General features: G+C 67.1%; 47 protein-coding genes (1 of these 47 running past the window's edge). 29 read left to right on the forward strand and 18 right to left on the reverse strand.

Going from position 1 to position 57,671, the window contains the following annotated elements:
- Positions 1–2,000 (reverse strand): TonB-dependent receptor plug domain-containing protein (locus PK98_RS15230; RefSeq protein ID WP_161792459.1); only part of this gene is annotated, 2,000 nt, incomplete at its 3' end.
- A 144-nt stretch (positions 2,001–2,144) separates the two neighbouring features.
- Positions 2,145–3,119, reverse strand: coding sequence for a LysR family transcriptional regulator (locus PK98_RS15235; protein ID WP_081996319.1), 975 nt, complete (start codon positions 3,117–3,119; stop codon positions 2,145–2,147).
- A 237-nt stretch (positions 3,120–3,356) separates the two neighbouring features.
- On the opposite strand from PK98_RS15235, the gene PK98_RS15240 reads away from it, so the two are divergent.
- Positions 3,357–4,985, forward strand: a complete 1,629-nt coding sequence (locus PK98_RS15240; RefSeq protein ID WP_235425557.1) for a carboxylesterase/lipase family protein — start codon at positions 3,357–3,359, stop codon at positions 4,983–4,985.
- Here PK98_RS15240 and PK98_RS16885 read toward each other — a convergent pair.
- From PK98_RS16885 to PK98_RS15255, 5 genes are all read right to left on the reverse strand, one after another.
- Positions 4,976–5,650: a hypothetical protein gene (locus tag PK98_RS16885; RefSeq protein WP_152608759.1), complete on the reverse strand. Its 675-nt coding sequence runs from the start codon at positions 5,648–5,650 to the stop codon at positions 4,976–4,978. The two genes, PK98_RS15240 and PK98_RS16885, sit on opposite strands and share 10 nt — an antisense overlap.
- 522 nt (positions 5,651–6,172) lie before the next feature.
- A complete protein-coding gene (locus tag PK98_RS15250) occupies positions 6,173–6,601 on the reverse strand; it encodes a hypothetical protein (protein WP_039097929.1) in 429 nt (142 codons plus the stop codon).
- On the reverse strand, positions 6,571–6,807 hold the full coding sequence (locus PK98_RS16890; RefSeq protein WP_152608761.1) for a hypothetical protein: 237 nt from the start codon (positions 6,805–6,807) through the stop codon (positions 6,571–6,573). Before PK98_RS16890 ends, PK98_RS15250 begins: the two co-directional genes overlap by 31 nt.
- Positions 6,804–7,331 carry a hypothetical protein gene (locus PK98_RS16895; protein ID WP_152608762.1) on the reverse strand — a complete coding sequence of 176 codons (528 nt, stop codon included), beginning with the start codon at positions 7,329–7,331 and terminating at the stop codon, positions 6,804–6,806. The genes PK98_RS16890 and PK98_RS16895 overlap by 4 nt, the downstream gene beginning before the upstream one ends.
- A 298-nt stretch (positions 7,332–7,629) precedes the next feature.
- Complete coding sequence (locus PK98_RS15255; RefSeq protein WP_152608775.1) at positions 7,630–8,196, reverse strand: hypothetical protein; 567 nt, start codon at positions 8,194–8,196, stop codon at positions 7,630–7,632.
- 167 nt (positions 8,197–8,363) lie between these two features.
- On the opposite strand from PK98_RS15255, the gene PK98_RS15260 reads away from it, so the two are divergent.
- On the forward strand, positions 8,364–9,563 hold the full coding sequence (locus PK98_RS15260; protein WP_039097931.1) for a tetratricopeptide repeat protein: 1,200 nt from the start codon (positions 8,364–8,366) through the stop codon (positions 9,561–9,563).
- A gap of 7 nt (positions 9,564–9,570) precedes the next feature.
- Here PK98_RS15260 and PK98_RS15265 read toward each other — a convergent pair whose 3' ends face one another.
- Together PK98_RS15265 and PK98_RS15270 are read right to left on the reverse strand one after the other, a co-directional pair.
- Positions 9,571–10,053, reverse strand: coding sequence for an RES family NAD+ phosphorylase (locus PK98_RS15265; RefSeq protein ID WP_039097932.1), 483 nt, complete (start codon positions 10,051–10,053; stop codon positions 9,571–9,573).
- 11 nt (positions 10,054–10,064) lie between these two features.
- Positions 10,065–10,415 carry an antitoxin Xre/MbcA/ParS toxin-binding domain-containing protein gene (locus tag PK98_RS15270; RefSeq protein ID WP_039097933.1) on the reverse strand — a complete coding sequence of 117 codons (351 nt, stop codon included), beginning with the start codon at positions 10,413–10,415 and terminating at the stop codon, positions 10,065–10,067.
- Between the two features lie 78 nt (positions 10,416–10,493).
- Between PK98_RS15270 and PK98_RS15275 the strand changes: the two genes are divergently transcribed.
- Positions 10,494–10,775, forward strand: a complete 282-nt coding sequence (locus PK98_RS15275) for a hypothetical protein (protein ID WP_039097934.1) — start codon at positions 10,494–10,496, stop codon at positions 10,773–10,775.
- Complete coding sequence (locus PK98_RS17120; RefSeq protein WP_161792460.1) at positions 10,742–10,909, forward strand: hypothetical protein; 168 nt, start codon at positions 10,742–10,744, stop codon at positions 10,907–10,909. Before PK98_RS15275 ends, PK98_RS17120 begins: the two co-directional genes overlap by 34 nt.
- 175 nt (positions 10,910–11,084) lie before the next feature.
- Here PK98_RS17120 and PK98_RS17505 read toward each other — a convergent pair whose 3' ends face one another.
- The 3 genes from PK98_RS17505 to PK98_RS15290 all read right to left on the reverse strand — a co-directional run bounded on the left by PK98_RS17505 (position 11,085) and on the right by PK98_RS15290 (position 13,558).
- The gene (locus tag PK98_RS17505) at positions 11,085–12,326 is read right to left on the reverse strand and encodes a type II toxin-antitoxin system HipA family toxin (RefSeq protein WP_039097935.1); all 1,242 of its coding nucleotides are present in this window, start codon (positions 12,324–12,326) and stop codon (positions 11,085–11,087) included.
- A complete protein-coding gene (locus PK98_RS15285; RefSeq protein WP_039097936.1) occupies positions 12,323–12,640 on the reverse strand; it encodes a helix-turn-helix domain-containing protein in 318 nt (105 codons plus the stop codon). Before PK98_RS15285 ends, PK98_RS17505 begins: the two co-directional genes overlap by 4 nt.
- Positions 12,641–12,718: 78 nt before the next feature.
- The gene (locus tag PK98_RS15290; RefSeq protein ID WP_039097937.1) at positions 12,719–13,558 is read right to left on the reverse strand and encodes a DUF3883 domain-containing protein; all 840 of its coding nucleotides are present in this window, start codon (positions 13,556–13,558) and stop codon (positions 12,719–12,721) included.
- A gap of 111 nt (positions 13,559–13,669) precedes the next feature.
- Between PK98_RS15290 and PK98_RS15295 the strand changes: the two genes are divergently transcribed.
- From PK98_RS15295 to PK98_RS15315, 5 genes are all read left to right on the forward strand, one after another.
- Positions 13,670–14,173: a metallophosphoesterase gene (locus PK98_RS15295; protein ID WP_039097938.1), complete on the forward strand. Its 504-nt coding sequence runs from the start codon at positions 13,670–13,672 to the stop codon at positions 14,171–14,173.
- Between the two features lie 28 nt (positions 14,174–14,201).
- Positions 14,202–14,447, forward strand: a complete 246-nt coding sequence (locus tag PK98_RS15300) for a type II toxin-antitoxin system Phd/YefM family antitoxin (protein ID WP_039097939.1) — start codon at positions 14,202–14,204, stop codon at positions 14,445–14,447.
- A 102-nt stretch (positions 14,448–14,549) separates the two neighbouring features.
- Complete coding sequence (locus tag PK98_RS17285) at positions 14,550–14,858, forward strand: type II toxin-antitoxin system VapC family toxin (RefSeq protein ID WP_200885073.1); 309 nt, start codon at positions 14,550–14,552, stop codon at positions 14,856–14,858.
- A gap of 66 nt (positions 14,859–14,924) precedes the next feature.
- The gene (locus PK98_RS16535) at positions 14,925–16,364 is read left to right on the forward strand and encodes a DarT ssDNA thymidine ADP-ribosyltransferase family protein (protein WP_081996320.1); all 1,440 of its coding nucleotides are present in this window, start codon (positions 14,925–14,927) and stop codon (positions 16,362–16,364) included.
- Complete coding sequence (locus PK98_RS15315; protein WP_039097974.1) at positions 16,364–17,068, forward strand: DarT1-associated NADAR antitoxin family protein; 705 nt, start codon at positions 16,364–16,366, stop codon at positions 17,066–17,068. The genes PK98_RS16535 and PK98_RS15315 overlap by 1 nt, the downstream gene beginning before the upstream one ends.
- A gap of 4 nt (positions 17,069–17,072) precedes the next feature.
- Here the strand turns inward: PK98_RS15315 and PK98_RS15320 are convergent, their stop codons facing one another.
- The gene (locus PK98_RS15320; protein WP_039097940.1) at positions 17,073–17,774 is read right to left on the reverse strand and encodes a HEPN domain-containing protein; all 702 of its coding nucleotides are present in this window, start codon (positions 17,772–17,774) and stop codon (positions 17,073–17,075) included.
- Positions 17,771–18,478, reverse strand: coding sequence for a hypothetical protein (locus tag PK98_RS15325; protein WP_039097941.1), 708 nt, complete (start codon positions 18,476–18,478; stop codon positions 17,771–17,773). The genes PK98_RS15320 and PK98_RS15325 overlap by 4 nt, the downstream gene beginning before the upstream one ends.
- A 216-nt stretch (positions 18,479–18,694) precedes the next feature.
- On the opposite strand from PK98_RS15325, the gene PK98_RS15330 reads away from it, so the two are divergent.
- Positions 18,695–19,372 carry a hypothetical protein gene (locus tag PK98_RS15330; RefSeq protein ID WP_200885074.1) on the forward strand — a complete coding sequence of 226 codons (678 nt, stop codon included), beginning with the start codon at positions 18,695–18,697 and terminating at the stop codon, positions 19,370–19,372.
- Positions 19,373–19,427: 55 nt separating this feature from the next.
- Here the strand turns inward: PK98_RS15330 and PK98_RS15335 are convergent, their stop codons facing one another.
- Positions 19,428–19,739, reverse strand: coding sequence for a TA system antitoxin ParD family protein (locus PK98_RS15335; RefSeq protein WP_052208927.1), 312 nt, complete (start codon positions 19,737–19,739; stop codon positions 19,428–19,430).
- 134 nt (positions 19,740–19,873) lie between these two features.
- Between PK98_RS15335 and PK98_RS15340 the strand changes: the two genes are divergently transcribed.
- The gene (locus PK98_RS15340) at positions 19,874–20,572 is read left to right on the forward strand and encodes a hypothetical protein (protein ID WP_039097943.1); all 699 of its coding nucleotides are present in this window, start codon (positions 19,874–19,876) and stop codon (positions 20,570–20,572) included.
- Between the two features lie 375 nt (positions 20,573–20,947).
- On the opposite strand, the gene PK98_RS15345 is transcribed toward PK98_RS15340, so the two are convergent.
- The 3 genes from PK98_RS15345 to PK98_RS15355 all read right to left on the reverse strand — a co-directional run bounded on the left by PK98_RS15345 (position 20,948) and on the right by PK98_RS15355 (position 24,772).
- The gene (locus tag PK98_RS15345; protein WP_039097944.1) at positions 20,948–22,144 is read right to left on the reverse strand and encodes a replication initiator protein A; all 1,197 of its coding nucleotides are present in this window, start codon (positions 22,142–22,144) and stop codon (positions 20,948–20,950) included.
- A 154-nt stretch (positions 22,145–22,298) separates the two neighbouring features.
- Complete coding sequence (locus PK98_RS15350; protein WP_039097945.1) at positions 22,299–23,411, reverse strand: ParB/RepB/Spo0J family partition protein; 1,113 nt, start codon at positions 23,409–23,411, stop codon at positions 22,299–22,301.
- A gap of 167 nt (positions 23,412–23,578) precedes the next feature.
- Positions 23,579–24,772, reverse strand: a complete 1,194-nt coding sequence (locus PK98_RS15355; RefSeq protein ID WP_039097976.1) for an AAA family ATPase — start codon at positions 24,770–24,772, stop codon at positions 23,579–23,581.
- 296 nt (positions 24,773–25,068) lie between these two features.
- Here PK98_RS15355 and PK98_RS16150 point away from each other — a divergent pair, with 296 nt between their 5' ends.
- From PK98_RS16150 to PK98_RS15440, 18 genes are all read left to right on the forward strand, one after another.
- Positions 25,069–25,635, forward strand: a complete 567-nt coding sequence (locus PK98_RS16150) for a TPR end-of-group domain-containing protein (protein WP_152608764.1) — start codon at positions 25,069–25,071, stop codon at positions 25,633–25,635.
- Between the two features lie 40 nt (positions 25,636–25,675).
- The gene (locus tag PK98_RS15365) at positions 25,676–27,310 is read left to right on the forward strand and encodes a hypothetical protein (RefSeq protein ID WP_039097946.1); all 1,635 of its coding nucleotides are present in this window, start codon (positions 25,676–25,678) and stop codon (positions 27,308–27,310) included.
- Between the two features lie 5 nt (positions 27,311–27,315).
- Positions 27,316–29,349, forward strand: coding sequence for a hypothetical protein (locus tag PK98_RS15370; protein ID WP_152608765.1), 2,034 nt, complete (start codon positions 27,316–27,318; stop codon positions 29,347–29,349).
- Positions 29,350–29,378: 29 nt separating this feature from the next.
- Entirely contained in the window at positions 29,379–30,053 is a 675-nt protein-coding gene (locus tag PK98_RS15375) for a hypothetical protein (protein ID WP_039097947.1), read from the forward strand.
- Between the two features lie 268 nt (positions 30,054–30,321).
- Entirely contained in the window at positions 30,322–32,448 is a 2,127-nt protein-coding gene (locus tag PK98_RS17125) for a hypothetical protein (protein WP_161792461.1), read from the forward strand.
- Complete coding sequence (locus tag PK98_RS15385; RefSeq protein WP_039097949.1) at positions 32,445–34,397, forward strand: hypothetical protein; 1,953 nt, start codon at positions 32,445–32,447, stop codon at positions 34,395–34,397. The genes PK98_RS17125 and PK98_RS15385 overlap by 4 nt, the downstream gene beginning before the upstream one ends.
- Positions 34,394–34,921 (forward strand): hypothetical protein, encoded by a 528-nt coding sequence (locus PK98_RS15390; protein ID WP_039097950.1) that lies wholly within the window; start codon positions 34,394–34,396, stop codon positions 34,919–34,921. Before PK98_RS15385 ends, PK98_RS15390 begins: the two co-directional genes overlap by 4 nt.
- The gene (locus PK98_RS17130; protein WP_039097951.1) at positions 34,921–35,388 is read left to right on the forward strand and encodes a hypothetical protein; all 468 of its coding nucleotides are present in this window, start codon (positions 34,921–34,923) and stop codon (positions 35,386–35,388) included. The genes PK98_RS15390 and PK98_RS17130 overlap by 1 nt, the downstream gene beginning before the upstream one ends.
- A gap of 47 nt (positions 35,389–35,435) precedes the next feature.
- Positions 35,436–38,513, forward strand: a complete 3,078-nt coding sequence (locus tag PK98_RS15400; RefSeq protein ID WP_039097952.1) for a helicase-related protein — start codon at positions 35,436–35,438, stop codon at positions 38,511–38,513.
- 32 nt (positions 38,514–38,545) lie between these two features.
- Positions 38,546–40,213 carry a hypothetical protein gene (locus PK98_RS15405; RefSeq protein ID WP_152608766.1) on the forward strand — a complete coding sequence of 556 codons (1,668 nt, stop codon included), beginning with the start codon at positions 38,546–38,548 and terminating at the stop codon, positions 40,211–40,213.
- A gap of 236 nt (positions 40,214–40,449) precedes the next feature.
- Complete coding sequence (locus PK98_RS15410; RefSeq protein WP_039097954.1) at positions 40,450–43,842, forward strand: TM0106 family RecB-like putative nuclease; 3,393 nt, start codon at positions 40,450–40,452, stop codon at positions 43,840–43,842.
- A complete protein-coding gene (locus tag PK98_RS17470) occupies positions 43,839–47,123 on the forward strand; it encodes an AAA family ATPase (protein ID WP_152608767.1) in 3,285 nt (1,094 codons plus the stop codon). Before PK98_RS15410 ends, PK98_RS17470 begins: the two co-directional genes overlap by 4 nt.
- Entirely contained in the window at positions 47,120–48,442 is a 1,323-nt protein-coding gene (locus tag PK98_RS15420; RefSeq protein WP_052208936.1) for an McrC family protein, read from the forward strand. The genes PK98_RS17470 and PK98_RS15420 overlap by 4 nt, the downstream gene beginning before the upstream one ends.
- Before the next feature lie 179 nt (positions 48,443–48,621).
- On the forward strand, positions 48,622–51,636 hold the full coding sequence (locus PK98_RS15425; protein WP_039097981.1) for a BPTD_3080 family restriction endonuclease: 3,015 nt from the start codon (positions 48,622–48,624) through the stop codon (positions 51,634–51,636).
- Positions 51,636–52,652: a hypothetical protein gene (locus PK98_RS16905; protein WP_152608768.1), complete on the forward strand. Its 1,017-nt coding sequence runs from the start codon at positions 51,636–51,638 to the stop codon at positions 52,650–52,652. The genes PK98_RS15425 and PK98_RS16905 overlap by 1 nt, the downstream gene beginning before the upstream one ends.
- Positions 52,652–55,471, forward strand: a complete 2,820-nt coding sequence (locus PK98_RS15435) for a site-specific DNA-methyltransferase (protein ID WP_039097956.1) — start codon at positions 52,652–52,654, stop codon at positions 55,469–55,471. The genes PK98_RS16905 and PK98_RS15435 overlap by 1 nt, the downstream gene beginning before the upstream one ends.
- A gap of 35 nt (positions 55,472–55,506) precedes the next feature.
- Positions 55,507–55,854, forward strand: coding sequence for a hypothetical protein (locus PK98_RS16910; RefSeq protein WP_152608769.1), 348 nt, complete (start codon positions 55,507–55,509; stop codon positions 55,852–55,854).
- Between the two features lies 1 nt (position 55,855).
- A protein-coding gene (locus PK98_RS15440) for a 3'-5' exonuclease (RefSeq protein ID WP_039097957.1) crosses the window boundary here: on the forward strand, positions 55,856–57,671 show its 5' portion. Its footprint extends 257 nt past the window's final position; 1,816 of the gene's 2,073 nt are visible here — the first part of the coding sequence; it begins with the start codon at positions 55,856–55,858; its stop codon lies beyond the right edge, outside the window.

Consider the following 57,671-nt stretch of genomic DNA (forward strand, 5'->3'; position numbering starts at 1 on the left):
AGCAGGATGTCGCTGATCGGCTTCCAGGTCAGACCGCCCTTCCAGGTGCCGACGGAGCCCGAGATGCTGTAGTCGGTGACCCGCGCCGCGCCGTTGAAGTCCAGCTCGCCAAGGCCGAACTCCTCGCTCAGCAGCGGGACGATCACCTCGACATAGGCTTCCTTCACGTTCTGGCTGGCGCGGGGGAAGTTGCGCGGCGCACGGGTGTTGAGCGCGCCGGCCTGGCTCAGATCATCGACATCGGTCCGCAGCGTCTCGCGGCGGTAATTGCCGCCGACGCCGATCGACACCGGGCCTGCCCACAGGGAGAACGGCTCACCGTTGATGTTTGCGGTCACCTCGGTCAGCGTGCTGATCGCCCGGGCATAGCCGCCGGCAAAGGCGTAGGCATAGGCTTCCGGCGAGACGTTGGTCCGTCCCAGGGCGTTGATGGGCTGGCACCCGTTTGTCGGGCTGGTCAGCGTCGACCGGCAGGCGACCGATCCGATCGCCAGGCCGGATGTGCCGACATTGGCGGAGGTTACGCGGACCGCATCGATCGCGCGCAGGAAGTTGGCGGTGATCGCCGAATTCTCGATCGTCTGCTCGCTCTTGTTGCGGCCATATTGCGCATTCACGTCCCAGCGCCAGCTGCCGCCGAACGCGCCGCGGAGGCCGCCGGCGATCCTTGCCGTCCGGTTGCGGATCTCCAGCCGCGGCGGGCCGACATCGTTGCCGAGATAGCCGATGCTGAGGCCGGCAGCGGGCACCAGCGCCCGCTGGGCAGGTGTCAGCGCATCCTGCAGATAGGCATTGTCGGGGCGGAAGTTCAGGAAGCCGGTCGTGCCGCCGGTGGCAGCCCGGATCTGTGCGGAGATGTTGCGGACGCGCACGTCCGAATAGAGCGGCTCCACCCACGCCTCGATATCGCTGCCAAGGTCATAGGTGAGATGTGCCAGCAGGTTGTACCGCCGGCTTGCCGGCCGCAGGACCTGGTAGGGATTGACGTTGCTGCCACCGATCATCGAGGTGCCGATCTGGCCCTGATACAGGCCCGCATCGAACGGCACGGCCGACACTCTTCCGTCGGCCCCGGCCACGAACTGCAGGTTCCGCAAGGCGACGGGATTGCTCGCGACGGACGGGGTGATGAGGCCACCGGTCGTCAGCGTGCCGAACAGCACGTCGTCTGCGACGAGGTTCGCCGCCAGGCCGGCCGCACGGTTCGTGGGCGGAGACACCAGCCCGGCGTTGCGCCGGCCCCAGTCACGTTTGGTGTTGAACAGGTCGGTCCCGGTGTTGCGGTTGTACTCCGCCCCCAGCACCAGGTGACCGCGACCATCGGCGAAGGCCGTGCCGCCCGCGAGCGAACCGAAGAAGTCCTTGGCATCCTCATGGCGGGTCTGCCCGTATTGCACGGTACCCTTCACCCCGGTCAGGCGCGTGTTGATCTGCAGGTTGACGACACCCGCCACCGCGTCGGAGCCGTAGGCGGCCGATGCGCCGCCCGTGACGACATCGACCTTGCTGAGCAATGCGCTGGGAATGATGTTGAGATCGGGTACGCCTGCAACCGACTGGCCGGGGACGGTGATGCCCGGCAGGCGGAGGCGATCCAGCAGCACTAGCGTGCGGACCGGCCCCAGGCCGCGCAGATCGACATTGTTGGCGCCGACATTGCCGATGCCGCCGGATTCCGGGGCGGCGGTACGCCGGAAGGAAGGCACCTCGTTCAGCACGTCCGCGACATTGACGGCGGCGCGCTGTTCCAGCGTGGCGGCGCCGACGACGGTCGTCGGGGTCGGGGCGGTGAAGCCGGCGCGATCGATGCGCGAGGCGGTCACCACGATGTCCTGGCCCGGATCATCGGTGGCGGGCGCAGGCGTGGTCTCGATAACCGGGCCCACGGCGCCGGCAGGTGCCTGGCCGGCATCGGCCGGGGTTTGCACCGGCGTCGCCGAAGCTGCGCCGGTCGGTGTCGGATTGGTCTGGGCCCCGGCAGTACCGGTCGAAGCAAGCATGCCGACGGATGCGAGCAGCCACGATGCGTAGCGCATTTCTATCCCCTCCAGATATCGGCCTCTATGGGCCGTTAGAGGATGCCCGTTTCCCAGATGAGAGACTGTTGAGCAAATCGATTGAAACGATACGCAGTGATGAATTTCTTAGCTGGCAGTAGGACCGCTTCCGCCATGATGATTGCGCAGGCGTTCGATGATGGCGGCAACATCGGCCTCCGGTTCCTCCGCAACGATGCGGATCGCTCCGATCAGCCAGTGCAGGCCCTGGTCGGATGTACGGGTACGATGGTACTGCGCGGTCTCCCGCATGGCGGGAAAGGCAAACGGCAGCGGCGAGTACGCCAGCGGCAGGTACCCGGCCATGACCTGCGCCAGCCTCCGGTGCATCATCGCCAGGCGCTGCGTGCCGCGCAGCAGCCACGGCACGGTCGTGAACGAGGACGCGACACATTCGATCTTGCGGACATGGCCCAGGGCCAGCAGATGCTTGTCGGCGAAGGTCACCTGACGATGACGTCCGATCGCGACCGCCACGTGACCGGAGGAGAGAAAGGCGTCGAAGTCGATGCCCTCGGCGAAGGCCGGGTTTCCGCTCCAGCCAGCGACGACGATCTCTTCCTCGAACAGATCCTCCGTGGGCGAGTCCGGCAACATGAATTCGCGCGGGCTGATGAGCAGATCCAGCTCGCCGATCCGCAAGGATTCGGAAGCCGCCTCGTCCGGCGAGATGAACTCGAGCCGGATGTTGGGCGCGAAGACCGACAGCGCTTCGGTGAGCGGCGCAAGGATGGCGGCGACGATGTAGTCCGATGCGATCACGCGGAACACCCGGCGGGTCGATGCAGGATCGAACACGCGCGACGTCAACAGCACCGCATCGGTAGCATCGAGAAACCGGCCAAGTTCGTTCTGCAGTTGCTCGGCAAAGACGGTCGGGCACATCCGGCGCCCATCGGACACGAGCAGCTGATCACCGAAATATTGGCGGAGCTGCGCCAGTGCGGCGCTCAACGCCGATTGCGTCAGCCCCAGCCGCTCGGCCGCGCGGCTGACATTGCGGGTCTCCATCAGCACATCCAGCGCGTGCAGGAGATTGAGGTTGAGCCCCTTGTAACGCATCCGATCCGCCTCTCGCCTGATTGTCGTTCCGGCCCGGTGACCGGGTCTGTCATCGCAGGCTATTCCGGGTTTCGATGGCAATCCACGATTATTATTCGTTTACGCGATCGCGGCTCACTCGATTAGCCTGCGACCAGCAGACGCGGCAGGTTAGGGCAACCGATCCCGGCAACCGCGCAGAATGCAGCGGGCGACGCAGAGTTCGCCCTGACTGCCGGCAGGAGACAGGGACCGATCATGACAGCCAAGTCACGCTTTCGCACCAGCGCATTTGCCCTGGCAAACGGGATGGCCTTGATGACTATCACGGCCCCCGCCGCCGCACAGGAAATCGCGCCTGTTGTGAGGATCGATGCCGGCCAGGTCGAGGGCAAGGCACTGCCATCGGGCGTGAATGCCTTTCTCGGCATCCCCTACGCCGCGCCGCCGGTGCGGGACCTTCGCTGGCGCGATCCCGCGGCGGTTCAGCCGTTCGCCGCCACCTTTCACGCGGATCGCTACGCGCCGCAATGCCCGCAGCCCAGCCGCAATGCGATGGCCAACCAATACTCCGGTGCCGAGGTAACGAGTGAAGACTGCCTGTACCTCAACGTGTGGGCGAAGCCGGGACTGACGAAGGCGCCGGTGATCGTCTTCATCCATGGCGGCGCCTTCTTCATCGGCGCGGGATCGATGCCGATCTACGGTGGCGAGACTGTCGCGCAGCGTGGCGCCGTGTTCGTGAACCTGAACTATCGTCTCGGCGTGCTCGGCTTCCTTGCGCATCCTGATCTGTCCCAAGAGTCGCCGCACCAGACCTCGGGCAATTACGGTTTCCTGGATCAGATCGCGGCGTTGCGCTGGGTGCACGACAACATAGCGCAGTTCGGCGGCGACCCCGACAACGTGACCATCGCCGGCCAGTCCGCAGGGTCGATGGCCGTGCTGGCGTTGCAGGCCAGCCCGTTGGCAGCGGGGCTGTTCCAGCGTGCCGTCGGGATGAGCGGCGCGGCAATGCGGTCCACCGGTCCGTTCGCACTTCGCCCGCTGCCGCAGGGCGAAGCAGAAGGCCTGAAGTTCCAGCAACTGGTTAACGCCGACAGTCTGGCCGAGATGCGCAACCTGCCGGTTGATCGGCTGACGCTGCCGCGCGTGCCGGGCGCACCCGCGATCGGCGCGATCCAGGACGGCCATGTCCTGACCGCGCCGATCGAGACCACTTTTGCCGAGGGGAAGCAGAACGACGTTCCCCTGCTGCTCGGCTTCACGCGAGACGAGGCGCTCGGCGGATTTGGTGCAATCGATGGCTTGGCCGACTATCGTGAGCGTGCCGCCGAACGCTTCGGAGAGCGCGCGGATCTGTTCCTCACGCTGTATCCTGCGCAAAGCGACCAAGAGGCGCGGATGCAAGCCAGGTTAGCGGACCGGGACTCCACCATGGTTGCACCGATGTTTCAATGGGCTCTCGCCCAAGGCGCTCGCGGCCGGGCACCCGTTTATAGCTACATGTACGCTCACCCGCACAGCTATGCACCCGATGTCACTTTCAGCGACCTCGATCCGGCGACGGCGGGAGCGTACCACACATCCGAAGTGCCGTTTTGGCTGGGTACGCTCGACAGCTTCAACCAATATCGCCACACGCGCGCTTGGACAGCTGACGATCAGGCTCTGAGCACAACGATGACGGAGGCACTGATCGCCTTTGCCAGGAACGGCAATCCTGCAGGCGCGGGGCTCGATTTCCGCAGCTTTGACAAGACGAAGCCTGAACTGCTGAAACTTGACACGGTCAGTCGGCAAGCTCCGTGGCCCGACAGTCGCAAGCTGGCGTTCTTCTACGATATGCCGCTAGCCCCTATCGTGGTAAGGAATGTTCAAGACTGATAGTGTACCGCCAAGGTCCTTAACTCAGCGGCAAACAGATGTCGCCGTGCTGCGACGGTGCTCAAAAACGATCGCCCATGTCGTGCTTTCCGCTCAAGCCGATCCGGGTGATCCTTCAATCCAGCCGGCTCATCCTTATCGTCACGAATGGGAATGCCGCACCCGTAGATCCGTTCGCACAAGCTAGCCTGCCCGCGAATGGCACCGAACGTCCGTGCTGAATTGTTCAGTCGCTTGGCCTGTTTGACCTCTTCCAACCTGCCTTGAACGAACCATAGCTGAGGTCCTTGGCCCTCATGCGGCACAAGCATGAAGCGATCGGCCGATCCCAGGCAGAACACATAGTTCGCATAGCGCGTGGTCACCGATGATCGCTGCAATACGATGTCGAACAGGAATGGGTGCCCAGCCTGTTGCTGGTCGATGTAGCTCGCCAACACGTCGCAATCTTCGAGTTCGGCGAGGGTCGGAAGCAGGTGATGATCGAGTGGCATGCGGTTATCGCCGGCGATGAAGGCGATCGGCCGTTCTGCCAAACGATAGCACCGTGGGATCCGACGGTCAGGCTTGATATGCTTCACGGCGCCGCCACCCATGATCTCGTGCAGCACGCGCATCATCACGTCGCGCGGCTCATCGCTGTCTCTCAGCATCGGACCATCCACGCAGCCCCGATCCTGTCACGGGTGTGCGCTCTCCTGGTGTAGTTCATTTCATTCCTCCTGCTATTCGTCCCGTTTTGAACATCGTAAGAACAAAACGTTAACATCCTTCAAATTCGCGATTGAATGGCGGATGCTTTGGCGACATCAATCCGTCCGATGTTTCCGATGCCGCAGTGCTGTATTCGTCTGGGCACAAACGGCGCGGACGCTTTCAGGCCAAATTGTCTGGCGGTCGGGCAGCTCTGCGCCCAGCGTATCTTGAAGCCTCAGGATTGCGGCTTGGCTGGTCCACCGCCGAACAAATCCCACATCGCATTCACCGCGCATCGGCCGATCGCGTAATCAGTCAGCGGTGCCATCTATCTTCCTTTGTCCTGCTCCTGCGGCGTGAGACGCATTTCATCCGACCACCAGGAGGCACCTTCCTCTACCTGCACCCACGTCACTGATTTTACCCCGGAGCGGCGCGGCCGGGCAGGCTAGCTGCATGCAGCAGCCCAGCCTAACCGACTGCGCCTTTGCTCAGCCAGCAGACCATCCATGGGCCGTGCGGAAGGCATTCCACTCAGCCTCGTATTTCAGCTGCATGTCGGCTGGATGGTCCCGGAAATCGGGATGAACCCGACCGAAGCCTGAAGCGCGATGCTCCAGGCTGAGCGTGAAGATATGGACATGCGGCCGGGCAGCGCTGCGCGCGTCCGACGGCATGTGCTGCACCAGGATGCTGGACAGCTTGCGGGGCTGCAGGACTGCCGACACGTACAGGTAAGCGCGGTGCATCATCTGCCAGCGCGGCATGTCCGGATCGAAGCGCAACGTCTGCAGCGCGCCCAGCAATGTGACGCCCTGTACGGTCTGACAATCGTAAGTGTGGAAGAACGCCTGCAGGCTATCCGGATCGGGCACACCGTCGGCAGGGATCAGCCGGTATCCCAAGCAGTGATCGGCCATCCGGGTTCAGCTGCCGTTTGTTCAGTCGCACTGGGCCGGCGTGGCTGAAGCTTCGCCTCAACAAGGTCCGCGCACAAATGGCGGGTGCCTGTAGAAGTGTTCCTGCTCCACAGAACCGCGAATCCAAAGTCGGACGCAGAGCCGGTCCCCGCCGGATCATCGAACACCATGTCCATGGCTCCTTGCGGATCGATCCAGTCGTTCATCGTCCGGTCCTCCCAGTGCGCGCCAAGCGGACGATCTCTGCGACTGCGCGGCACAACCCGTCGCTGCGTTCATCAGCATCGGCGTAGGGACATCGGCCGAAGCGGCTAACACCCGCTTCGTCAATTTCGAGACAGTGTGACACGGATGTTTCCGTCGGGACGAGCCACAGGCTTGCATCAGTGTGGCGGTAGAAAGCGAGGTCATGCAGGCCGACTGGAGCACCAGCAATCGATACGTCCACCAGCACCGGATCAAGCCCTTCAGGGTGCAACCCGCTGCGCACCAACAACACGCTGTAGTGCCACATCCGTGCTGCCTCGGTGACCGCCAAACGTACCAGCGGGCTATCGAACGAAGTCGCCGGCAGTATGAGATTACAAGTGGGTAGCAGGTGCCCTTGCACCGGCATGCCCTCGGTGAACGACAGGAGGTCGGCAGGGCATGCAGCTAGCGCTTGCAGAGGCAGCGCGAGCACGCGTGCGGACGGGTTGGCCAAATGGCCGGTCGAGTAGTTCTGGAGCAAAGAAAGGTACCTTCAAGCGGGAGGATCACCGCCATTCGTCGGCGGATCAGGCTGCCTGAATTTCATTTCTCAAACAGCTTCACCTATTTTGCTTGTTTATTCACTTTGCCATTTAACCGCGGTCGCTGACGTCCTTGCTGAACGGCCGAATTTGGTGCAGCCTCAGAATAATGCCGATAGCTTTTACCTCACCATGAGTGAAGAAGATGGTTGCGATCGACGACAGGACGAAAGCTCTCGGTTTCCTTTAAACCGTCCCTGATCTCGAACATCGTTCAGGCGGCCGAACTTGCCAGCCTCACCCCGCCCCCAGCGCCGCCCGCGCCTCTTCCGTGATCGTGTACACCGCCTGCCGCTGCGCCCCGCGGTTCTCGTGGTCGACGCGGTAGCCCTGGTAATGCCGCCGCACGAGGCCGGCGCGCACCAGTTCGGACACCGCACGGCTGACATTGGTGCGGCCCGACTGGCGCACGCGGCGGCGCACCTCGTCCTCGACCACCTGCTCGGCCTGCGCCGGATCGGCCGGCAGCGTGCGCGCACATGCCAGTTCGCGCCGCACCCGTCCCTCGATCGCCCGCCGGCGCGGATCGCGTGCGCCGACCGGCAGCAGCGCATCGCACAGCCAGTCGCGCACCGGCACATGCCGCCCGCCTTCGCGCACATAGGGCCCGGCGCTGCCGGTGCCTGCGCCCGCCTGCGCGATCAGGTTCAGCACCATAAAGCTGTAGCGCGGCCGCTCGCACATCCGCGCCAGCCGCTCCAGGATGGCGCGCAGGTCCACCGGACCGGGCGCAGCGGCGGGTTCGGCCGGAACAGGCGCCCTGCCCTGCCCAGTGGCTGCGGCGAAGAGATCAGGCTGCGTCATCATGCGAACAGATGAAGCACACCGGGACTCCGCCGTGAATCCCTCCCGTGCCGCCGGCGACCGCTTTTGCCGCCAGTGGCACTTTACCGGCGGCGGGCGGGGTAAAGTGCCACAGGTGGCAGGTGCGCCCGATTGCCCCGGACGCACAGCCGCGGCATCAAGCATCCATGTTCGACGACATCCCGCCCCAGCTCTGGCCACTAATCGTGCTGGCTGCGGCGGCGATCGTGCCGGTGCGCTACATCATCCGGCATGTGGTGCACACACCGCGGTGGCGCGAGATCACCCTGCTGCCGGAGGATCTGGGGTGGCGCACGCCTGCGAACCTGATTCGCAGCGTGGCGGCGCTCGTGCTGCTCGCCGCCCTCGCGATCTTCATCTTCACGCCGCAGGCGGCCCGGTTCGCGCAATCGTGGAGCTTTGCCGCCCTCGTGCTTGCCGGCCTTGGCACCTATGCCCTCCACACCGTCTGGCGCGGGCTGAAGGACGGCCATATCGAGCCGATGAGCAGGGGCATGTCGTGGGAGTTCTCTCGCGAGGAGCAGCCAAAGCGGTTCTGGGTGTCGGTCGCGTGGAACACCCTCATCGGCGTCGGGATGTTTCTTGCGCTGATCGCTGGCTCGCTGTCCGAAAGCCGCGACAGCTGCGCCGAGGTTGACAGCGAAGGCGAAGCCCGCGCCGCCCTGCCTGCCTGCAACACGCTGCTGGCCGAAGCCGAGGATCCGGACAGGCGCGCCATGCTCCTGGCGGCGCGCGGCCGGATGCATCACTGGCTGGAGGAGCCGGCACGGGCGCTCGCCGACTACTCCGCGGCGCTCGCGCTCGATCCGCAGGACGCCACCACCCTGCACAACCGCGCGCTGGTGCATGAGCAGATGGGCGATGCGGCCGCCGCTCTGGCAGATTACAACGCTTTACTGATGGTGCAGCCGGACAATCCGGCGGGGCTGCTCGCGCGGGGCGAACTCCTGCACGAGATGGGCGCGCCGGATGCGGGCATTGCCGACTTCACCAGCGCCGCCACGCTGGAACAGAATGACCTGCAGGCGCTGGCCAACCGGGGCATGGCCTATGCCTGGCAGGGCGATCGCGCGGCCGCGCTGGCGGACCGCGCCCGGATCGCCGCTCGTGCCCCCGGCCACCCTGCCCTGCTGCGCATCGATACCCTGCTGGCGCTCAAGGCCGAGGACCAGCCCGCCGCTCTCGCCCTGCTCACCAGCAGCCTGCAGGCGGAACCGGATGACGCATGGGCCCTGATGCAGCGCGCCAACATCTACTGGAAGATGGGCGAGATGGATCTGGCGCGCGACGATGACGACCGGGTGGATCGGCTGCGCATGCAATACGAGCAGCAGAACGGACGATAGCGCCCGTCTACCCCAGCCGCCCCTCATCATCCACCAGCGACACCTGCCCGTCCCACGCCCACAGCACCAGGTTGCGCGCATCGGCCGGCGCGCCGCGGGCATAGCTGGGCACGACCAGCCCTGCGAAGCCGCCAGCGATCAGCCGCTCCGCCAGTTCGTGCGTCGTCACAGCGCGGCCGGCCAGCATTGCATCCTGCCAAGCCGGGTCGGCCAGCAACTCCGGCGTGGCGCCATGCTCCGCCAGCGCCGCGGCGTCCGTCCCATCCACCAGCGGTCCCACATCGGCCCGCAGGCACACCAGCGTGGTCGGCTGCAGCAGCCCCACCCGGTTCGCTTCCCTGATGGCGGTATCGGGCGCCAGCGAGGTGTACAGCGCCGCGCGCCCAACCTGGTTGAACCGCCCGCCGAACCGCGCCGCGCCTTCGCCGGACAAAGCCGTACGCGCCCAGACCGGGTTCAGCGCACGATACAGCAGCCCCGAGTAGTGCACCGCCTCAAGCTTCAGGCGTAGACGCCGGCATCCACCGCATCGACATAGCGCAGCACGTCGTCCGCGCGGTTCTCGTGCACCAGCTGCATCGCGGTGCGGTTGTCGAAGCCGGACAGCGGCTCCGACCGGTACCAGGCATAGGCCAGCAGCGGCGATCCGAAGCGGGTCTCCACCTTGTTCAGGATCTCCACCATCTGCCGCAGCCGCCGCTGCGTGCGGTCGGAGGCGATCCGCTCCTTGCGCTGCACGGCATCCTTGCCGAGGCCCAGCGAGCGCGCCAGTTCGTCACTGGTGGTGCGCAGCACGGCGGCGATCTTGCGCGGGGCGAACTGCCCGTGATCGGTATAGGCGGCGAGTACCATGATGCATCTTCCCAGAAATACTGACGTTGATATATGCCAGAATGGACGGCAGGCAAGCGCCCGGGCAGGAGCATCGGAATGTTTGGCTATTTCCTCAACCGCTGGATCATGACCCGCCGGTTCGAGCAGGTCGAGGCACGCTATGTCTACCGCCGCCGCCCCGATCTGCCCGGCATCGCCCTGTCAGCGGAGGAGCGGCAGGCGACGTTGCGCGCATTCCGCCGGCGGTACTGGCGCCATATCCTGCTGCTCTATGGCGGGCTCATCGCACTGGCGGCGGCAGCGGCGCTGGCGCTGCAATCCTGGGCTTTGACGATCGTATCGCCATGCCCATCGGCTACACGCTGGCAGCGTTGCTGATCGTCGTGATCGTGCGGGAACAGCGCAGTTGGGCGCGCCTGCCGGAAACACTGTACGCCGGTCGCCCGCCGGTTGCCGCCACGGTGCCCACCGGCACCTGGGCGCAACGCTACGCGGCGCCGTCGCGGCGGTGATCATGGCCGGTCTAGGGGGCGCTCGTCCTGATCTATGGCGCGATCGCCGCGCTGCTGGTCCCCCGCTCCGCCGGTGCGGAGCTGGGCCACTGGCTGATCTTCACGGCCTTCGCGACCGGGTTTCTGATGGCTGTCGCAGGCGCTGTCATCAAAGCGCGGCGGGCCTGACACCGCCTTACCCGAACGCCACCGCCACCCGTGCAAGCCGCGCCTCGACCTCCCCGGCGGACTCCCTCACCCCCAGCTCCCCGCTCAACCGCGGCCATTCCGCCAGCGCCCCGCGCACCTCGTCAATCACCGACGCGATGCTCCGCTCCGCCAGTCCATGCCGCCGCCCCAGCGCCACTACCTGCGCATGGCGGATCGCCCGGCCCTCCCCTTCCACCGCCAGATAATGCTCGCCCCCCGGCCCGGCGGAGCAGGTGAGGTCATAGGCCGGCGCCAGCCGCCACCCGCCCGCCTCGTCCTGCAGGAAGGCATGCTGGCGCGTGTGATCGTCGCGATTGTGGGCCAGCACGTTGAACACCATGCGGCGGAACGCCTCGGCCACGTCGCCCGCGTGGCGCGTGATCGCCAGCGTCGCGCGCAGGAAGCCGTCATAATCGAGGCTCGGCATGTCGGACGAAGCCTCCAGCGCGCCCGCCAGCGACACCATGTGCACCCGTACGCCCCCCTCTGATCCGGCACCGGGCCGGTCGAAGCGCCGCGTGGCAAAGTGGCCCGGACCGTCTGCGGACGGCAGCAGCCGCGTCTCCGCCATGGCGATGCCGGCCAGCCGCGCCATCCGGGCATAGGCTTCCTCCACCGAGCCGCTATCGGGATTGTCCACTGGCGCGCGGAACTTCACGATCCATCCATCCCCGCCGGGCAGCACCGCGCCATCGGTGCCCAGCCCGACATGCACCTTGGGTCGCGCTCCGCCCGATGCGCCGCCCAGTCGCGCCAGCAGGTCCAGCGCATCGGTTTCCTCGCCCGCCAGCACCGCCTGTGCTTCCGCCGCCAGCGCGTCGAGGTCGATGCCGCCCGCCAGTTCCTCCGCCGGCACCGCCGGTTCGAACACCAGCGCGCCCCGGCCATCCCGGCCTACCAGCGCCAGCCGGTCCGCGGGGCTCAGCGTCGCCAGAACCACCCCCTGCCGCGCCAGCCGCCGGCGCAGCAGCAGGTGGCCCCAAGCATCGGGCAGGCTGTCGGACAGGAAGCCGTGCAACCCGCCGAACGCCTGCCCACGGGCGCCATGCAGCCCCGGCAGCGGCGGGTACAGCAGCGGATCGACCTGCCACCCCTGCGCAATGACTGTGTCGCTCCATTCCAGTTGCGCCAGCCCGCCGGCCATCGCCAGCCGCCCGATCGCCTCCGCAGGCGCGCGCTCATCGCGCACCATGCCGATCTGCAGCGGAGTACCGGGTGTCAGCCTCACGGCTTTGCCCGCGCTGACGGCGCCCGCTGGCGGACTTTTGGCGCGGCGGCCGCCTGCTGCCGCAGCAACTCATCCATCGAACTCGCCGCCACCTTGGGAAACAGGTCGCCTACCCCTTCCTCGCACCGCAAGGCCACGGCCGCACGCACCAGATCCTCGATGGAGGCTTTCCCCTGCCCCTCCAGCCGCCGCCAGGTGCGATAGGCCACCCCTGCCCGCTCTGCTGCTGCGGCCTGCGTATAGCCCAGCCCGATCCGGCGGGCCTTCACTCGCCGGCCCAGATCGGCGATGATTTCTAATGGAGTATGAAGCATTGTCCTTATATGGACGATTAACTCTCCCGTAGCAATCTTAATGACCATAGTTGGCCACCGCTGAACGCCCACCGCCGTCTAACGTAGCGCCGCCAGGAAGCTCGTCGCCGTCAGTTCCGCATGGGCCTCCAAAGGCGGGCGCAGGCTGAAAGCTTTGGGGGTGCGCGCGAAATCATACAGCCGCACCAGGTGCCAATCATCCCGCCTCGCCTCGGCTACGGCCACTTCGTTACGGCTGATGTGGAAGGGGGTGCGCTCCCAGCCATTGGTGGTCTTCACCTCCACCAACCGCTCGCGCCCGTCGGGCAGGAAGCTGGCGATGTCATAGCCATAGCCGTCCCCATCCTCCTGCGCGGTCCAGCGCACCTTGCGCGCCAGATCGTCGCGCCCCGCGGCGGCCAGCTGCTGGCGTTCATGCGCCAGCACCAACTCCTCGCCCGCCTGGCCCAGCGCCCGATTGCGCGCATCCCGCTCCGCCACGTCATACTTGCGACCGATTGCCGCGATGAAGGCGGGATCGACCGGCGGCGGTTCGTTGCGCTGCGCCGGCGGCGGGCCGATCCACAGCCGTGCGGCGCTGTCGGCCACTGCGGACTGCCCTGCCCGGCCCGCCTTGGGCGCCAACCAGCCCGGGTGCTGGTTCAGCCACCGGAGCACGCCATCAACCAGCGCATTCTGGAAGTTCGCCGCCGGCTTGTAGCCGTTGATCCATGGCTGCCCCAGCCCGAGCATGACCGCGCTGATGTTCTGGTGCTTGAACTCGATAGAGCCACGACCGCGGTCGATCTGCCCCTGCAACACCCGGTTGTGTTCCGCCTTGCTGAAGGACCGCCTTGCCAGCTCGTCGGCCAGCATGGCGAAGTAATCCGCCACGATCCCGTCGATCTCCGCGCCGCTCCAGTCGCTGCCGGCCGGCATCAGCGCCGCCTCACGGTTCTGGGGTGGAGGAACTCCATAAGCTGGCAGGATAGCGGCACAGACCTGCTTGCCAAGGCGCGAACCGGATCGCTCCGCAATCGTTCGGCTGTCATGGCCACCTTCTTCACCGCGGACACCCATTTCGGCGACCATCGCACGATCAACCTGTGGCGCCGCCCCTTCTCCGACACCCTCACCATGGACGCCCTGCTGATTGAGCGCTGGAACGCCACCGTCGCGCCCGGGGACACCGTCTGGCACCTGGGCGACGTTGCCCGCCGCGCCGCTGATGTGCCTGCCTTGTTGGCCCGCCTGAACGGCACCAAGCACCTGCTGCGCGGCAACAACGACCCCGACGCCACTTTGCAGGCCGAAGGCTGGGTCAGCACCGCCGCCTATGCCGAGATCGCGCAGGACGGCCACGCCCTTGTCCTGTGCCATTATCCGTTCCGCAGCTGGAACGGCCAGCACAAGCGTGCCCTCAACCTGCACGGCCACAGCCACGGCCGGCTGAAGCCGATACCGCGCCAGTTCGATGTCGGCGTGGACGTGCATGGCTGGGCGCCGGTCACGCTGGCGCAGCTGCTGGCAGGGCGGGTGAAACAAGTGGGCTAAAGATGATGGACCAAGTCAGGGACAGCGTATGGAAACTGTTAACATTCGCGATGCCAAGACGCACCTGTGGCGCCTACTCGCCCAGTTCGCCGACGGCGACAGCGTGGTGATCGCCCGCGCCGGCAAACCGGTCGCCTGCCTCGTGCCCGTGGAGCCGCCGGCAGTGCCTGCCCCGCGCCGCCTGGGCTTCATGGCCGGCCAGCTGCGCATGCCCGATGATTTCGACCGCATGGGGCAGGACGAGGTGGAGGCGCTGTTCGGCGGCCGGCCGTGAAGCTGCTGCTCGACACGTATCTGCTGCTATGGGCCGCGGCCCTGCCGGGTCGCCTGTCCCCATACCGCCACCGCGCTGATCGAGGACCCGGCAGACGACCTCATGTTCAGCGCCGCCAGCCTGTGGGAGGTCGCGATCAAGAGCAGCCCGGGGCGGGAAGATTCCGCCGTTGATCCCGCCCTGCTGCGTCGTGGCCTGCTTGACGATAGCTATATCGAGCTGCCCGTCACCAGCGCCCACGCGGTCACCGTGGCCACCCTGCGCCCGATCCACCGCGACCCGTTCGACCAGTTGCTGGTCGCGCAGGCGCAGACGGAAGGTGTGACCCTGCTGCGCGGACGGACTGGTGTGCCGCTATCCGGGGCCGATCCGACGGGTCTTAAGGCGGCGCGATCCGGAACAAGCGAATGATCCGCCTTCCCACGCACCGGCACATGCGTCATTCTGCAGACGGATCGCGGCAGGGAGCATGGTCGGGTGAGCTTCTGGGTCATAGTCATCGGCATCATCCTGTTCCTCGGCTGGCTGGGCCAGTTCCGCACTGGCAGTGCCTCGACCACGCATGCATCAAAGCCGCCATCGCGCCTGCAACAGACGATCGCCACAACCAAGGCGGCGGCCATGCCGCCTCCACATGTCGCCAACCAGCCGCAAGGTCTGCTCGGCGAACTCAACGAAAGCCTCTCGCGTGTCCAGGCGGTACAAGAGGCCACCAGCCGACTGCAACGCGACATGTCGCTCGAACGCGTTTTGATCGAAGCCGCGATGAGAACCGCCGAGACACGCCTAGCCGCTGATCAGGCCCGGCGCGCAATGACACCAGAAGGACGCCGGATATATGATCAGGCGTTCAAACGCCTGCAAGGCTTGGATCTCGGATCAGCGGGAGGGTCCACGCTAGTCCCAGATTACCGCAAGCCCGATTTTACATTTCCGCAAACTCACTACGGCTCCGATGTGGCGGAAGCCATTCGCGAGAAGATTGCGGCACTGCAGGACGAGCGCAATACCTTCATAGTCGAGATCAAAACTCGGATAGCGAGCAGTAATCTTGCCCCCAATGTGCTCACGGCGCTGCATGAACTCGGCAGCCGGAAGGCGTCCGCTTCGCTGAGGTCTGTCCTGGGTCTTTCGATCATGGATCTCCTGCCTGATAGCGATCGACTCACATCTTTCACTGCGCGAGGCGCCAGCACCGCACATCCCCTTCCGCCACCGACGCCTGTTGCGCCTGCTTCGTCAACTGCGCCCCCGGTGGATCGGCCGCTGACCCACACTGCCGCTATACGAGCGGAAGCCGAGGCTCGGGGCATAAACTGCCTGCTCCACTTCACCGACCTGCGGAGCCTGCCGCGTATCCTGCAGACCGGGCTGCAATCAGTCGCGGCAATGCGCGCGGCGGGCACGCCGTTCCGCTTCAACGATCACCTGCGCCTCGACGGGCAGCCCGATGGCATCAGCCTGTCGATCGGGCATCCCAATCATCGCATGTTCTACAAATGCCGCAACACCGGCCCGGTGCGCGATTGGTGCGTGCTGGTGCTCGATCCGGCCATCTTGTGGAGTCTGCCCGTTGCCTTCAACCGCCATAACGCCGCCGACAAACGGATGACCGGCCTGCCGCTGCAGCAGCGCCGGGATCCCGCCGCCCTGGCCGCCATGTTCGCACCCGCGGATGGCCTGCCGGATCGTGCTGCCGCACGGTTGCGCCCCTGCGACCCGACCGATGTGCAGGCAGAGGTACTGGTGCTTGCGCCCATCCCTGCAGCCCGTATCACCGGCATCGTGTTCCAGAACCATGCCAACGCCGCCGCGCACCGCACCCTGCTGGGCCCCCGCCGCAGCTTCGTGCACGATCGCGATCCCGGCTTCTTCTCCGGCCGCGACTACGTCCGCCGCGCCGGATGGAGCTTCTGATGGCCCGCCGCCCCGTCTTCGTGCCCCAGCCGGACGGTCCTGCCCCGGTGCGGACGGAACAGGTGGAGTTCACGTGGCATCCCGGCCTGTCGCTGTCGCAGAAACGCCAGTCCATCGCCGCCTTGCACCATGCCTCCCGTGAAGGGCTCGGCCTGCGCAGCGTGCTTGAGATCTCCAGCAAGTCGCCCGATGCGGTGGGCGTGGCGCTCAGCGCCTTCAATCTCACCTTCTGCCCTCCCGGCCGCATCCGGCCGCTCAGCGTGGAATGCGCGTTCCAGGGGAGCAAGGTATTTGCCGATGGCGGGCCGTTCACCGACCTGTTCGACGCCACATCGCGCGATGCCAAGCGGGACGAGCGGCTGCAATCCTCCGGCCGGCTGACCGGCTTTCGCTTCATGGACGGGCGCGACTGGGGGCTGGAGCCGCAATCCGCCTTCTACGATTGGCTGTATCTCAATGCCCTTGCCGGCCGGCCCGATCTGGCGGCGGAGGTGCTGAGGCACGAAGCCTTCACCGATATCGAGTTCAATCCGGAAAAGTCGATCAATTGCCAAGCCTATTCGGTCGCCCTGTTCGCCTCCTTTTCCCGCGCTAGGCGGTTGCAGCAGGCGATGCGCGATGCCGAGAGCTTCCTGGACGTCGTCAGTTCCCGCCCGGTGAACAATGCGCGGCAGGACGACACGCTGCAGGGCAGCCTGTTCTGACCCTCTAATCCTCCACTACCGGATAGTTCCGCATCGCCCAATCCTCGCCCGGATGGTCCATCATCAGGTCGACGAACACCGGCAGCAGGCAGCCCAGCAGCGCCGCTCCGTCGCGCACCTGCGCGCGATTGGCGGCGCTGTTCCAGGTGGCGCCGCCATGGACGAGCTGGTTGCGCAGCACATACAGCCGGTCGAAGAGGATCTGCAGCAGCGTTAGCGTGTCATGACCCTTCAAAGCGTAGCGCACCGCCGCCTGCCCGGCCGCGAACCGCTTCTCCCAGTCGGCGAAGCCCGCCTTGCCATTATGGTGCCGCCAGAACGGCCCGAAGACATAACGATTGTCCAGCAGCAGGCGGATCTCGTGCGGAAAGCGGGTCCAGATCAAATCGTAGATCCGGTGCGTTGCATCCATCCGCAGCAAGGCGGCGAAGAACGCCCGGAACTGATCCCGTTCGCCCGTGGCACCGCCCTCCTCCTCCAGCGCGCGGTCCAGATCGGCGGCATAGGCGGCGTTGAAGCCGATCCACAGCAGGATGAAGCGCACATCGCCATCCTCCCCGCTGGCCTCCGCACGCCGCAACCAGCTGAGCGCCCGGTGCACGCGCAAGGTCAGCGGCAGCGGGAAGCTGTCGCGCAAGGCCCGCTGCTTGTCCTTCAGCCGCTCGGGATGCGGCGGATCGTCGGAGCCATGAAGCGGTGGGGTCACAGCCCTGCCCTCCCCCGATCGTTGCGCCCCAGCCGGCGCGCCACATGCAGTTCGCGCACCATCAGCGCTTCCATCCGGCCCGCTCGCTCCTGCTCCACGATCCCGGCCGCCCGGTCGCCGATGCCGGCCAGCAGGTCCACCATACGGGCGGCAAGGTCGCGCGCCTCCGCCCGGCTGCCGGCATCGGCGATCAGCGCGTCATATTGCGCCACCAGCGCCGGCACCTGGACCGTCACCAGCGGCAGATCGTCATGATGGGTCGTCTGCGCCAGCACCAGCAGCCGCGCACAAGCGGTCCGTGCTCGCCGCAGCTCCGCCCGCCGACCCGGCGCCAGGCGCAGCGCCTGCTCCCACGCGGCGCCGACTTGGGGGAAGCCGGCGGGCTCCTCCACCTCGGGTTCAGGTTCCAGCATGCGCGCCCGGCCTTCGATGATCCCGCCCGTGGCCAGCTTGCGCGCCTCTCGCCGGCGCCAGGCCGTCCGCAACCCCAGCATTGCCGCGCCTGCGCCGGCCATAGCGCCCAGCGCCACCGCCGGCCCCTCGGCCCCCAGCGCACCGGCAAGCATCCCGCCGGCAATCGCCGCCAGCACCACCGCGCCGACCACCGCGAACGCCATCAGCACCCACACGAGCAGCGCGATCATCAGGCCCATGAACAGCAGGACCAGCACGCTCGCCACGATCACCGCCAGCACCACCGCCATTCACCCGCTCCCTTCCTTCAACATTGGACCCGCCATTGTATGGCCCTGCTACGACAGGATCGGTCAAGCCTCCTGCCTCATTGAACAATCCGTCTTGTCCCCGTCTCAGATTACCTGCATCTATATCTACTTGAGACGACGCTGATTTACTTGGATCACACAAACCATAACTGCCGACACCTCGAGCTATAGTGTTTTTATGGAATGGAGAAATACGTGTCGGATATCGACAAGCAGGAAGATGGCTCTCTAATTCTTTCAGCTGTACAAGCGGTAGCTATCTCGCCTGACTCAGCCAGGGAATTGGTAGCCAGATACAAGGGTCAGATTTCCTCTTCAAATCCGAATCCTACGACAAAGGAAGTCAATGACGCTGTCATTGACAAGATCATCAGCAGGTATGCGAAACTGGCTGCAGGATCGGGAGCCACCACAAGCCTCGCTGGTGTCATTCCCGGGGTTGGCACAGCCGTTGCTGCTTTAGGCGGCGGTTTCGCTGATATTGTGACGTGCATGAAGCTTCAGGTCGATATGACAATGTGCCTGTGCATGGCAATAAACAATGAGGTCACCGACGAAGATGCACGTCATATGACGTTTTACATCGCTGTAGCGGGTTCGCTGGAGCAAGTCGCGTCCGGGGCTGGCTCGCAAGCTGCTGCAAAAGCGGCAGCAAAGGTTGTTGGGAATGCCTTGAAAGGGGCGACTCTTCAGACCATCAAACAGTTATTTAAGCAGCTTGGCATCACCTTTACAAAAAAGGCAGCGATGCGAGTCATCCCCTTCGGAATCGGCGTAGTAATTAGCGCAGGGGCGAACTACGCTTTGACAAATTTTGTCGGGAGCGTTGCTCGAGACGTACTTATGGCAGAGCATAAGCCAGCAATCACGTAACAAACTACTGGCTGTACAATCTGAAGCCGCTGCTCGAGAGAAAATAGCAGCGGCTTCAATTGCCAACCACTTGCCCCAACCGCCGCCATCCGCCAAAGAAGCGCTCCTCCTCCGGCCCGGCTTTGCCCATCCGCTCGACGAAGCTGTCCAGCCAGACATCATGCTCCTCGTCGGACAGCACGCCGCTTTCCAGCTCGCCCGCCAGCGCGGCATTGATGCGTGCCTGGTCGTAGCGGCCTGACCGTTCGATCGCGCGGCCGATCCTGAGCCAATGCGTGATCTGCCCGGCGACGGACCGGCTCTGCAACTCGGATTCCCGCCGCACCGTGCTCATGATGTCGTCGCCCAGCTTCACCGATTGTGCCATCGCCACATCTCCCCGTGGGGTGAAAGGTGGCAATTTGTTACCCGCCGGACAGGCGCGCTGGCGCGTGCCTGGGTGATTGTGCGATCACTGCCCGGCCCGATCCTGGCACCCGTCAGACAGACTGGGACCTCACCATGCCACCACGCTTCCTGCTCGCCACTGCCCTCCTGCCGCTGCTGGCCGGCGCCTGCGCTGCGCCCGGTGTCGATAGGCCCCCAGCCCTGCCGACCGTGGCTGCGCGTTGCAGCAATGACGGGCTGATCCATGCGGAAGTGAGCGGTGCCGTCTCCCGCCATGTCGCCGCCTTGGTCACCCCCACGCTGGACGGCGCCCGCTTGCGCGAGGCGGCGCGGTTGACGCTGCCCTGCGGCTTCGCGCTGGATACGCGCTGGCTGCAGCATCTGATCGTGACCGATGGCACCGAGACGCGGCAATATGTCGAGAACAACCCGTTCGGCTTCGCCGTGCCGTTCGGCTTCAGCGAACGCGTCAGCCGGCCCTACACCTTGCGCGCCCTGCCCGAATCGTACCGCCTGACGCCCAAGACCTGCGCGCAGGATCTGGGCCGACCGCCGGAAGCCGGGCCGCTGTGCAGCGCCTTCGCCAGCAGCATGATGGTTGCCGAGGCGGAGCCGGCCGGCGGCCACCGCCTGCGGCACTATCGCATGCGGGATAGTGCCTGGCAGCCGGGGTTCGACGCGGCGGTGATCGGTGCCGAGATCGCCGCGCTATACTGGATCACCCTGCCCGATGCACCGGGCGGCACGGTGACGCTGTACCTGCGCGATGCGGCCGGGTTGTACCGGGTGTTCCTGGATGTGCCCCAGGGGTAAGCGCCCTTCCCCCATTCACCCCAGCAAAGCGACTTCGTCTCTTGGTTAGACGGGTTAAAGGGGTAGTTAGAACAGTTAGACCCCGCCGCCACCGCCTGTGCCGCGTTCCCGAAGGATCGGCCTTGCGTTCGCGAAAGGTCGATGGCTGCGTTCCCGAAAGGTCGGGTGCACGTTCCGGTTGTGACGCTGCCCGTTCCCGATAGATCGAACAGGGGGCTGCCGGCCCGATCTGGCCGCCGACTTTGAATCAGTTCCAACGGGCTGTCCGGTGAAAAGGTTCAGACCGGCCGTTTGTCCACAAGCTCCCTGCGCCGGCACGATCAGGACGCGACACTTCGGGAACGGCGCCGAGCATTTCAGCACAGGCGGATGCGGCTAGCGCACGGTCTGCCCGTGCTTGGCATGGTGCCGTTTCACCCAGCCGATGAAGGCTTTCTGCCAGTTTGCGGGCAGGCGCGCAGGGTCGGCATCAACCCAGCGTTCGAACTCGGCATGCAAGGCGTAGAGGTCCCAGCCGGGGCAAGTTTCGCGCAAGGTCGCGATGGTGCCCTCCTCCATGTGCCCGCGATGCGCCTTGTCCGCCAGGCCGCTGACCGCGCCGCGGATCAGGGCCGAGGCGTCGAGCAGCTCGGGCGCGGGCGCGTGTTTCCCCGGGGAAACATCGCCGCCCTGCCCGGCGCTGTCCGGCGCACGCTCCACCACTAGGCGCCGCTCGGCCCCGTCCTTGCCATCGACGCGGGTCATGCGCAGCAGCGGCTCGCCGCCGCGCGCCGCCGCCTCCACGCTCAAGGCATAGCCTGGCAGCGCGTTCTTTTCCGCCAGCTTCAGCATCTCGAACTTGAAGCGGCGATATTGCCCCTCCGCGCCCGACTTCTCGAACAGCACGGGCATGGAGATGGCAAAGCCACCCTCCCCGGCCCCGCCGGCATGCTTGCGCGCCACGCGGTACAGCCAGCGTTCGCGCCCGCCGGTGATGTCGAAATAGGCTCGGTCGATGCTGAGCACCCCGCCCTTCATCATCACGCCTTCCCAGAACCAGTTCGACAGCTCGATCGTCATGCCCCGGCTGCGCTCGGTCTTCTCGTCCACCAGCTGCGTCCAGCCATCCAGCCAGCTGAAGGTCGCCTCCCGCCGGTTCTCCGCGCGGATATTGGTCTTGATGGTGGTGGACACCAGCCGGTCGAGCGACTGGCCCAGCAGTTCGTAGGCGCGGCCCGTGGTCGGGCGACCGATGGCGCGCAGCAGGTCGTAGGGCATCAGGTGCAGCGTGCGCGGCACGTCGTTCACGCCGCGCCGGGCCATGTCGGCCAGCTGGCTGGCACACCAGATCAGGATGTCGGCATCCCAGATCGTCGCCATGCCATAATCAGGATTGGCGCTGACATGAACCCAAAGCTTGCCGTCGGGGCTGGTATAGTCGATCGGCTTGACCCGTTTCGACTTGGCCAGGCTGAAGAACGGCCGCTCCATCATCTCGCGCTGGTCGCGCAGCGGCATGTCCGCCAGATAGGGCAGGAACATGTCGAACTGCTCGGCCGAGCGGGCAGGGCGGGGGATGGAGGAGCTGGTCATCGCGATGTTTCCCCGGGGAAACACTGGTACAATTGAACGGCCTGCCGGGCAGGGCAGATAGGCCCCTGCCTGCGCAGGGGCGACGGGAAGGGTGACGGTCGCGCCATGTTTCCCCGGGAAAACATCGACGGGTCCGGGCAGGGCAGGGCGCCGATCACCGCTGCAGCCCGCGGCCCTGCCGCTGCAACCTGCCGAGCGCGGCGCCAACCTTGTCCAGCAATTGCTCGTCCGACAATCCATGGCCGGAATGCAGGCGCAAGGTCACGCCCTGGCGGGTCGTTCCCGCGACCGTCACAGCCGGCCGGCCATGCGCGCCGTCGATCACCACCTCGTCCAAACGCTCCGCCGTGTCGCGGCCGGCCTTCAGCAGGCGGGCGATCACGTCGGCAGCCGGGATGGCGGGCTGGCCGGCACCGCGGCGGGCGCGCTGTTCGCGGTTCAAGGCCGTGGCCGCCTTCAGAATGGCGCTACGATGCGGCCCTTCCAGCGCCTGTGTCAGCGGATAGGCGGGCTTCAGCTGGATCTCCGCCGGGCTGGCAAAGGCATCCACCACCATGGCGGGCAGGGCGGCGACGCGCAGCATCTTGGACAGCCACCCCTTGGACAGGCGCAGCCGTTCGGCCATGCGGGTCTGGTGGTTGTCGTAATGATCGGCCAGCGCGGCGGCATAGTTGCGCGCCCGTTCCAGGTCCGACACATCGGCCCGGGCCCGATTTTCGAGGTCAGCCAGGCGGAAGGCAGACTCGTCGTCGATCTGCTGCACCTGGGCCAGCAGCGCCATATCGGGATAGGAATGCTTGCGCAGCCAGCTGATCGACCAGTGACGCCGCGTGCCGGCGATCACCTCGTAATCATGGGCCGGATCATCCTCCACCCGGCGCACCACGGCGGGCACCTTCTGGCCCCCCTCGGCGATGATGGAGTCGATCAGTTCGCGGCAGCTGGCCTCCGTAAGGTGTTGGTAAGACCGGGCATTTCCCGGCCAGATGCGCACCCGTGCCGGGTCCAGCAGCAACTGCGTGACCTGCCGCACCTCGCCACTGCTGATCCGGGCGAGGGCGCTTTCGCGCGCCAGCAGGGTGGTGCCGCTACGCCGGTCGCGGCGGGTCGGGGAGGGCGCATCGTCATGCGGGCGATCGTCTTCCTGCACGGCGCCTGCGGCATCGGCGCTCTTGTATTCGGGCCCGGGTGCGGGCGGGGCGGGGGTGGTCGCCGGCTCGTCATCGGCCAGCAGGCCAGCCAGGTAATCCTTCTGCTTACGCGCCATGGTGCGGGTTCCTTCGCCGTTGCGGCGCGCCCGCTAGGGCGAACAAGGGACTGTAGGAAAGTGTTTCGTGACCGATCGATGTTTCCCCGGGGAAACATGCCGGGTCGGCACTCCAACTGTTGTTTCCCCGGGGAAACATCGCGGACGTGACGGGCAGGGCAGGGCGCTCAGCCATTGACCAGCAGCTCCTCGTCAACCCGCTCCACCCGGCCCCAGCCGGTGCGGACCAGCTGCTCGATCTGCCCGAGCGCCTCGTCCAGATTGGCGCGGCAGCGCTTGTGCGTTCTCGGAGTGCCGATGGGTTTCTCCAGCTCGTAGACCGTCATCATGCGCAGCGCGGCATGGCTGATCTCTGCGGAATCGAGAATCGGCACCGGTAGCAGCGCCGGGCCGAAGCTCTGCTCCATGATCGCGCGGACCATGTCGTGGCTGGGATCGTTGGCGTTGAACTTGGAACAGATCAGCCGCACCCAGCTGTAATCCACTGTTATTCCTGCATCCACCAGCTGTTCCAGCACCTGGTCCATCATCGACAGGAACTGCACGGTGGAACAGAAATCGGGCGTGGTCGCCGCCAGCGGCACCAGCAGCGCATTGGCCGCCTGCATCACCGCCAGGCTGATCGTGCCCAGTGCCGGCGGCGGATCCAGGATCACGATGTCATAATCCTTGGCCAAGTCCTGCAAGCCTTGCTTCAGCTTGCGGAAGCGGGCGGCCAGCACGCTCTGCCCGTCACTGCCGGCGGCGGCGAGCTCGTACTCCACGTCGAACAGCTCCAGGTTAGACGGGATCAGGTCCACATTGGGCCACGGCGTCCGCTTCACCGCATACAGCAGGTCGGCCTGCGTCGGGTCGATCGAGAGGTAGGGGTAGAGCGTCTCCTCCCGCGTGATGTTGAAATGCGGGTTGAAGCCGAACAGCGTGGTGGTGGTCGCCTGGCTGTCGCAATCGACCACCAGCACGCGATAACCCTGCACCCCGAAATAGTGCGCGAGGTGGGTGGTCACCGTAGACTTGCCCACGCCCCCCTTGAAGTTCTGTACTGCGACGATCGCCGGATTGTCCAGCGGCGCGCGGGCGGGGGAGGCGTTGAGGACGCTCCGCATGTTCTGCAGGTCGTCCACGCTGTATCCGGTGCGCCGGCCGTTCTCCGATGCGGGGGCAGGGGGCAGCCGCCCATCTTCCTCCGCCATGCGGATGCGGTTGGTGGAACACCCCAGCAATTGCGCCGCTTCGGCAATGCCAAACCTTACGTTCAGCCCCTTGCGGCTTTCAGGCAGAAAGGCGCGCTTGCGCAGCCGTTCGATCATCCGTTCGCCGGATGATGCAAGATCCCCGATCTGGTTGGCGATTGAATGCAGATCGGGCATATGAGGCGGTCCTGAAGGTTTTCCAGCCATAAGGTATAGAAGAAGGTTCAGGGGGGCAAGGGTGCGAGCCTGGGCCCGTTCGTCCGCCGGGACGCGCCATGCTGTGCTGAAACGGGGCATAATTCCATGGCTGATATTTGTGAGATACTGGTAAGTGATTGTAAAACCGTCTCCTCGCTTGTTGCCGGCGGTCAACTGCCAAACAAATCGCTGTCCCGTCCCAAGTAACGGGTTGTTGATGGGCCCGCCGTAGGGGCACAATGATCGGATCGCTTGTCGGGGGGCAGATGCGTCGTTCTTTCTTGATGATGATGGCCGCGTTGCTGGCCGTGAGTGGCTGTTCGACGAACGGGGGCGACGTGGCACCAGAGGCGGCGCTGACGCAGCTGCGCGCCAGCGTGGCCGAGCGCAATTACGGCCAGGCGCTGCAGCAGGCGCGCGAAGTGGTGCGCGAATATCCGAATGATCCGCGCCCCCGGTTCGAACAGGCGCGGGCAGAGGCGCTGATGGGCAATGACGACCACGCACTGACCGCGCTGGCCGCCGCGCTGGCGCGCGGGCTGGAACATCCGGCGCAGGCGCTGGCCGATCCGGCCTTCGCCACGCTGCGCGCCGCACCCGAATTCGCCGAACTGGCCCGGCAATATGCCGCGCAGCCCGGTGCGCCGGGCGCGACCGCGGCGCCCGCTGCGTTGACCGAGCCGGCCGTGCCGCCGCCGCGGGACAATGCCGGGCCGATGCCCTTTACCGAGCATCTTGCCGCCGGTTCCGGATCGGACCGGGTGGAGATTCTTGGGGGTGAGGATGGCGAGATCATCCGGGCGGGCGATGTGGAACTGAGGACGCGATTCTGATCCGCCAGCGGGGGTTGGCGGATCGTGCAAGGGGGTAAGCATGAGGGATTCTGGAAATGTGCGGCGGCTGGTCGGGCGTCTGGCGGCGGACGCGCTGCTGATGGCGATCGTCGCCACGCCGGCGATGGCGGAGCAGGTCAGCGGCACCGGGCGGGCGCCGATCACCCGCGACACCGACAGCGTCCACGCCGCCGCCCTATCCGAGGCGCGGCGGCAGATCGTGGTCGCGCTGCTGCGCGGCTCGATCGGGGCCGACCGGCTGGCGGAGGTGGATCCTGCCACGATCGAGGCGATGGCCGGGCAGATCCGGCCTGACATGATCGTGGACCATGCCAGCGCGCGCGAGGGCGAGACCTATGTGCTGACAGTCCAGGCCGATGTGGATGGCGGCTGGTTCACCGGGCAGCTGAGCGATTTCGGGATTGGCAATTCGTCTCTGGTGGCGGACAACAATCGCAGCCTGATCCTGGTCATGCTGGACGAGGTGGGCGGCACCGCCAGCGATTTTTCGCAGCCGGCGGAAACGCTGGTGGAATATGACCGGCGCACCGGCGGGTCGTATTCCGACCAGTCGAGCGTGCGCGAAAGCAGTCGCTACGCACAGGCCGCGTCGTCCCGCTCCGCCTCCGCCACATCGTCTCGCCGGTCGGATGCGGCCAGCAGTTCCGGTTCAGGTGCGTACCGGGTGCAAGGGTCGTCGGCCGTCGGCATGTCCGACGGATATGGCGGTGCCGCCGCCGGGCGCAGCAGCGGCAGCGCGGCTGGCGGCTATAGCGGGCGCTCCGCCAGTGCCAGTAGCGCACGCAATGCCAGCGCCAGCGCCAGCCGGTCGAGCAGCGCGGCCAGCGGGTCGCATTCCTATGTCGCGCAGAACGATGTCGCGGCGGAGGTGCATGACGATGTCAGTTACCGCGAACATGTGGTGTACCAGCGCCCGCCCCAGACCGCTAATGGCCGCGCGATCATGAACGCGCTGTCGGGTGCGCTGGGCCGGTATGACGTGGCCACCACGCAGAGCGGGCCGGTGCTGGCGAGCTATTTTCTGGATGGCGTGCCGACCTTTGCCCAGCTGACGCAGGATGCGCGTTACCAGCCGTTCCTGGGTAGCCTGGCGGCACCATTCTTCATGGGCGGGCAGTTCGCCGTCACCCATGTAGGCCGCGACCCGGCGACGGGCAGCGCGGTGTGTTCGGGATCGCTGGATGCCGGCGCCTTCGCCACGGCGGACGGACGCAATCTGGGCAATGCGCAGGTCACCAGCACCATGAACGGGATCAGCCCGGAAGATTGCGGCAACAAGCTGTCGGTCGCGCTGGCCGGACAGGCGGCGACGCAGATGGGCCCGGCGATCCAGCGCCACTGGCGCACGGTCGGCAGGGTCGCGCGCGGGCAGGATACCGGGCAGCTGGCCAATTACACGCTGGTGCTGCGCGCGCCTGCGCTGGACATGGACATGCAGCTGGACATGCTGGAGGCGCTGGGCGCGATTGATGGGGTCAGCGGGCAGAGCTTCGTGTCGCAGGACGACACGGAGATGCGCTTCACCGTGCAATATGCCGGCGGCCTGCCGCTGCAGCTGGCACTGGGGCAGCGGTTGCGCGGCAAGCCCGCCTTTGCCGGGCTGGTGCCGCGGGTGGACGGGCGCAGCCTGCTGCTGTGCGTCGGCGGCTGCTGATACGGATGCGGGGTCACGGGTGGCTGCTGGCGGCGGGCGCGGCGGCGTTGCTACCGCCGGCGGGCGCGGCACGGGCGCAGGACGCGCCGCACATCTGGGCGGCGCCGGGCCTTTACGGGCTGGAGCGCAGCGCCTGCGCCGCGACGGCGGAGGACCAGGCCGAAGGGCTGGTGACCGCCACGATCGATCCCGCCTTCTGTTCGCTGCTGGACGAGGGCGCGCGGCAGCGGGTCGGCGCGCGCTTCGCGGAAGCGATGGCCGCTCATTTCCCGCAGGTGGAGGGGCGCTTCGCCGAAAGCCTGCCGCTTGATGCCACGGTGGCCGCGCGGCTGGCGCATACGCTAGTCGCATCGTTGCGGTTGTCGCGCGCGCAGATGTGGCGGGTGGACAAGCCGGTCGGCACCGATGGCTATCTGCCGCTGACCCTGACGCTGGATGTGACGGACGGCGCCACTGGGGAGGTGGTGTTCAGCCACACCCGGTCGGAAATCGCTCAAGGAACCTGGGCGCCCGAGGCGGTGGCGGGGGAGATCGCCGCCCGCCTGCCGGACCAGCTCGACGCCACGATGCAGCGGCTGGTGGCGGACGCCGCCGCCACCTGGCAACCCTGGGTGCAGCAGATGCGGGTGATCGGCCGGGCGGAGGATGCGCTGATCATCGATGGCGGGCGCGATCGCGGCCTTCGCGTGGGCGACAGCATCGGCACCGATGGCCGGGTCACCTGGGTCGGGCCGGACTATGCCGCGGTGCGCACCGTGCTGTCCCGGCCCGAGATCGGCGAGGTGCTGAGCCGGCGCGCGGCCAGCCCTGCGACCAGCCTGGCGCGGCCTGCCGTGCTGCCGGTGATCGCCGCCGTCCCGCCGGGCTATGCCATTCCTTACCTCCAGCAGATCTTCGGGGAGGAGCTGGCCCGCGGCGGACAGTATATGCCCGTGCCGGTCAACCCAGCCTTCAGCCGTCTGCGCACACTGGCGCTGGAGGAGGCGCAGGCGCCGCCCGCGCCGGCGCGCAGCCTGCCCGATTTTATCGCCACGCTGCAGATCGTGGCGCTGCCTTCCGCCGCCTTTGCCAGCAATGTGCCCGGCGTCATGATCGAGCGTCACGAGGCGCATGCCTTCGCCACGCTGGCTGACCGCAGCGGGCGCATCGTGGGCGCGTTCCACGGTACCGGCCGCATAACGGACGAGGTGGCGGGTGACATGCGCCATTCGGTGCAGCAGCGGCGCGACACCGCGGTACGCAACGCGCTGAACGACCTGGCCGACCGGATCGGCGCCTTTCGACCCGAGACTGGCTTTGTCGAACTGGCAGATGGCGGCGATGCGCCGCTGATCGCGGATCCGGGCGGGGTGCTGCCGCTGGGCGCGCAGATGCCGGTGCTGCGGCGGGTGAGCGGGATCGACGGGCGGCGCGATGTGCTGGTGCCGGTGGGTGATATCCGCACGCTGGCGGCGGAGCCGGCCGGCATCCGCGCCGCCCAAGCCGGGTTGGGGCAGGTGGGTTTGCGCCGGGGCGACCTAGTGCCGACGCTGCGTGGCGGCCCGCCGCTGCGGTCGCGGCGCGCGCTGATGCGGTGCCGGGGTGCCGATGGCGCGCTGGCGCTGGACACGCGCGGCGGCGTGGCGATGACCGCCTGGCCGATGGCGGCCGAACTGGGCTTTGCCGGCGGCGCGGGTGTGGCGTTGTTCGACGGCGACCTGCCGGCCCGGCTCGCCGGGCTTGGCGTGGAGTTCGGCGAATGGAAGGACTTTCCCGCCGCCACCGCGCGCGACCCGCAGGAGTGCTTCACCCCGGTGATCGGCATCGTGCCGGCGGCGGCGGGCGGATACGACCTGACGGTGGGCTACACGCTGTTCGGCGGCGGCACGATCGCCGGCGCCAAGCTGGCGGGTGGGGGGCTGCAATCGCTGCTGACCCCGTCGCGCATGCCGGCCGACGCACCGGCCGAAGCGGTTAGCGCCATGCTGCAGTTCGACCTGGTGGAACAGGTGCTGCCGCTGGCGTTGAAGGCGGCGGGCGGGCTGTCGCTGGGCGATTGAGTTTCAATACAACAAGGGGGTTTAGGTCGATGAAGAAGTTTGCAAGCGTGATCGTGGCGGCCGCGGTGCTGGTCACGGCAACCGCGCCGGTGCCGGCGGCGGCGCAGTTCGGCGGGTTGGCGCGCCGGGTGCTGGGCGGCGGCGCCGCCGCCGGAGTGTCCAATGCCGATGGAGAGGCGTTCCTGACCGATGCGGCGCGATCGACCAAGAATATCATGATCTCCGCCCTGGTCCTCTCGCAGATGCTGGAGAACCACGGCGACCTGGCCGGCGCCCGGATCAAGATCGAGCAGTTGCAGGGCGCGCAAACCGTGGGCGAGCTGGACGCGCACAAGGCCACGCTGGCCTCCAGCCTGGAAGTGCTGAACAGCCGGGAGGATGTCGGCGCCGAGCTCACCGCCGCCTACGAGGCGGGCAATGACCAGCAGAAGCAGCTGATGGCGGTGGCGCTGGGCAATCTGGCCATCGGCGTCGCGCGCAACGTCATGTTGGCCGAGCGCGCGCCCGGCATGGTGGAAGGGATCGGCGGCAACCCGCAATTGCTGACCCGCATCGGCCAGTTCCGCTCCGCCGCCAGCCTGCTGGGAATGCAGGCGACGGGCTTGGGCAAGATCGGCGGCGCGCTGCCCGGCCTGCTGCGCACGGTGAAGGTGGAACTGCCGGCGGACGCCGCCACCAGCGAGCCGCAGCCGATCGTGCTGTAAGAGCGAGGATCGGCGCCATCCGGCCCGCACGGGCGATCGTGCGGCCGGGTGGCGAGGTGGCGGGGGGAGCCTTCGCGGCAGAGGCCGGCGCATGTCCCGAAACGGAACTGTGCCGGACGGATTTCGCCCGTATTGTCCGCAGTTTAGCACTTGCCATTGCATCATCCAACCCGAAGATCGCAGCGGGGGGCGATCCTCTGCCTGCACTTGCGACCGGATTTGACAGGGTGCGTTGGAATAGGCGGCGCGTGCCGCGATGGGGGACTGATTGATGCAAGTTGTGACGCCGGAAGCTTATCTGGCCACGCTGGTGCGCCGCCTGGCGGCGGTGGATAGGGCCACCAGCTACCTTGAGGGAGGCGACAAGGACGCGCGCCGTGGTTTCATCGGTGACCTGCGCCGGGCGCAGCGGGACTGCCGGATGACCGCCCTGCTATACGACCATACGGTAGTGGCCGTTGCCGGCGATCAGGGCGCGGGCAAGACCCGCTTGATGCGGCTGCTGTACGACCTGGATACCGAATGGCTGGGCGACAATGCCGGCCGTGGCGAATATCTGCCGGTGCTGGTGCTGGAAGATGCGCGGGTCAGCAAGGCCGAAGGTTGCCTCTATCGCTGGGACGACCAGACCGCGCCGGGCGCGCCGCGCGGCGAGGCCGTTACTGCCGAGGGTTTCAGGAAGGCGGTGACAGCCTGGGGCGACGACCTGGTCCTGCCGGTGCTGCGGGTGCCGCCCCGCTATTTCGGCGGCGCCGCCAACAGCGGCTTCCTGCTGCTGCCCGGTTACGAGAAGATCACCGCGAAGAACCGGGCTTGGCAGGATTTCATGCGGCTGGCGCTGGTCGCGTCCAGCGCGTGCATCCTGGTGACCAATGGCGGGCTGCTGGCGCAGGCGCAGGATGCGATCCGCACGGATCTGCAGAAAAACCAGCTCGCCGGGGTGCAGCCGGTGATCGCCGTCACCGGCACCGAGACGCTGCCTAGGCAGCGGCGGCAGGAACTGCGCGAAACCGCCGCCGCCCGGTTCGGGGTTCCGCTGGATGGCGTGGTCTGCACCGGCGTCGGCGATCCCGCATATGAGGACGCGATCCGGCAGGAGCTGCGCGCCGCGTTGGGCCGGCAGGGCGGCGTCGGCCTGCGCGCGCGCGATCGGCAGCTGGAGGATCTGGAGGAGTTGAGCCTGCATGTCGGCCTGGTGGTCAGCGAAGCGCGGCAGGCCGTGCGCAGCGGCCGGGATGCGCAGCCGGAGAGCGAGGAGCTGCGGCTGGAGATCATGGACGTGCTCGACCGCGCGATCGAGGACATGCGGGCCGATTACCGGCGCAACCTGGAGGCGAAGCTGGCCGGGGTGGAACGGCAGGCGCTGGCAGCGGCGCGGCACGATTTCGATGAGGCGGAGACAGGGTGGATGGCCCGCTTCCGCGATGTGAAGGATAATGTCCTGCTGAAAGGCGTCCGGGCAGAGGAGCGGATGCATGCGCGGTTGCAGGCGGCGGTGGAGGACAGCGGCGGCGGTGCCGCCTTCGCCCCCGTGCACGCCACTTTGCTGGCCGACCTGTCACGCAGCCAGCTCGCTTTGCCGGAGCCGTCCGCGCCGGAGCCGGCAGGCGCGCTGTCCGAACTGCCGGATGGAACAGGGGAGGTGACGATCCTGGACCGCGCGGCACCGTCGGGCACGCAGAAGTCGCTGCAGGCGCTGCAGGGTGTCCTGGCGCAGCGGCGTGATCATAACAGCGCCCTGCCGGACCGGCAGGATGCCCAGGAAATGCGCGGAGCCGTGCGGCTGCTGCCGGCCATCGCCACCACCTACATGTCCGCCATGCAGAGCGGGGTCATCGCCGTCACCGGACCGGGACAGGTGCCCACCACCGACCTGCGTGAGATATTGCAGGACGTCACCGACACCACCGTGGAGATGCACGGCCTGACCAAGCCGCTGCTGAAGGCGGCCGCCGGCGTGCTGGCGATCGATGTCGCGGTGGATGGGGAGGTGGATTCCATCCCCGCGTTCGCCAGGGCGCTGATGAGCGTGGTGCAGGGGCCGGGATCGACCGTCGGCTCGGCTGCGGTGGGTGCCGTCGGGCCGGTCGGCATGGCGATCGGCGCCGCGGTGATCGCCTATGCCGTGATCTCTTCCCTGGAGAAGCAGCAGGCCAGGGGGCGGGCGCATGTGACGGAGGCGATCGGCAGCGCCTTCCGCGAGCAGAGAACCCGCCATCTGGCGCAGTTCGACGAGCTGATGAGCTGGATCAGGCGACGCGTCAGCGACCGGCTGGAGGTCCTGCTGCGGCTGGACGAGGGGCTGGGCAACCAGCTGCGCGCTACGCTGGCGATCGACGATCTGCGGGAGGCGCAGACCAGCTTCCTGGAGGAAATGCGCGGCCGCACGGCATGAGTACGTCCGTCTGGCAGGCGCTCCACGCCGAGACGCGCGAATGGGCGGTCCGGGCGAACGAGGAATGGATCGCCGACCTGTCGCCCGACGGCCGCGCCCTGCCGCAGCGCAGCCCGGAAACGATGGTGGTGCTGTTCGGACCCACCCAGGTGGGCAAGACCACGCTGTTGTTGACGCTGCTGGGCATCGCGGAAGGGGCGGCGTTCGATGCCGTGCAGCATGTGCTGCGCGGCGGGCGCCGGCAGGGGCAATCATCGACCGCCACCCCCATGCGCTATGCCCGTTCTGTGGATGACCGCTGGCGGATGCACCGGGCCGATGCTCCGGGCCTGACGGCGGAGCAGATGGCGGAGGAGCTCGCCATCATCCGCGAACAGGTGGAGAATGGCAGCTGGCAGGCGACGGATCCGGTATCGCTGTACATCCCGGCCTGCCATTTCGCCGACAGCGATCCGCCCGTGCGCGTGGCCATCCTGGACCTGCCGGGCATCGCCGCGGCTAACGAGGCCGAGCGCGCGCTGGTGACGCGGATCGCGCAACGCCACGTCCCTGCCGCCAGCCTGATCCTGCTGATCGGCGCAGGCAGCCATCTGGGCGTGTTCGAGCCGGAGAAGCTGGGGCAGGAGCTGGAGGAACTGCGGGGATGGATCCGTTCGCCCATCCGCTATCGCCTGGTGGTCACCTATGCCTGTTCGCAGGATTCGGTGCGGCGCTGGCGCGACAAGGAGGCAAGCGCCGGGCGGCCGTGCGATCTGGCGGCCCTGCAGGGGCTGTTCGCGCAGGAGTTTGCCCGGTTCGAGATGACCATGCCGGCGGACCTGCCCGGTCGGATCTACCCGTTGGAGCTGGGCAATAGCTGGGCAGGCATGGCACAGGCGGATGACGATCATTACCGCTGGGCCGTGCAGGTGCAGGCAGCGGCGCGGCAGTCGCTGACCGACGATATTCGTCGATCCTGCGGAGGGGAGCGACGGCTGCGCATCAGCCAGGAGGTGCGCGAGCAGGCCTATTGGCGGCGGGACGATCTGTGGCGGCAATGGCGCGGGACGCGGGCCGCATTCCGCACGTCGGCGCAGGATCGTGCGGCGGCGATCGCCAAGGCGCAGGCGGACAGCGCGCGGTGGCAGCGGCGGTTCGAGCGTTATGATGCGCGTCTGCGGCGGCTGGACGGGGTGGAGGCGCTGATCGCGGGCACTGTGCGCCGGTTCGTGCGCGACGCCAGCGTGGCCGCGCAAAGTGTATCGCCAGCGGCCGGCCAGTCGCAGCAGCAATTGCTGAAAGGTCGCAAGCCGGTGCCGGCCACGGTCAGCGCGCTGCAGGAATGGCTGGCCGACGACCAGGCCAGGCTGACGGCCGCGTGCGACCGCATCACCGAATGGTTCACCGGGGAAACCGGGGTGACCATTACCCCGGTGGAGCTGCCGGCCTGCGCACAGGTGAGGCAGGTACGCACGCTGCTGAAGGATTACGGCATGGACGCCTACTGGACCTGGGTGACCAGCCAGTTCGAGGCCGACAGCAACGCGCTGGCCCATGCTGCCGATGCGCAGCGCAAGCTGCTGATGGAGCAGGTGCCCGGCTTCTTGCTGGCGCAGCTGCAGGCAGGCCGCCAGCTGCCCCAGGCGCGGCGGCGGATTGCCAGGCAGCAGCGTGACCTGAGCGAGGCGCGGATCGAGCAGCAGGAGGCGGCGCTGGCAGCCTTGCGCAAGGAACGCCGGGCAGCGTGGGAACTGCACGGGAGCCGATTGAAGCCGATCCGGCAGGATCTGGCCCGGGTCGCGCGGTTCGAGGCCCACATGTCACACGCCCTTGCCGGCGAAGCGCGGCGGGTCGCGGCCCTGGTCGACGCTGCAGTGTGTGACAAGCAGCCTGCAATGGCGCTGGCCCGCTTGTGCCAGTTGCGCCTCAGCCGCACCATTCATCAGACTTATTGCACAGGAACAGCATGAGCCAGACCAATACCGCCGAAGCCGAACTTGCCGACCTGCTGGAGAAGCTGATCGCAGCGCCGGTCAAGGGCGAGCTGACCGATCACCTGCACGAGGTAGAGGACCGCTTCCGGGAGCAGCGCAAGACGTTCGCCGCGCAGATTTCCGACATCCGCGATGTGACAACCACCGAGGCGAAGCGCCTGCGCGGCCAGATGGAAGGGGTTGGCGCGCTGGTGGAGCAGCACGGCGGACAGGGCGCTGCCGATGCGGCGACGGCCCGCGATCAGGCCGCCCGGCATGCCGAGGCGCTGCAGGCGCGCCTGTCCGACGTGCTGGGCGGCATCGCCGCACTCACCGCCGAGCAACGCGTCGTGCGTGATGAACTGCGCTCCGCTCGCGAGGCGGTGGCGGCCGAGCGGCGGGCGCAGGCGGCCGAGGACAGTGCCGCGCGCCGCGTCCAATTCCGCAACCTGGCGCTGCTGGCGCCCGGAGCCGGCCTGTTGGGGGCCGGCGCGGTCGAGCTGCTGCACCTGTTCGTCTGATGGATGAGGTGGTGAAGATGGAAAAGCCGGCCGCAGCCGCGCGGCAGGCGTTCTGGTCCATGTATGAGGACCGTGATCCGGCCAGTGCGGATGACCGGAAGATGGCCGGCGCCACCGTTCGCTGGCGCGCCGTGCCGGATACCCGGATGGTGGTGTCCCGCTTCACGCAAGAGAGCGGCGTCGGTCTGTTCCTGCGCGGCACATGGGGTCAGAAAGTGGCCACGATCGCCCACCGATTGCGCGCGGCCGACGACCAGTTGAGCGCGGATCTGGGCACCGGGCTGGGCGATCCGGACCATCCCTACACGACACTCCTCCCGGTCGACTGGACGGATGCCGAAGCGGTAACCGCCGCGATCGAGTGGCTGGTGCGGCGGACGGACGATTATGCCGACGCGGTTGCCAAGCATCTGCGTGCCGACGGGCCCGGCCGGAGCCCGGATCAACAATCATACGTCCGCATCTGACGTATATTCCAGCCACCACGCAAAAAACGCCAACCGCAGGAGCCAGCATGTTCACCGTCGGGGATGTCGTCCGCCTCAAGAGCGATCCTTCGCGCGCGGGCGTGTTCACCGGGCAGGTGGAGGAGCGGCGCGGGCGGCGGTATTGCGAGGTGCTGCTGGCCGATGGCAGCGGCACGCAGAAGCTGCCGGAGGCGCAGCTGATCGCCAACGTGGTGGCGCAGGGGCCGGTAGAGGATCTGCGTCATGGCCGCTTCAGCCCGCCGGACGCGCTGCGGCGGCATCTGCTGCATCATCGTCTGACCGGGCGGCTGCGCGACATGATCTACAGCATGGATGTCACCGATACCGACTTCCACGCCTATCAGTTCAAGCCGGTGGTCAAGCTGCTGGCATCGCCGGTGCAGGGTCTGCTGATCGCGGACGAGGTGGGCCTGGGCAAGACGATCGAGGCGGGGCTGGTGTGGACGGAGCTGGTCGCCCGGTTCGACAGCAGCCGGCTGCTGGTGGTCTGTCCCAAGAGCCTGACCGAGAAGTGGCGGCTGGAACTGTGGCAGAAGTTCTCGGTCGATGCCAAGATCGTTGATGCCGCGGGCCTGCTGGACCACTTGCAGCGCGAGGCGGCCGGGGAAGGTGACGGCTTTGCGCTGATCGTTTCGCTCCCCTCCGTCCGCCCGCCGAAGGGGTGGGAGGAGGAAGGCGACAGCGCGCGCGCGCAGCTGGCGCGGTTCCTGCGTGATCGGGAGAGCGGCGGCGCGCTGCTGGATTGCGTGGTGTTCGACGAGGCGCACCATCTGCGCAACCGAGAAACGCAGGGCCACACCTTTGCCCGCGCGGCGATGAATGTCAGCGAGTTCAAGCTGCTGCTGAGCGCGACGCCGATCAACCTGCGGGGTGAGGACCTGCGCAGCCTGCTGGCGCTGCTCGACCCCGAGACGTTCGACAATCAATGGACGTTCGAGCTGCTGAGCCAGGAGAACCGCCCGCTGGTCGCGGCACGCGAAGCAGCGCTGCGGCCGCAGACAGGCTGGCCCGAGCTGCTGGCCGAGGTCGGGCAATTGCAGGCCGGCTCGGTGCTGAGGATCGGGCACCAGCTGGCCAATCTGCGCGCCGAACTGGCGGGCGGCGCGCTGCCGGACACGGCCGAGACGCGTACCCGCATCGCCGCGCAGCTAGAGGAGATGTCGCTGCTGGGGTCGGTGGTGAACCGCACCCGCCGGCGCGACGTGAACGATCGGCTGGTCAAACGGCAGGTCGATCACCTGACATGGAATATGAGCTTGGAGGAGCGCGCATTCTATGACGCGGCGTCTGATGTGGTGCGTGGCCATGCGATGGGGTTGCAGGCGTCCGAACGGTTCCTGCTGGCGACACCGCAGCGGCTGATCGCGTCCTCTCTGCCGGCGGCCGCCCGACACTGGACGGCGCGGGCCGCCGGCTGGTTGCAGGATGAGGAGGCGGAGGGGCAAGCCGCCTTGCTGGCGCAGGCCAAGGTCGGGCCACTGTCGGCCAAGCTGGCCGAAATGGCGGTGGCGGGAAAGTGGGCCGCGCGGCTGGCGGCGCATGATACCAAGGGCACGTGCCTGCTGCAGGCGATCCGTCAGCACCGGGCGCAGGGTGACGACAAGCTGATCGTCTTTTCCAGCTTTCGCGTGACGCTGGACTACCTGGCCGGGTTCCTGGGCGAACAGGGCGTGGCGGTGGAGGTGATGCACGGCGGCATGGACGAGCCACGCACGCAGATCATCGCCCGCTTCGCCGCGGCACAGCAGCCGACCGTACTGCTGACGTCAGAGGTGGGGGGCGAGGGGCTGGACATGCAGTTCTGCCGCACGATCATCAATTACGACCTGCCATGGAACCCGATGAAGGTAGAGCAGCGGATCGGCCGCGTGGACCGCATCGGGCAACGGGCGCAGCGGATCAACGTCACGTCCCTGATCGCGGCCGACACGATCGAGGAGCAGATATATGACCGGCTGTACGGTCGGCTGCTGGAGATCGAGCAGACGCTGGGCGGGTTCGAGCCGATCCTGGGCGAGGCGATCCACCAACTGGAGCAGCGGCTGCTGGATCCGAACCTGACCGATGAGGAGCGGGCCGACGAGGTTTTGCGCAGCGCAACGGCATTATGCAACCGCCAGCGGCAGATCCGCGAGCTGGAGGAGGAGGCACCCGGCCTGATCGCGCATGGCGACATGATCCTAGCGCAGATCGAGGCCAATCACCGGCCAGAACGGCGGATCGAAGGCGAGCAGCTGGCCGATTATGTGCATGAGGCGATCGCGGGCGCCTATCCCGGGTGCCGCATCGATGCCGAGCGTGACCGGCCCGGCCTGTACCGCATTCAGCTGACGGAGCGGGCACAGCTGGATCTGAAGAAGGTGATCCGAAAGGGCGGCAATTACCGCACGCGACTGAGCCGGGAGCTGAAGGTGCTGGCTGCATTCGAGCGGCTGCCCGGCCTGCCGAAATCTGCCGACCTGGTGACGAGCGTGCATCCACTGGTCCGCCTTGCCACGCAGATCCGCCGTGACAAGGCGGCGGGTGTGACGATGCAACCGGTCACGCGGGTGACGGTGCCGGCGGCCGATGCGGGTCTGCCGCCGGGCGATTACCTGGCCTTGATCGAGAAATGGGCGGTCGAAGGGGCGAATACGGTGAACGGCATCCACCATGCGGTGATGGATTCCGGCGGCGCGATGCTGGAGGATGCACGGGCGGAAGCGCTGGTACAGCTGGCGCTGGTGCGCGGGCAGTTCGATCCGGCGCTGGCCGATTGTACGAGCTGCGCCGACCGCATCGCGGCCGGGCCGATGGCAGCGGCGGCGGTGGCGTTCGACAGCTTCCTGTCGGACGAGGAGGCGCGCCACATCGACCGCGCGGAAACCAGCCTGGCCAAGATCGAGCGGCAGCGGACAAAGCGGGTCGAAGAGACCGAGCAGCGCATCGCCCGGTGGGAGGGCGAGGGCAAGTCCGCCGCCGTGCGGATGATCCCGGCCGAACGGGGCCGGCTGAATCACTTCCTCGCCCGGCTGGATGAACGGGCGCAGGAGATCGCGGCAGGAAGCGAACGCTTTTCATACCAGCAGGAGCAGTTGGGGATCGCGGTCATCGCCGTGATCTGAAGGGGTTTCTACCGGCACAAGGGGGCAAGGGCATGGCGGACAGATCAGGGGCGGACAGGTCGGGCGCGGCTCGTAGACTGGGGCGGGCCACGCTGGCGGATGGTGCCGGGGGCGACCTGCTGGCCGGCCTCCGGGCGCAGCTTGCCCCGGTCCGTGCGCCAACCAAGCTTGCCGCTCCCTCGCAATCACCGTCCGTGGCGTTCGCGCCGCCCCAATCGCTGCCGATCCGCCACGAGGAGGACCATGCCCGTCAGCGTTTGGCCAAGAAGCAGAGCGCCAAAAGGAACAGAAAGACCGTCCTGAAGATTCCTGCCGGCGCGATGCGGGCGGTGGAGGCGGCGGTGCCGTTGATAGATCCGGGCCGTCAGCCACAAGTCACCCCGCAAGAACCGAGCGATCTGGGCAAGGCGGCGTTCCATCGGGTGCTGAGCCTGCGGGATCGGTTGGCCGCCTTCACCGCCGATCATGGTGCCCCGGCCGATCTGGCGGCGGCATGCGTGCGGGAGGTGCAGGACACGATCGCACTGGGCGCGCGCTCGCTGGACAGCGTGATCGACCCGGATGCGGACGGCTATCTCGGCTGCGACTTCGGCACCAGCGCCACCAAGGCGGTGGTCCGCTGGCCTTATGACGCCGCCCGGCTGCCCTTCGCCATGCCCGTGCCCGCCGACTGGTGCAGCCACGGATCGCCGCATCTGTGGCCCACCACCGTCTATTTCGAGGCAACGAGTGGGCGTTTCAGTGCAGTGCCGCAACCAGGCTTCGCCTGTCTGCAAGGGTTCAAGACGGGGCTGGTGGAGCGCAAGGCCAACCGGACCTGCTGCGGCAGCCCGGTGCGCATGGACGAGGCGGCGGTGGCGTTCCTGGCCCTGTACCTGGCGTGGTGCACCGGCGTGCTAGCGGCGCGCGGCGCGGCGCTGAGCGGTGTCAACGTGGCGGTGCCGCTGTCGATCAGCGACGTGCATGATGCGCAAGTCGCAGCTCCGTACAAGCGAGTGGTGCGCGCGGCTGCGCTGCTGGTCGACCGGGCCGCAACGCTGACGCTGGCCGATGTGCGGCACGCGATGGAGGCTGGGGACGAGCCGGCGCTTCCGTGCGAGATCTGGCCCGAACTGTCCGGCGCCGTCGCGGGCTATTGCGCGTCGTCTCGGCCGCACAGTGGCGACCATTTCCTGCTCGATTGCGGCTCGGCCACCTTCGACATCGCCAGTTTTCGGTTGGATCCCGGCTCAGACCGGCCGGCGGCAATCTACGCCACGATCGTCGAGACTTTGGGGGCGGATTCATGTCGCGTCTACCAGCGGCACGGAGCCAGCGCGGCCGATTGCCGCAGGGCAGTGGAGTTTCAGGACCATCGCAGCCGGGTGCTGACCCGTGACTGCAAGGGCGGCCCGACCATTGCCGCGCGTCAGGACGGGCGGCGCGGGGAGCAAGTGATCCTAATCGGGGGCGGGATCGGCGGGCCGATCCACGGGGAAGTGGTGGAGCGGTTGCAGCGTGCCTTCGAACGCCAGTTCCATCGTCCCGAACTCGACCGCAATCTGCAATGTGAGGAGAGGGTGATCCCGGGCCGACTGATCCTGGCCGATGGGCTGGCGCGCGATCCAGTCGAGCTGAGCGAGGTGGTGAGGGCTGTGCCGGTGGTGAGGTCGGACGAACGGATGCAACCGGGCTATCACGACTTCGCCGAGCGGATGTGAAAACGGCAGCTTAACTGAACTAATATGATACCGTACACACCATGGTATGATGATGCTTCCGCCTTCGGTGTTCTTGTTCAGGATCTGCGTGCCACGCTGATCGCGGAGGTGGGCGATCTGGCGCTTGCTGTGGGGAGCGAGGCAGGCGCTTGGCGGGTGATCTGCTGAAGCCGATCGCCGCGACCATTTCTGTCGTAACCTGCCGCTAATCTTCAGCGCATAGGAGACCAACGGCCATGCGCCTGTGTGACGATTCCATCCTGCATTCGCCATCGGACCTGGTCCGGCACCTGGGTTGCGCCCATGCCACCACGCTGGAGTTGGGGCGACTGTTGCGGCCGGAGGAGGCGCCCGAAGCGGCGGCGGATGACGCGTTGAACGAACTGGTGCAGCAGGCGGGCCTGAGGCACGAGGCGGACTATCGCGACCGGCTGGCGGCGGATGGCGGGCTGGTGGAGATCGCCGGGAGCGGATCGCTGCGCGCCCGTGCCGAGGCGACGCGTGGGGCGATGGCGGCGGGCGCGCCGGCGATCTTCCAGGCGGCGTTCCTGGATGCGCCGTGGCATGGCTTCGCCGACTTCCTCCTGCGGGTGGAGGAGCCATCGGCGCTTGGCGCGTGGTCGTACGAGCCGGTGGATACCAAGCTGGCCCGGTCGGCCAAGGCCAGCCATCTGGTGCAGTTGGGCCTGTATGGCCGGATGATGGCGGCGGTGCAGGGCCGGCCCCCGCGCCGGGTGCATGTGGAGCTGGGCAGCGGCACCCGCGAGAGCTTCCGCCTCTCGGATTTTGGCCATGTGCTGGATGCGGCGAGTGCGCGCTATCTGGGCTTCGTGGATGGGGCTGCAGGGGGCACCAGCCCGCAGCCCACCGCCGCCTGCGACCAGTGCCGCTGGCGCGACCATTGTGATGCCGAATGGCTGGCGGCAGACGATCTGCAATTGGTCTGCGGGCTGTCGGCCCCGCAGGCGGAGAAGCTGCGCGCCGCCGGCATCGCCACCGGGGCGGCGCTGGCCGCCGCGCCAGAGGGGCTGCGGGTGCCGCGCATGGCGGCGGAGACCTTTGCGAAGCTACGGGCGCAGGCGCGCTTGCAGGCGGCGCGCCACGCGGGCGGCGATCCGGTGGTGGAGCTGTTGCCGGCGGAAGCCGGACGGGGCTTCGCCAATCTGCCCGAGCCCAACCCGGCCGACCTGTTCTTCGACCTGGAAGGCGATCCGCTGGCGGAAGGCGGGCTGGATTACCTGTGGGGCGTGCATTTTCGCCAGGGCGGGGTGAAGCGGTTCGCGCACCATTGGGCGCACGATCATGCGGCTGAGCGTGAGGCGTTCGAGGCGATGATCGACTGGTTCGCCGAACATCTGGCGCAGCATCCGGCTGCCCACATCTATCATTATGCGCCTTACGAGATCACCGCGCTGCGCCGCCTGTCCACCCTTCATGCATCGCGCGAGGAGGTTCTGGACGATCTGCTGCGCACCCGCCGCTTCGTGGACCTGTACGGCCTGCTGCGGCAGGCAATCCGCACCAGCGAGCCGAACCTGTCGCTGAAGACGATGGAGCTGTTCTTCGCGCCGCCGCGCGATGGCGCGGTGCAGAAGGCGGACCAGTCGGTCGTGGAGTACAAGAGCTGGCAGGAGACCGGCGATCAGGCGCTGTTGGACGGCATCCTGGCCTATAACCGGGTGGACTGCGAGAACACCGAAGGCCTGCGCAACTGGCTGGCGGGCCTGCGCCCCGCCGACGCCGAATGGCGCTCGGTGGGCGCGCCGGGCGGCATCGACGAGGAGAAGGCGGAGGCGCGCTTGGCCGCCGAGGCGGAAGCCGCCGCCCTGGTGGCGGCGATTCATGCCGGGCCGCTGCCCGCCAGCGAAAGCGGGCGCGAGTTGGTCGGCCATCTGACGCAGTTCCACCGCCGGGCAGACAAGCCAGCCTTCTGGGCGATGTTCGACCGCTGCGAGCGTGAGCCGGACGAGCTGGTCGATGATGCCGAATGCATCGGCGGGCTGGTGCCCAATCCCGATGCCTCCGGCGCGTGGCAGGAACCGGAGCGGCGCAGCACGCTGGCCCATTACCGCTTCCCGCCGCAGGAAACCAAGCTGCGGAAGGGCGGGCAGGTGCTGCACGCGCCCACGCTGACCCGGCTGGGCACCATCCATGCGCTGGATTGTGAGGCGGGCACGGTCACGCTGAAGAAGCAGCTGAAGGGAGACGATGCCTTCCCGACAGGCGGATCGGCCATCCCGGGCCAGCCGATCAGCACCGCCATTCTGGCGGGCGCCGTCCGCCGCGTGGCCGGTTGCTGGGCCGGCGGCGGCGATCCGGAGGAGGATGGAACACCTCGCTACCGCGCGCTGCTGGACCTGATCGGGCGGGTGGAGCCGCGGCTGGCGGATGGCGCCGGCGGGCAGCTGGTGCAGGCCGAGGAGGGGCTGGTGGAGGCGGCGACGCGGGTGTGCCTGGCCCTCGACCGTTCCACCCTGTTCATCCAGGGACCGCCGGGCACGGGAAAGACCTATACCAGCGCCCATGCCATCGTCAGCCTGCTGGCAGCGGGCAAGCGGGTCGGCATCTCCAGCAACAGCCACAAGGCGGTCAACAACCTGATGGGGGCGGTGGAACGGGCGGCCGAGGCGCGCGGGCTGGCCTTTGCCGGCGCCAAGAAGGTGACTGTGGGCAACCACGACACATATCTGGATGGTGCGATGTTCGACGATGTGGCGCAGGCGAAGGACATACACGAGGTCGGCTACCAACTGGTCGGCGGCACCGCCTGGCTGTTCGCCGACGAGCGGTTCGACGAGTATTTCGACCATCTGTTCGTGGACGAGGCCGGGCAGGTTTCGCTTGGCCACCTGCTGGCGATGGGTGCTGCGGCACAGAACATCGTGCTGGTGGGCGACCAGATGCAGCTGGCGCAGCCGATCCAGGGGTCGCATCCGGGCGAAAGCGGGCTGTCGGCGCTGGATTACCTGTTGCAGGCTGAGGCGACAGTCGCGCCCGAGGCCGGCATCTTGCTCGACACCAGTTGGCGGATGCACCCGGCGATCTGTCGCTTCATTTCCGACGCGGTATATGACGGGCGCTTGCAGGCGCATCCCGATTGCGCGCGGCAGAGGCTGGCCTTGGCGCCCGGCCACGATCCGGCGCTGGCGGAGCATGGCCTGCGCTTCGTGGCGGTGGACCACACCGGCTGCGGCCAGCGCAGCGACATGGAGGTGGCGCGGGTGAAGGCGCTGGCCGAAGGGCTGATCGGCACGTCGTTCACGCGTCGCGACGGCAGTGACGGGAAGATCGGGTGGGACAATATCCTGATCGTCGCGCCCTACAACATGCAGGTGAATGCGCTGGCCGCCGCTTTGCCGGCGGGCGCACGGGTGGGCACGGTGGACAGGTTCCAGGGGCAGGAAGCGGAGGTGGTGATCGCCAGCATGGCCACCAGCAGCCCCGCCGACCTGCCGCGCCATGTCGACTTTTTCTACTCCAAGAACCGCATCAACGTGGCGATCAGCCGCGCGCGGACGCTGGCGCTGGTGGTGGCCAATCCGAAGCTGCTGGAACTGGATGCGAAAAGCGTGGACCATTTTCAGCTGGTGAACACGCTGGCCTGGGTCGTGAAGGAAGGGGCGAAGTGAGGGAGCAGGAGTTTCGGGAGTGGCTGAAGGTGCAGCAATATACCGCCACCAGCATCGCCACATGGCTGTCGGACGCCCGCAAGGTGGAGCAGGCGCATGGCGATCTGGACCAAAGCTATGAGGCGGACAGGTTCGATGCGCTGCTGGGGCAGCTGGTCTATTCTAAGGCTGATGAACAGGCCGGCAAACCCGATCCCAGCGCGCTCGGGCTGACCAGCCGGCTGTACAACACTCTGTCAGCCAGCCGCTCCGCCATTCGCTATTATCGGCGGTTCCGCGATGCGCAGGCCCATCCGCAAGGGCGGCTGTCCGGATTCGACCGCGGGATCATCTTCGCGGCGATCGCCGCCTGCGATGCGGCAGGATCGGTGCAAGCCTTCGTGGACCAACTGGAAGGGCGCGGCGTGCCGCAGACCTACTGGCTGGTGCATGAGGGCGCGCTCTATCCCAGCAAGGCCACCGTCCACTGGGCCATGGCGCGCCGCGGCATCGAGGCGAGCGCCGGCGGCAGCGAGTGCAAGGCGGTGCTGGAGGAGCTCGGCTTCGTGGTGGTGGACCGCCCGGCGTTGCTGCAGGCGCGTGACGCCTTCCTGGCCCGCATGACCGGCTTCACCGACTTCGCGCATGACGAAGGTCCGTATGTGGAGATCGAGCGCCGCTACAAGGACGAGCGGATCGCGGCGGCACAGGCCATCGCCGCCGGGCCGCAGGACGATCGCGCGGCGGGCGAGGCGCTGTTCCGCCTGCTCGCCATCGGAGGCCAGGGCCTGCCGCTGTCATGGCGGACGTTGGGCGAGGTCGGCGAGGCCGATCCCGCGCTACGTGACCGCTTCTACGGCGCAATCGGCGCTCTCGCCCGCAGCGGCGCATCGATGGAGGAGGCCGTTACCGCCACGGCCAAGGAGCTGGAGGCGCTTCGCGATGCGGGCATCGTCGGCCTGCGCCGGGGCGAGGTGACCTCCATTCCCATCACCGTGTGGGGCACGCTGCATCCGGAGGAGGCGAGCTGGTTCAAGATCAGCAAGATCGCCGAGATGGGCAAGCGGTTCTTCGGCCGCAGGCTGTTCCCGCAGACCGAGTTCCGCGAGGGCGACCTTGCCGAATGGTCGCTGCTGATGCGCACCCTGTTCAGCCTGCTGGATCGCGAGTTCGGCTGGCGCCCGCGCGACATGTTCGACGTGCAGGGCTTCATCTGGGTGGTGCTGGATGCGGGATATGATGCCGAACCGGAGGACGCGGAAGCGCCGGTCGCGCTGGACCCCACGCCCATCTGGATCGTGACCGCCCGGTGGGGCGAAACGGACGGTCTGCCCCGCTTCATCGAGCGCGGCGAGTGGAGTCTGCTGTACGGCCGGGAGGAAAGCGGCGCCAATCGGCTGGTGCGGCAGATGCAGGTCGGCGACCGCATCGTGCCCCGCGACTATTTCCATCAGGTGCACAATCTGCCGTTCGACGCCAATGGCGGTCGGGTATCGGCCATCCGGCTGCGCGCGCTGGGCACCGTCACCGAGGCTAGCGAGGACGGCGTGCGCGTGGGCGTCGACTGGCAGGAATGGCCGGAGCCGCGCACCTGGTATTTCTACACGCACACCGCGCCGGTCTGGGGTCTGGTTGATCCGGGGGAGAGCCCCTCCGCCGATCAGTTGCGCCGCTTCATCCTGGATGGCGAGCCACAGGATTACGACCGGTTCCTGAACGATCCCTTCTGGCGCGACCGGCTGTTCGGCGCGCCGGCCGACAAGGTTGCTGCCCCGATGAACCCCACCAACCTGATCCTCTACGGCCCGCCGGGCACCGGCAAGACCTACACCACCATGGAGCGGGCAGTGGGGTTGTGCGGGGAGCAGCCGGACCTCGACCGGACCGCCTTGCGCAACCAGTACGACCGTCTGCGCGCCGCCGGCCGGATCGAGTTCGTCACCTTCCACCAGAACTTCGCCTATGAGGAATTCGTCGAAGGTCTGCGCCCGGTCACCGGCGCCGAGGGCAGCGTCGGCCTGCAGCTGGAGGCGCAGGGCGGCATCTTCCGCACCATGGCCACGACGGCCGAGGAAGCGCGCAAGTCGGCGCGGCAGGGCGCTGCCATGGAACTGGGCGATCGCCGGGTGTTCAAGATGTCGCTCGGCCGGTCTGGCATCGATGACGACATCTTCGAGGATGCGTGGGACGGCAGCTTCATCGCGCTGGGCTATGGCGGCGAGATCGACTGGTCGGACTATCGCGATTACGAAGCCATCCGGGAGCGCTGGAACCAGGACAATCCCGGCACCCATGGCGCCAGCGGCCACATCGCGCAGGTGAACCGCTTCGTGGCCGACATGAAGCCGGGCGACCTGGTGGTGGTGCCGTTCGGAAACATGAAGATCCGCGCCATCGGCGAGGTCACCGGGCCGTACGAGTTCGTGCGGTCGGAGGAGCATGACTACCACCATCGCCGGGCGGTGCGCTGGCTGAAGCGGTTCGACGAGCCGCTCGATTACTCGGTCGTGTCGGAGATCCCGTTCACGCAGCGGTCCTGCTATCCGATCCGGGCCGAGAACCTGAAGCCGGCCGGCCTCGCCTCGCTGCTGCCGGGCGAGGGCGGCGGCGTGCAGGCGCCGCAGCACTTCGTCCTGATCATCGACGAGATCAACCGGGCCAACATCTCCAAGGTGTTCGGCGAGCTGATTACGCTGATCGAGCCGGACAAGCGGCTGGGGATGGACAATGCGCTGACCGTGCGCTTGCCCTATTCGCGGCGGGAGTTCGGGGTGCCGGCGAACCTGCACATTGTGGGTACGATGAATACGGCGGACCGCTCCATCGCGCTGCTGGATACAGCGCTGCGCCGGCGGTTCCGGTTCGAGGAGTTGGCGCCGCGCCCTGACCTGCTGGAGGAGGTGGAGGGCGTGTCGCTCGGCCAGGTGCTGGACACGATCAACCGGCGGCTGGAATACCTGCTCGACCGTGACCACGCGATCGGCCACGCCTTCTTCATGGGGGAGGGCGGGGCGAGCCGCGCCGCGGTCGACGACACCATGCGGTTCAAGGTCATCCCGCTGCTGCAGGAATACTTCTTCGAGGATTGGGGCCGCATCCATGCGGTGCTGGGCGACGGGTTCCTGGGGAAGCGAACCCTTCAGCCACCCAGCACGCCGGAGTTCGTTGGGCAACGCGAGCGGTTCAGCTGGTCGATCCGCAAGCCGTTCGCCGGCGACGCCTATGCCACGCTGCTCGGCAAGGCGCCGTCACCAGAGGAGCTGCAGTCCGGCTTCGAGGAGGACGAGGGCGAAGGCGCGTGACGCATCGCTCCACGCCCGAATGGCAGAGCGTGGCGGTCGGGCAGGGTAGCTACACCCGCGTCCAAGCCGATGCGCTGCTGACCGCCGCGCGTGCGCATCCGCTGGCCAACCGGACGGGCACCAACGTGCTGGTCGATGGCGGCCGGCAGCTGCATGCGCGGCAGATGGTGGGCGTCATCGCCGCGCCCGGCTGCAGCTTGGAGATTTTGCCCAAGATCGACGGCGCGGACGGCGAGGCGGGCGTCAGGCGTCGACTGGTGCGGATGCTGGACGTGGCGCTGGGGCTCGACCTGGATCTGGGCGTGGCGGCCAGCATGGCGCGGCAGGACGAGACGCTGTTGGACGTGCTGATCCGCCACTTCGCCGACGGGTTACTGGCGCAGGTCCGCAGGGGACTGCCCCGCCGCTATCTGCAATGCGAGGACGACCTGCCCGCCTTGCGCGGGCGGTTGGATGTGGGCCGGCAGTTCACCCGCAACATCGTGCGACCCGATCGGCTGGCGTGCCGGTTCGACCAGCTCGACCCCGACACCCCATTGATGCGGGTGATGGCGGCAGCGGTGGTGACCTGCGCGAGACATGCGCGGGGCGCGGAGACGCAGCGCCGGCTAGTGGAGCTGCGCCACGCGCTGACAGACATTCCGCTGGTGCCGCTGGCCCGCCTGCCCTGGCGCGATGTGCGGATCGACCGCAGCAACCGCCGCTGGGCCAGCCTGTTCACGCTGGCGAAGCTGCTGCTGGGGCGGCACTGGCAGGACACCGGCCACGATGCCGCCAACCCCGACGGGCTGACGCTGCTCTTCCCGATGAACGACCTGTTCGAAGCCTACGTCGCCGCGCTGCTGCGCCGCGCCATGGCCGGCACCGGCGTGGAGGTGAGCGCGCAGGGCGGTGGGCTGCACTGCCTGGGCCGGCATACGGGGGAGGTGCTGGAACACGGCACCCACTTCGCCACGCGGCCCGACATCCTGCTGCGGCAGGGTGGCAAGGTGGTGGCGATCATCGACACCAAGTGGAAGCGCCTCGCCGCCGATCCGCTGGGCAAGGGTGGGGTGCAGCAGGGCGATGTTTACCAGATGATGGCCTATGCCCGCCTGTATCGCTGCCCGGAGCTGATGCTGCTGTATCCAGCGGTTGCGGGCGCGGGCGAAGGCGTGCGGCGGGCTTTCGGGATGGCAGGCGGTGCGGAGCGGTTGTCCATCGCCACGGTCGATGTGGGGCAGGGCGAGGCGGCGGTGGTGGACGGCTTGCGGGCGCTGGGACGAAGCCTCGCCTCCGGACGGCAAGTGCTTGTAGATAATGGCCTTGCCACAGCTTGATTTCTCGCCGGGATCGGGGACAATCCGGTCCGGGGCTGGGGGACATGCCATTATCGACCAGACAAAGCCTTGCCGGCTGCTGATCCAGAGCAGCCGGCGACGGGCGGCATGTGCATGATGCGACCGCAACTGTCGCAGCAAGGGTGCTGCTGCATGATCGAACGTAACGAGTGGAACTGATGACCAGCGGCGCCTTCTTTGAATCCCCGATCCTCAACTCGCCATACCGCCGGCCGGACCGGCACTGGCAGCTGGGAGACAATGGCCAGCCGACCAGCCTGATCGACAGCGGCCGCCGGCGCAGTGACCTGACCACGCCCATCCCCAAGCCGCGCGCCACACGCGGGAAGGCGGCGCCGCAGCAGGCCGACATCTTTGCCGATGCGCAGGGCGAGATCTACAATCCGACCCCGGTCATCAACGAGATCCGCTCCGCCGTGGAAAGCTGGCGGGCGCTGCCGGAGAGCCAATGGCAGGTGACGCCCACCACCGCGCGGCTGCTGCGCCACTGGCGCACCCACCAGTTCAAGGCGCAACGGCCGTTCTTCTGCCAGATCGAGGCGGTGGAGACAGTCATCTGGCTGACGGAAGTCGCCGGTCGGCGATCCTCGCAGGGGCAGCGGTTCTGGACGCATCTCGAAGCCGCCAACGCCGCCAGCAACCCCGAACTGATCCGCATGGCGCTGAAGCTGGCGACGGGTGCGGGCAAGACCACGGTGATGGCGATGCTGATCGCCTGGCACACGCTGAACGCTGTGCGCCACCCCAACGCGAAGCGCTATTCCAAGGGCTTCCTGGTGGTCGCGCCCGGCATCACCATCAAGGACCGGCTGCGCGTGCTGCAGCCCAACGATCCCGAAAGCTACTACCGCAGCCGCGAGATCGTGCCGGAGGACATGCTGCGCGATCTGAACAACGCCAAAATCGTCATCACCAACTATCACGCTTTCAAGCGGCGCGACGAGGTGCCGCTGAACAAGGTGCAGCAGGCGGCGCTGGCGACCGAGCCGAAGCCGGAAAGCGACGGCGCGCTGCTGCGCCGCGTCGCCAACGAGCTGACCGGCATGAAGAACATCGTCGTCCTGAACGACGAGGCGCACCATTGCTATCGCGAGCGGGTGCTGACGGCCGAGGAGGAGAAGGCGCTCAAGGGCGACGACAAGGAAGAGGCCAAGCGCAACAACGAGGCGGCGCGGCTGTGGATCAGCGGGCTGGAGACGGTAAAGCGCACGCTGGGCCTCAGCATGGTCTACGACCTGTCGGCGACGCCGTTCTTCCTGAAGGGATCAGGCTATCGCGAAGGATCCCTGTTTGGCTGGGTGATGAGCGATTTCAGCCTGATGGACGCGATCGAATGCGGCATCGTGAAGCTGCCGCGCGTGCCGATCATGGACAATGTGGAGGGCGGCGACACGCCGATGTTCCGCAACCTGTGGGACCATGTCGGTGCCAAGCTGCCGAAGAAAGGGCGGGGCAAGAGCGGGTTCGACGATCCGCAGAAGCTGCCCACGCAGCTGCTGTCCGCCATCGATGCGCTGTACGGCCATTACGAGAAGACCTTCGCCGCCTGGAAGGAGAACAAGCTGGGGGTGGAGCCGGTGTTCATCGTGGTGTGCAACAACACCGCGACATCCAAGCTGGTCCATGACTACATCGCCGGGTACGAGGTGACGGACAAGGACGGCAACGCCCGGCTGCAGGCGGGCGCCTGCAAGCTGTTCCAAAACTACGACCCGGATGGCGTCGCCCTGCCCAAGATGCGCACCCTGCTGATCGACAGCCAGCAGCTCGACAGCGGCGAGGCGGTCAGCGCCGAGTTCCGTGCCGCCGCCGCGGACGAGATCGACCGCTTCAAGGCGGAACTGGTGCAGCGCACCGGCGACCGGGTGGCGGCGGAGAAGATCGACGATGCCACCATCCTGCGCGAGGTGATGAACACGGTCGGTCGCCCGGGCCAGCTGGGCGAGGCGATCCGCTGCGTCGTGTCCGTCTCCATGCTGACCGAGGGGTGGGACGCCAACAGCGTGACCCATGTATTGGGCGTGCGGGCGTTCGGCACGCAGCTGCTGTGCGAGCAGGTGATCGGCCGCGCGCTGCGGCGGGTTTCGTACCAGCTGAACGCGGAAGAGAAGTTCGACGTCGAATATGCCGACATCTTCGGCATCCCGTTCGACTTCACCGCCGAACCCGTCATCGGTCCGATCAAGCCGCCCCCGCCGATGGTGCGGGTGGAAGCGATCAGTCCGGAGCGGGACGATGTGGAGATCCGCTTCCCCCGCGTGGAAGGATACCGCACCGAACTGCCGCGGGACGTGCTGCGGGCCGACTTCAGCGCGGATTCCACGCTGGAGCTGACGCCCGACCTGGTCGGCGCGACCACGACGATCAATTCCGGCATCATCGGCGAGACGGCGGACTTCACCCTGGCGCATCTGGCCGACACCCGCCCGGCGACGATCCAGCTGCGGCTGGCGGACCGCATCGTGCGCCGCCGGCTGACGAATGATGGCGAGGTGCCCAACCCCGCGCTGATCATGGAGATGCGCAAGATCGTGCGCCGCTGGATGGGCGAGCATCTGGTGTGCAAGGGCGACACGCAGCCCGCGCAGCTGCTGTATCACGACATTGCCGAGCGGGCGGCCGACCGCATCATGGCCGCCATCACCCGCGCCAGCGAGGGCGGCAACCGGGTGCTGGCCATGCTGGACCCGTACAATGCGGAAGGCTCGACGCGGAATGTCGGCTTCAACACCAGCCAAGACCGGTACGAGACCTCGCCCCGCTGCCATGTGAACTACGCCATCGCGGACAGCGACTGGGAGCTGGAGTTCTGCCGCGTGGCCGACAGCCACCCGCGCGTGCTGGCCTGGGTGAAGAACCACAATCTGGGGTTCGAGGTGCCGTATCAGGCGGGCGGGGAGGCGCGGCGCTATCGCCCCGACTTCATCCTGCGGGTGGATGACGGGCACGGGGCGGACGACCCGCTGAACCTGGTGGTGGAGATCAAGGGGTTCCGGGGCGAGGACGCGAAGGACAAGGCGGAGACGATGAAGACCTACTGGGTGCCGGGGGTGAACAATCTGGGCACGCAGGGCCGCTGGGCCTTCGCCGAGTTCACCGACAAGTGGAAGATCCAGACGGAGTTTGCCGCGAAGATCGAGGCGTGGCTCGATGGGGTGGGAGAAGCAAGCTGATGTGGAACAACGTAATCGTCGCTAACATTGGTTGGGATGAGGTTTATTCAGGGCGGGCCGTGGCTAGCCACCACAGCTACGTGGTCCAGCACGGAACCGGAGGCGAGGCATTTAACTTTCAACCGTACCGTGGATTATTCTACGGCTACATCAGAGACGGATCTGCACTCGATCGATTTTCTCATCGCTTGTGGACAATCGTGTTTGTTTCGAAGCCCTCTGAACAGGAACGATTGCGGATCGTTGGGTGGTATGAGCAAGCCAGAGTAACTGGTTACCGGGATCGTCCGGAGTATGCGTTCGAACCAAGCTTTCCAAACTCGGATGAGGACCAGAGATATGAGATCTGCTCGGTCAGCAAGACGGCTTTCTTAGTTCCCGTCGAACAGCGCGCTGCGCTCACTCTGCCGCAAGGACACCGGATCAAGTCGGGCGGCTTGTACTATGCGGCAGGCGGAGACCGGGCGGATACTGAGGCTCAGCAAGCATCGCGCAACCGGATGGTCGAATGGCTCCGCGCGACGTTGCCGGGATTGCGGGAGGACGCAGCTCTGGAGAGGTCAGCGGACGCGGATTTTCCGGACCTCCCCGGCATCATCGTAGATGAGGGCGGCAAGCCGCATGGCTTCAGCCCTGTTCCCGAAGGCGAGCGCCACCGGAGACTGAAGCACTGGGCCTGTCGTAACGCGCAGGAGATCACAGGGCGAGCGCTCGGAGAAGGACGTGTCGAACAGCTCTTGCTGTCGGGCGATCGGGTCGACGCTGCGCACGAGGCAGAAGACGCGCTCTGGCTGGTTGAAGTGAAAGGTTGGGGATCACCGCCCGATGATCTGCGTCGAGGTGTGTACCAGTGTATTAAGTACCGAGCAGTCGCCGCCGCGCAGCCGGACTGGATCGGCCGGCAGATCTCGGCCGTGCTGCTGACTGAACGTGCGCTGCCCGCCGAATTGCAGGCGCTGGCCGAAGCGAATGGCATCACGCTGATGGTGCATGAACTGACTGCGGAAGACGAATAATGGCCAAGAAACCCCTCTCCATCGACAGCCTGAACCATGCCGAGGCCACGCGGCGCAATGCGCCCACGGCGGAGCTGGAGCCCTTCGTGGGGCCGGACATGAAGCGGCCGATCGAGGTCGCGTATGAACGGCGCAACCGCGACCTGGACCCGCAGCTGGTGTGGCGGGGGAAGGATGTGGCGGACTGGTCGGACCTGGTGGTGGAGGCGCCGCCGCTGTATATCCAGGAGAAGATCCATCCCAAGGCGCTGATCGAGGATCTGAAGCGTGTTTCCCCGGGGAAACATAGCGGGAACGACGCCCCCGACCTGTTCGCCGATTTCAACGGGGTGGAGCCCGACGCCCGGACCGAGTTCTACGCGCATGACCAGCACTGGTCCAACCGCATGATCCTGGGCGACGGGCTGAAGGTGATGGCATCGCTGGCGGAGCGGGAGGGGCTGAAGGGTCAGGTGCAGTGCATCTATATCGACCCGCCTTACGGCATCAAGTTCAACAGCAATTTCCAGTGGAGCACCACCAGCCGCGACGTGAAGGACGGCAAGGCCGACCACCTGACGCGTGAGCCCGAACAGGTGAAGGCCTTCCGCGACACCTGGCGCGACGGCATCCATTCCTACCTCACCTATCTGCGCGACCGCCTGACCGTCGCCCGTGACCTGCTGACGGAAAGCGGCAGCGTGTTCGTGCAGATCGGCGACGAGAACGTGCACCGGGTGCGGGCGCTGATGGATGAGGTGTTTGGGGCCGAACACTTTCTTGGTCAGGTAGCCTTTAGTAAAACCTCAGGGTTAGCTACATCCGATCGCCTTCCATCAAATTTTGACTATCTCCTTTGGTTTAGTAAGACCGACAAGCCGAAGTACCGGTCTATTTATCAGCAACTCGACAATGCTAACGATGGAATGTACCGAAAGTACCAGATGCCTGACGGACGGCGCTTCTCTCACATCAAGGGAGATGCACCTAGGTCTGATCTTATCACCAAAGGTGCAGAGTTCTTTCGTCCTGAAAACCTTACAAAGCCAGGTCCGGGTCGAAAGTTTGAGTTCGGTTTCGAAGGTCGTTCTTTCGGCCCGGGGGGCAGATGGTTTGGTACCACGCCGGAGGGCATGGCCAAGCTATCAATGGCGGGTCGGCTCGATGTGATTGGCAATACGCTGGTGTTTGTCAAAAAAGCTAGCGACACATCCATACGACGGTACAACAACTTCTGGTCGGACACGTCCTTTGCAGGGTTCAACGAGGACAAAGTCTATGTTGTTCAGACAAACACGACCGTAATCGAGCGCTGCATCCTGATGACCACCGATCCCGGCGACCTCGTGCTCGATCCCACCTGCGGATCGGGCACCACGGCCACTGTGGCGGAGCAGTGGGGGCGGCGGTGGATCACGATGGACACCAGCCGCGTCGCCCTCGCGCTCGCCCGCGCGCGGATCATGGGCGCGCGCTACCCCTGGTACCTGCTGGCCGACAGCCGCGAAGGGCAGCTGAAGGAGGGAGAGGTGACCCGCTCGCCCCCGCGCGACACGCCGGTGCAGGGCCGGCTGCGGCAGGGCTTCGTCTACAAGCGGGTGCCGCACATCACGCTGAAGAGCATCGCCAACAATGCCGAGATCGACACGATCTGGGAAAGCTATCAGGAAAAGCTGGAGCCGCTGCGCGCGGCGCTGAACGCGGCGCTGGGCAGCGCGTGGCAGGAATGGGAAATCCCGCGTGAGGCCGGGGCCGACTGGCCGGAGGAGACGGTGCGGCTCCATGCCGAATGGTGGCAGCAGCGCATCGCCCGCCAGCGGGAGATCGACGCCAGCATCGCGGCCAAGGCGGACACCGAATATCTCTACGACCAGCCCTATGTCGACAAGGATCGCGTGCGGGTGGCCGGGCCGTTCACGGTGGAAAGCCTCAGCCCGCATCGCGTGCCGGCGGTGGACACCGACGACAGCCTGTTCGACGAGATCGAGGCCGCCGAAGGGCGCCGGCAGAAGGAAGGCAGCGGCGAGCGGGCCGACTTCGCCGCCATGGTGCTGGAGAACCTGCAACGATCCGGCGTGCAGCAGCCGCACAAGGCGGACAAGCTGGTATTCGACGGCATCACCCTGTGGCCCGGCCGCTGGATCGTCGCGCAGGGCACGGTGCGCCAGCGCTCGCTGGAACTGGCCGAGGCGGAGGATGACAGCACATCTGCTTTGGGAGCAGAGGGTCCGTCGCGCCGTGCCGCGATCTTCGTCGGCCCCGAATATGGCACCGTCAGCCGCCCGGACCTGACGGCGGCGGCGCGGGAGGCGGCGGAGGCCGGCTTCGACATCCTGATTGCCGCCGCCTTCAACTTCGATGCCCATGCCGGGGAGATGGACCGGATGGGCGCGCTGACCGTGCTGCAGGCGCGCATCAACCCCGACCTGCACATGCCGGACCTGGCCAATACCGGCGCCGGCAACCTGTTCACCGTGTTCGGGGAGCCGGACATCGTGGTGCATGACGAAGGCGACGGGCAGGTCAGTATCGAGGTGATGGGCGTCGACATGTACAAGGCCGGCCAGATCGAGAGCGGCGATGCCGACGACATCGCGGTGTGGTTCATCGACACGGCCTATGACTACGAAAGCTTCTTCGTCCGCCACGCCTACTTCCCCGGCGCGAACGACCCCTACAAGGCGCTGAAGACCACCCTGCGCGCGGAGATCGACGAGGAGGCGTGGGCCTCCCTCAACCGCACACGCTCGCGGCCGTTCGCCCGTCCTGCAACGGGACGGGTCGCCGTGAAGGTGGTGAACCACCTTGGCGACGAGGTGATGAAGGTGCTGGAGGTCTGATTGTGGGTAGAGGAGGATACAACGGGGGCTCGACGATGATCGGTCCGGGCTCCTCCTGGTTCTCGAAGCCAACCGCAAAAGGAAAGGGTAAGCCGAATCTGGCGCAAGAAGGGTCAGAGAAAAAGAAGAAGCGGAAAGCGCGGCCTCTCTTGGCAGCTAGTTCGTCTATTATCACGAGTGCGGAGGAGGCAAGAAAGCGTGGGCTCACAAGGCAGGAATGGCTTGTTAAGGCTGGTAAGCGACTTGCCGACGTTGAAGCAGAAATCCGTCATACAGAGGCCAAGCTGATCAAGTTGCGGAAGCTTCTGGCGGAAATACAGGAAGAGGGCGCCCGTGCTGCGAGAAAGCAAAGTACAGCCACTCCTCACGTGAAGGCCGAGTAGAATGACCCTCCTCCTCGCCTCCACCTTCAACGATGCGCTGACGCGGCTGAGCGGTGCCGAGCAGAAGCAGGCGAAGCTGACCGCCTTCGACCTGCAGCTGGACCCCGCCGGCAACGGCCTGCAGATGCACCGCATCGACAGCGCGCCCGGCTTCTGGTCGGCGCGGGTCAGCCAGGATATCCGCATCATCCTGCACAAGGATGGCGGCACCACTACGCTCGCTTGGGTCGACCACCATGACGACGCCTATGCCTGGGCGGAGCGGCGGCGGATCGTGCGGCATGAGCGGACCGGGGCGATGCAGATCGTCCAGCTGGTGGAGCGGGTGGAGGAAACGCCGGTTGTTGACGCGCAGCCGGCTCCGGCATTCCGGGCGCCGGCCGCATCCAAGCCGGTGCCGCAGCCCTTCTGGGCGCTGACGGACGACCAGCTGCTGGACGTCGGCGTGCCGCGCGACTGGTTGCAAGTCGTGCGCGAGATGGGGGAGGATGCGCTCGACGTGCTGTTCGAGCGGCTGCCGGCCGAGGCGGCGGAGGCGCTGTACGATTTCGCCACCGGCGGGCGGCTGGAGGATCATGTCGCGCAGGCCATCGCGCCCGGCGCCGATCCCTTCGCGCATCCCGATGCGCAGCGCCGGTTCCGCGTGCTGGACAATCTGGAAGAGCTGCAGGCCGCGCTGGACGCGCCGTTCGACACCTGGACCGTGTTCCTGCACCCGGCGCAGCGCGAGCTGGTGGAGAGGGCGGTGACCGGGCCGACCCGCGTGACCGGTTCGGCCGGCACCGGCAAGACCATCGTGGGGCTGCACCGGGCCGTGCGCCTAGCGCGGGGCGACGCGATGGCGCGCGTGCTGCTGACCACCTTCAGCAAGCCGCTGGCCGATGCGCTGGAGCGCAAGCTGGCGATCCTGACCGAGGCCGAGTCCGCTCTGCGCGAGCGGATCATTGTACGCCCGCTGGATGGCGCGGCGGTGGAGCTCTACACCTCGCTGCACGGGCAGCCGAACCGGGCCACGCCGTCGCAGATCCGCGCGATGATCGAGGAGGCGAAGAAGGCCGGGCTGGGCGGAACGCTGTCGGCCGCCTTCCTGTGCGAGGAGTGGGAGGAGCTGGTCGATGCCTGGGGCGTGGCCGATGCGGACGCCTATGCCACCATCCCGCGGATCGGCCGACGCACGCGGCTCGGGCCGTTGCAGCGGGAAGCGGCGTGGGGCGTGTTCGCCTTCGTGCTGCGGCGGCTGGCAGAGCGGCGGCTGGTCACCTGGTCGATGATCTATGCCGCACTGACCCGCTGGCTGGAGGGTGGCGGCGCGATGCCCTTCGATCATGTGGTGGTGGACGAGGCGCAGGACCTGACCGTGGCGCAGGTCCGCTTCCTGGCGGCGGCCGGGCAGGGGCGCAGCGATGCGCTGTTCCTGGCCGGCGATATCGGCCAGCGGATCTTCCGCCTGCCGTTCAGCTGGGCGAAGCTGGGGCTGGACGTGCGCGGGCGCAGCCATTCGCTCAAGGTGAATTATCGCACCAGCCACCAGATCAGGGTGGTGGCGGACCGGCTGCTGCCGCCGGCGATCACCGATATGGACGGGGTGGAGGAAGGGCGGCGTGGAACCGTCTCGGTCTTCGATGGCCCCGTGCCGGAAATCGTACTGGCGGCGGACGAGACGGAGGAGCGCGCGGCGATCGCCGGCTGGCTGCGACGGTGCGCCGCCGACGGGATCGCGGCGGAGGAGACCGGCCTGCTGGTGCGCGGCGACGGGCAGCTGGCCCGGGCGCGCGCGGCGGCGAAGGCGGCCGGGCTGGACCCGCGCGACGATGCCG

Origin of the sequence: Croceibacterium mercuriale (genome assembly GCF_000802385.1) — a bacterium.
GTDB classification, from domain to species: Bacteria; Pseudomonadota; Alphaproteobacteria; order Sphingomonadales; family Sphingomonadaceae; genus Croceibacterium; species Croceibacterium mercuriale.

What these genes read in the sequence shown, in the direction of transcription:
- PK98_RS15410 (WP_039097954.1), top strand. Translation starts at nt 40,450, where the DNA reads ATGCGCCTGTGTGACGATTCCATCCTGCATTCGCCATCGGACCTGGTC.
- PK98_RS15405 (WP_152608766.1), top strand. Translation starts at nt 38,546, where the DNA reads ATGGCGGACAGATCAGGGGCGGACAGGTCGGGCGCGGCTCGTAGACTG.
- PK98_RS15385 (WP_039097949.1), top strand. Translation starts at nt 32,445, where the DNA reads ATGAGTACGTCCGTCTGGCAGGCGCTCCACGCCGAGACGCGCGAATGG.
- PK98_RS17130 (WP_039097951.1), top strand. Translation starts at nt 34,921, where the DNA reads ATGGATGAGGTGGTGAAGATGGAAAAGCCGGCCGCAGCCGCGCGGCAG.
- PK98_RS15390 (WP_039097950.1), top strand. Translation starts at nt 34,394, where the DNA reads ATGAGCCAGACCAATACCGCCGAAGCCGAACTTGCCGACCTGCTGGAG.
- PK98_RS16890 (WP_152608761.1), bottom strand. Translation starts at nt 6,807, where the DNA reads ATGAACGACTGGATCGATCCGCAAGGAGCCATGGACATGGTGTTCGAT.
- PK98_RS15290 (WP_039097937.1), bottom strand. Translation starts at nt 13,558, where the DNA reads ATGCCGGCCGGCAGCGACTGGAGCGGCGCGGAGATCGACGGGATCGTG.
- PK98_RS16150 (WP_152608764.1), top strand. Translation starts at nt 25,069, where the DNA reads ATGCGTCGTTCTTTCTTGATGATGATGGCCGCGTTGCTGGCCGTGAGT.
- PK98_RS15425 (WP_039097981.1), top strand. Translation starts at nt 48,622, where the DNA reads ATGACCAGCGGCGCCTTCTTTGAATCCCCGATCCTCAACTCGCCATAC.
- PK98_RS15365 (WP_039097946.1), top strand. Translation starts at nt 25,676, where the DNA reads ATGAGGGATTCTGGAAATGTGCGGCGGCTGGTCGGGCGTCTGGCGGCG.
- PK98_RS15270 (WP_039097933.1), bottom strand. Translation starts at nt 10,415, where the DNA reads ATGGTACTCGCCGCCTATACCGATCACGGGCAGTTCGCCCCGCGCAAG.
- PK98_RS15325 (WP_039097941.1), bottom strand. Translation starts at nt 18,478, where the DNA reads ATGGCGGTGGTGCTGGCGGTGATCGTGGCGAGCGTGCTGGTCCTGCTG.
- PK98_RS15435 (WP_039097956.1), top strand. Translation starts at nt 52,652, where the DNA reads ATGGCCAAGAAACCCCTCTCCATCGACAGCCTGAACCATGCCGAGGCC.
- PK98_RS15350 (WP_039097945.1), bottom strand. Translation starts at nt 23,411, where the DNA reads ATGGCGCGTAAGCAGAAGGATTACCTGGCTGGCCTGCTGGCCGATGAC.
- PK98_RS15255 (WP_152608775.1), bottom strand. Translation starts at nt 8,196, where the DNA reads ATGACGCAGCCTGATCTCTTCGCCGCAGCCACTGGGCAGGGCAGGGCG.
- PK98_RS15275 (WP_039097934.1), top strand. Translation starts at nt 10,494, where the DNA reads ATGTTTGGCTATTTCCTCAACCGCTGGATCATGACCCGCCGGTTCGAG.
- PK98_RS15370 (WP_152608765.1), top strand. Translation starts at nt 27,316, where the DNA reads ATGCGGGGTCACGGGTGGCTGCTGGCGGCGGGCGCGGCGGCGTTGCTA.
- PK98_RS15260 (WP_039097931.1), top strand. Translation starts at nt 8,364, where the DNA reads ATGTTCGACGACATCCCGCCCCAGCTCTGGCCACTAATCGTGCTGGCT.
- PK98_RS16905 (WP_152608768.1), top strand. Translation starts at nt 51,636, where the DNA reads ATGTGGAACAACGTAATCGTCGCTAACATTGGTTGGGATGAGGTTTAT.
- PK98_RS15340 (WP_039097943.1), top strand. Translation starts at nt 19,874, where the DNA reads ATGCCACCACGCTTCCTGCTCGCCACTGCCCTCCTGCCGCTGCTGGCC.
- PK98_RS15335 (WP_052208927.1), bottom strand. Translation starts at nt 19,739, where the DNA reads ATGGCACAATCGGTGAAGCTGGGCGACGACATCATGAGCACGGTGCGG.
- PK98_RS15315 (WP_039097974.1), top strand. Translation starts at nt 16,364, where the DNA reads ATGGCCCGCCGCCCCGTCTTCGTGCCCCAGCCGGACGGTCCTGCCCCG.
- PK98_RS15250 (WP_039097929.1), bottom strand. Translation starts at nt 6,601, where the DNA reads ATGGCCGATCACTGCTTGGGATACCGGCTGATCCCTGCCGACGGTGTG.
- PK98_RS15235 (WP_081996319.1), bottom strand. Translation starts at nt 3,119, where the DNA reads ATGCGTTACAAGGGGCTCAACCTCAATCTCCTGCACGCGCTGGATGTG.
- PK98_RS15300 (WP_039097939.1), top strand. Translation starts at nt 14,202, where the DNA reads ATGGAAACTGTTAACATTCGCGATGCCAAGACGCACCTGTGGCGCCTA.
- PK98_RS15375 (WP_039097947.1), top strand. Translation starts at nt 29,379, where the DNA reads ATGAAGAAGTTTGCAAGCGTGATCGTGGCGGCCGCGGTGCTGGTCACG.
- PK98_RS17285 (WP_200885073.1), top strand. Translation starts at nt 14,550, where the DNA reads ATGTTCAGCGCCGCCAGCCTGTGGGAGGTCGCGATCAAGAGCAGCCCG.
- PK98_RS17120 (WP_161792460.1), top strand. Translation starts at nt 10,742, where the DNA reads ATGCCCATCGGCTACACGCTGGCAGCGTTGCTGATCGTCGTGATCGTG.
- PK98_RS16910 (WP_152608769.1), top strand. Translation starts at nt 55,507, where the DNA reads ATGATCGGTCCGGGCTCCTCCTGGTTCTCGAAGCCAACCGCAAAAGGA.
- PK98_RS15295 (WP_039097938.1), top strand. Translation starts at nt 13,670, where the DNA reads ATGGCCACCTTCTTCACCGCGGACACCCATTTCGGCGACCATCGCACG.
- PK98_RS15240 (WP_235425557.1), top strand. Translation starts at nt 3,357, where the DNA reads ATGACAGCCAAGTCACGCTTTCGCACCAGCGCATTTGCCCTGGCAAAC.
- PK98_RS15345 (WP_039097944.1), bottom strand. Translation starts at nt 22,144, where the DNA reads ATGACCAGCTCCTCCATCCCCCGCCCTGCCCGCTCGGCCGAGCAGTTC.
- PK98_RS15400 (WP_039097952.1), top strand. Translation starts at nt 35,436, where the DNA reads ATGTTCACCGTCGGGGATGTCGTCCGCCTCAAGAGCGATCCTTCGCGC.
- PK98_RS15285 (WP_039097936.1), bottom strand. Translation starts at nt 12,640, where the DNA reads ATGCTTCATACTCCATTAGAAATCATCGCCGATCTGGGCCGGCGAGTG.